A 48,722-nucleotide genomic window follows, 5' to 3' on the forward strand; every position below is an offset into this window, starting at 1 on the left:
ACCGAGCAGCTCCAGCAGGACAGTATGGCGCCGGTGTTTCTGACGGAAGCAGAAATCCGCGACTTCTACGAAGGCTTCAGCAACTCCACACTCTGGCCTACCTTTCACTACTTCAGCCAGTACGCCACCTACGAACAGGCCCACTGGGAGGCCTACGTGGCCGTCAACGAGAAATTCTGCCAGGCCGTGCTGGCGCTGGCCGGCCCCGACGACACCATCTGGGTGCACGACTACCAGCTGCTGCTGCTGCCCGAAATGCTGCGCCGCGCCCGCCCCGAGTGCACCATTGGCTTCTTCCTGCACATCCCCTTCCCGTCTTACGAGATGATCCGGGTGCTACCCTGGGGAGCCGAGTTATTGCAGGGCATGTTGGGTGCCGACCTCATCGGCTTCCATACCTACAGCTACATGCGCCACTTCCTGAGCGCCGTATCACAGATGTTGGGCTACTCCTCCCAGAACGGGCAGATTGAAACTCCCAGCCGCACCGTGCTCGTGGACGCCTTTCCCATGGGCATCGACTACCAGCGCTACGAAACGACGGCAGCCTCAGCGGAAGCCAAGCGCCACGAAGCTGAGTATCGTGAGGCCCTACGTGAGGTACGCGTCATCCTCTCCATCGACCGGCTTGACTATACCAAAGGCATTGCCCAGCGTCTGCGCGCCTTTGAAGTACTGCTACAGCGCTACCCCGAGTGGCGCGAACAGGTAAGCTTGATTATGCTGGTGGTACCTTCCCGCGACCAAGTAGCCCAGTACGCTGCCTTGAAGGAAGAAATTGATGAACTGGTAGGGCGCATCAACTCCCAGTATCGCACCATTACCTGGAACCCCATTCACTATTTCTACCGCTCTTTCCCCTTGGAAGAGCTTTCCTCGTTGTACCGCTTGGCTGAAGTGGCTCTGGTAACGCCTATGCGCGACGGGATGAACCTAGTAGCCAAGGAGTTTATTGCCAGCAAGGCAGACCAGCGCGGGGTGCTGATCTTAAGCGAACGAGCCGGGGCTGCCCGGGAGCTATCCGATGCCATCATCATTAACCCTACCGATACCAACCAGCTAGCTGAGGCGATGCACGAGGCTCTAGTGATGCCGGAGGAGGAGCAGGTACAACGCATGGCCGCCCTGCAGTCGTTGGTGCGCCAATACAACGTGTTTGCCTGGACCAAACTGTTCATGGACCGCCTGCAGTATAGCAAGATCAAGCAGCTTACGCTGGCTACCGAAACCCTGAGCACGGCTCCTCTCATGCAGCTACGCGAGGAGTTTGAAGCGGCCGAGTCGCGCCTGCTGTTGCTTGACTACGATGGTACGCTGGCACCCTTTAATCCGCTTCCCCAGCGCGCACAGCCTGATGCGGAGTTGTTGTTACTGTTACAGTCATTGACGGCTAACCCACGCAACCGAGTGGTCATCATTAGCGGGCGCGACCGGGGAACCCTGCAAAAATGGCTGGGACATCTGCCCGTAGACTTCATTGCGGAACACGGAGTATGGCTGCGCGCTGCCGGTGACGACTGGAGCCTATTTCAGGCCTTGAACAACAACTGGAAGCAGGACATACGCCCAATTTTGGAGATGTACGTGGCTCGTACGGCCGGCTCTTTCATCGAAGACAAGGAGTATTCCCTGGTATGGCACTACCGCCGCGCCGACGTGGAACTGGGCGCCGTCCGGGCCCGCGACTTGCTTAGCCACCTCACCTTTATGACGTCTAATACCGATTTGCAGGTGTTGGAGGGCAACAAGGTAATTGAGATTAAAACGGCCGGTATCAACAAAGGCACTGCCGCCGCCCGCTGGGTAAGCCAGTACAACCCCGACTTCATCCTAGCCCTCGGCGACGACCGTACCGATGAGGACACCTTCCGAGCTATGCCAGCAGAGGCATATACGGTGAAGGTGGGTAGCTCACCCCGCTCCCAGGCCCGCTACCACTTAGCCTCTACCCAAGAGGTGCGGCGCCTGCTCAGAAGCCTGCTGACGTAACCCTGCTACTCTCTTTTACTGCGCTACTTTCACAAGCCACTACCTTCTTCTAGGTAGTGGCTTTGTTTTGCTGAGCTACGCGCGCCCCCGGCTTGCCAACCCGAGTATTGCCGTACTTTCGTGGCTTTCAAGAGTGAGTAGTACGCATGCCCCATCTTCAAATTGACGACTTGCAGGTAGAAGTCGTACGCAAGAATATACGGACCCTGCGCCTGAGTGTGCACATGCCCGACGGCCGAGTGCGCGTAACCGTACCATTCCGCACTTCTGATGCCACGGTGCGGGAGTTGGTATTAGCCCGTCAGGCCTAGATTCATAAGCACCAAGCTACGTTTGCCGCGCGCGAGCAGCTACCACTTCTCACGTACGTAACAGGCGAGATGCACCTGTACCAGGGCACGCCCCATACATTGCGTATGCATCCTACCACCGGCCCAGCCAAGGTAGTACTGCAAGAGCCTGGCTACCTTGACTTACATGCCCCTCTTACGAGCACAACAGCCCAGCGGGCCCAGGCCCTGGCCCATTGGTATCGCCAGCGCCTGCGTGAGCAGCTACCCGCACTGCTAGAGAAATGGCAGCCTATAGTGGGAGTACAAGCCAACGCTTGGGCTATCAAACAAATGAAGACGCGCTGGGGCACCTGCAACATCCAGGCCCGGCGTATTTGGCTGAACCTAGAACTAATCAAGCGGCCCCTACCCTGCCTGGAATACGTGGTGGTGCACGAACTGACCCACCTGCACGAACGCTACCATAACGCCCACTTTTGGGGCCTTATGGACCGGTTCATGCCCGATTGGCGCCAGCACAAAGCCGAACTAAATCGGGTGTACCTGGGCTCGGCACCCGGCCCAGATGCGTGCTAACCGGTTAGCAACCACAAAGCCCCGGTGCTGAATCGCAGCGCCGGGGCTTTGTGGTTGCTGACCGGTTAGCTACTTACACGAACGTAGGACGATCTAGCTTTTTGGCAATGCGGTACGCGGCGTTTACTAGCCCTACGTGGCTGTATGCCTGGGGGAAGTTGCCCCATTGAGAGCCCGTTTTGGCGTCCACGTCCTCACTCAGCAATCCAAGGTGGTTGGTGTACGTGATGAGCTTTTCAAACTCCCGTACCGCGTCATCCAAGCGGCCCACGCAGGCCAGAGTTTCCACATACCAGAAGGAGCAGATAAGGAAAGTCGTTTCGGGGGTTCCAAAGTCGTCGGCGTGGCGGTAGCGGTAGAACAAGCCTTCGGGGGTCATCAACTCCTTCTCCAAGGCTTCTAAGTGGCGGTGAGCCCGCTCAGACGTTGGATCGAGGTAGCCCATCATGATGAGTTGCAGGGTACTAGCATCAAGGTGAGGCGAGCCAATGGCGTTGGTGTAGGCACCCCACTCGGGGCTGTAGCACTTCTCAATCCGCGACTCTGCTTCGTGCATGAGGCGAGTAGCCAATGCTTCCATTTCCGTGTCGCCGAGCGAATGAGCCACCTTGCGCGCGGCGTGGCTGCCAGCCCAGTGAAACAGGTAGGTGTAGCAATGGTACTGGGCCAAGTTGCGGAACTCCCACAATCCCGCGTCGGGCTGATCCATAGTGGCCTCAATGCGGTGCAAGGCCTCATACAGCAGTTTGGCAGGGTTCTGGCGCTCGGGGTCCAAGAAGCGGCAGTCCACGTAAAGCGGTAGCAAAGCTACCAGCACCTGCCCGTACACGTCGTTCTGAATGTGCGTGTACGCATCATTGCCAATACGCACGGGCTTGTTGCCTAGGTAGCCCTCCAAGTCCAGCTCCTGCTCTACCAGTTCCGAGGTGCCGCTGATGCCGTACAAAGGCTGGTACTTGTCTTTTACCTTGGTAGAGATATTGGCGATGTAGTGGAAGTAGCGCTCCATTTCCTCGAAGTGGCCGATGTTGTTGAAGGCCGTGAGGATGTAGTATGTATCGCGCATCCAGCAGTACCGATAGTCCCAATTGCGAGTGCTGCCCGGCGCCTCCGGCAACGATGTGGTACTGGCCGCAATGATAGCGCCTGTGTCCTCATACTGGTGAATTTTGAGGGCCAAGGCCGACCGGATAACCTGAGTTTGGTGGAAGCTGCTGATGCTGGTGCTCTTCACCCATGTACGCCAGTAGTCAATGGTGCTGCGTAAAAACCGCTCGGCGGTGCTTTCCAGCGGGGCCTCTAGCGGGGCGCCGTAGGTCAGCACGAGATACTTCGTTTCGTTGAGCACAAATTCCTCCTCATCCAGCACATACGTGAGCGGAATGTTAGTTGTGAGGCGAATTTCCTCTTCCAAGCCAAGGAAAGCAATGTGATTGGAGCTACGCCGCCGGTTTAGGGGCAGCTGCCCGTACTGGCCCACTGGCCGGCAAGCCACGCGCACCTGTGGGGTCCCGCTAATCAGCTCCACCTTCCGGATAAACATCAGAGGCTTGTAATAACGCTCGTACTGGGAGAAGCGCGGGGCAAAGTCCGTTACGCGGTAGGCACCATCAGCCGTAGTAATTTCCGTACACAGCACGTTGGTATTCTGCATGTAGTACTGGTGCGATTCGAAGCCCGCATCCGTATCGGCCGGCCGAATGCTGTACTCGCCCCCCTTTTGGGAGTCGAGCAAAGAGCCAAATACAAAGCTGCTGTCAAAGCGGGGCCAGCACAGCCAGCGCACGGCCGTGTCGGTGCCAATTAGGCCTAGGAAGGCGCAGTTGCCAATCAGGCCTAAGTCATAGGTATGTTTTGCCATCGGAAGAGAAGGTAGCGCGGCCGGGGGCCGAATGAAGTTCTGACCAGATAGTACCCTACCAGCGCCTTTCGGGTTGCCGTAGCCTTCGGTCCATTTGGCTCGTACAGCCAACTTTCTGCCTATCACTGCGCCATTGGCGCCCAACTCCCTCTGCTTTTGCCTGCTCCCAATTCGTCCTCTGGCTCTGCTCGCACCAACCACTTACCGCTGTACATTTCCTTGGCTTTGCTGGCTACTATGCTGGCTTGCTGGTTTTTGTGGCCTGCTTTTCAAACTACTCTCCGCGAAGGATTCACGGTATTGCGTAGCGGCGAGCAGCCCCGCATTGCCGCTTGGATGCACCAGTTTGGCTACTGGGGGCCAGTAGTGTTGGTACTGGGCATGGTGGTACAAATGTTTTTGTTTGTCATCAATGTTGTACTGCTCATTTTGGTAGCCATCCTTGCCTACGGGCCTTGGTGGGGCTCCCTGCTGGCACTCGGCGGGGTCGTAGTGGCTTCTAGCGTGGGCTACGCCTTGGGCTGGGCACTGGGCGAGTCTTTCGTGGCCCGGCTGCTGGGTCGCAAAACCGAACGTCACGTAGTCGATATTGTGCACGATTACGGGGTGTGGGCAATTATCATTGCCCGCCTCTCTCCCGCCCTGTCCGACGACGCCATCAGCTTTGTGGCCGGACTGGCCCGAATGGGCTATCTTAAATTTATCACGGCTACTGTGGTAGGAGTAGTGCCTCTTATTGCCCTGCTGGCCTACTTAGGAGAGGAAAGCCAGCGGCTCAAAACTGGGCTTCTATGGGTGTCGGGGGTAAGTGTTGTGCTGTTTGGCGCCTACATTTGGTGGGACCGACGCCGCAAGCGTGAAAAAAAATCTGCCTGATATTACGGTAGTTAGCCCATCATCTTCGTTTTTTTCACATTGACCTCTTGCGCTGAATCCATCGGGTTGTATCTTTGCAGCACCAAAACGGAAAAACGTCTGGTATTCTGGTCCGTTCGTCTAGGGGTTAGGACAGTAGATTTTCATTCTACCAACAGGGGTTCGATTCCCCTACGGACTACACAAAAGGCCTTCTGCTTCTTTAGCAGAAGGCCTTTTTATTTTTGCGCTATCAGAAAAATCCTGTTTTTGGCGTGAAAAATGTGGAGCACTAATGCGGGTACCTGCCACTCGTTCTACCTTTGCAGTGTCGCCCTTGTGCCGCTGGTTCCGATTTTTCGCTGCTTCCTGTCTGTTGTGCTGAAATCCGCTGATTTCCAGAGTTCGTCGGCCCGTCCGATGCGTATTGTACTGCTTGCTTGCCTGCTCTTGCTGAGTGTTTCTGCGGCGTGGGCACAACAGGTTCCCCTCCTGCGCGACCTGAGTTTGCGCACGGACACCACGCGCTACTCCATGAGCCGCAACACGGTGATAGTACAGGGAGAGCCAAACGTGTACTTCTACTACCGCCAGGACGACGAAACGGCTGAGCTACTGGTTTACCCCCAACTGGTACGATCTACCGCCCCCCTACGCTTGGTGCGCTCAGCCGATTTCCAGCTTATCGACTCCCTAACTGCCGTGGAAGGTGGGCAATACTACCGGGCTAAGCTGCGCTTTAAAGACTTGGGCGTAAACCGGTTCCTCAGCCTGTCGTTCCGCCAGCTCGCCGATTCGGCTGGTCAAGCCCCACTGACTCAAACGGTAAAGCTGCTTCCCGTTACGCGCACTAACCTGGAGTTGCGCCCCGCTGATACGGAGCTATTTATTGGAGAAGAGAAGGTATTTGACCTGATCAGCAACAACGTGAAAAACATTCGGGTAAGCCCCGAGTGGACCCACGGCCAAGATATCGACTACCGCATTGAACAGGACAAAGGCACTTTGCGCCTGCACGTACTACCCAATGCCCTCGGCACGCGCTTACTTACCCTGCGCCCCCAAACGGAGCGGCCATTTCTTACCGATAACAACCGCCGCGTAACCTACGCCCTGCCTCCCATACGGCAGGAGTTCACGGTGAAGGCTGCCCGTCTCCGTTTTCTCAGCGTCGATAAGAAAGAAATTACATTGGATGAGGCGGCCCAACGGCGGGGAGTGGAACTGATTTTGGATAATGGCCGCACGTTTGACCTGAAGCGCACCTACCGCATTGAAGACCAGGAGGAAGCCGGGGGAGCTTTGATTGCGGAACTATTTACCCGTCAATACCTCACCAACGACCGGGTGTTGTGCTGGCTGCGGGTATTCAACACGCACCGCCAAACGGAAAGCTACCTCTACATCAAGGAAAACGACCAAGCCAAGTACGTTACCAATTTCAACATTTCGCCTAAAACCAGCATCACTACGGTGAGTGTGCGCCACCGCGGCAGTGACTGGACTACTAATACTAGTGTGAACCCCGGTGAAACGGTAGATGTGCGCTTGGAAGGGCAATCCTTAGCACGTGCCCGGTTTCACTTCGAAGATGTACAGATAGTACCTTCCGACTCCAGCATACGAACTGACGTGGCAGTAGTATACCGCCTGCAGGTACCCGTCACTATCGACAAAAAGCGCATTACAATTTATAATGCGGGCCAGCCTACCGGCCATAGCTTATCGGTACGGGAATTTCAGCGCCCTCACCCTCTTGATTTTGTGGGTGTCACCTTTGGCGAATCTCCACGCCCATTAACCCGCCTCAATGGTCCGGTCTTGTATGATCGGACTATTCGCGACGTAGTATTTAGCTTCAATTCCGGTAGTATCGATTCCGACCAACAGTTGTACGGCAAGCAATACCTCACCTTTGATATTCGTACGCAGAATGCAAAAGGGGAGTTAATTGAGATGCGGACTGTTGATAACGTAGTAATATGCCCAGATGGCAACTCCGTGCGTGCGGCCTTCTACCAGGACAAACAGTGTCAGGTAGGCAATATTAGTCTGAACAGTCTACTGAACTACCGCAAGACCTACGACCTGGACGACTGGAGTACTATCATTATTACCGTAAAGCACACGCAAAGCCAATATCAGGAGCCCGGCTTCTCGCAGAAGTTGGAGCTAGTACTACAGCGCCGGGTAAAATTTGATATTGATATCAGTTTTCCAGCTGGTTTGCTTACCAAGCAGCTAACCGGCACAGTAGACAAGAATAACTATACGGCGTTCAGTGGCATCAGCTTAGCAACCCTAGCTCAATTCAGCTTTTATAACCCGAACAAAATCAACAAATTACGCCCTTATAAAGTAGGGGCGGGTTTTGTAGCGCTAAACGCATTTAACCTCAACAACGAAAATCAGAACCGAGACTTAGGGATTGTGGTGATAGGGTCGGTATACCCAACTCGTAGTGATGCTAAGCTAACATTCCCACTATACCTGGGAGGTGGCTACCTGATGAACAACGGTAATTTCTTCTTTCTTTTCGGACCAGGTATTGGCGTGCGTTTGTAGAAAGTGAGAAGTACATAATCCGAGGTCCGCGGCGAGGAAATTTTCCTACTTGCCGCGGACCTCTGCGTATGGGGATATGCCAGAGCTACGCTGTAGTAGCTCTGATGCATACTAGTCTTTGTCATCTATGTCGGCCCCCATTACTGCTCCTACTTCTCCTGCCACCTCCGCCTCGCCTTTCACGCCCCTAAAGATTCCCTTCTTCCGGGTGCTATGGATTGCCTCCTTTGTATCGAACATTGGAACGTGGATGCAGAACGTAGGAGCCGTGGGCCTGATGACACAGCTGACTCCCTCGCCCGTGTTGGTGGCCCTGCTGCAGACAGCATCGGCGCTGCCCGTGTTTCTGCTGAGCTTGCCCGCTGGCGCCCTTGCCGATTTGGTGGACCGGCGCAAGATGTTGCTCCTTACCCAAACCTGGATGGCGGCCACCGCCCTTGTGCTGGCTACGGTCACGCTGCTAGGCTACACGACCCCTTGGCTGCTACTGCTGCTCACGTTTATGTTGGGCCTGGGTGGCGCGCTCAATAACCCCGTTTGGCAAACCGTAACCCCCGAGCTGGTACCCCGCCAGGAACTACCCCAGGCCATTGCGCTCAATAGTGTAAGCTTCAACTTAGCACGGGCCTTTGGTCCTGCTCTGGGCGGCTTAGTTATCGGCTATTTTTCGGCGGGAGCCGCCTTCATGCTGAACGGGTTATCGTTTTTGGCTACGATGTACATGGTGTGGAGCTGGAAACGCGCCCCCCAGGCTACTTCTACACTAGCTACAGAGCGGGTAGTAGCTGCTATTCGGGGTGGCATACGCTACGCACGCTACGCGCCACCAGTGCAGCATATTCTGGTGCGGGGCGTTTGCTTCACGTTTGGCGCTAGTGCGCTGTTCGCCCTGATGCCGGCCGTAGTAGCTCGACGCCTGCACGAGCCTACTTCCTTCTACTCTATGCTGCTTTCCTGCATGGGCTTGGGAGCTGTGCTGGGCGCATTCATTCTGCCACGCCTTAACCGCCGCCTCACCATCGATTGGCGTGTGACGCTGGCTACCACTGCGTTTGCGGCCGGCTTGGTCGGTCTGGCATATGCCAATAATCACTGGCTGCTGTATGGGCTACTGGTGCTGGTGGGGCTGGCCTGGATGCTGGTACTGAACTCCTTTAGCGTGGGCGTGCAAACGGTGGTGCCCCGGTGGGTTCAGGCTCGCACCATCAGCCTTTATCTGCTCACCATACAAGGCGGTATGGCCCTGGGTAGCGTGGTATGGGGTGCCGTGGCCGAACGGCTGGGCTTGCCGCTAGCGTTGGCGGGGGCGGCGGTCTGGCTAGGTCTGAGCACGTTGCTCGTGCTTCGCTTTTCGCTGCGCACTGGTGAAGGGCTCGATTTCACCCCGGCGCGCCCTCGTTTGGAGCCCGTACTGGCTACTGAGCCTGCTCCCGAAGAAGGCCCGGTCATAATTACCACTACCTACCACGTAACTCCCGACAACCGGCCTGCTTTCACCTACCTCATGGAACAACTGGCGCGCATTCGGCGGCGCGAAGGAGCCATAGGATGGGGCCTGTATGCCGATCTAGCGGAGCCAACGCGCATGGTAGAATACTTCATGACGGAATCGTGGGAGGAACACGCCCAGCAGCACGAGCGAGGCGTCGGCCGCGACGAGGCCGACCTGAAAACCCAGATCAGAGCGCTGCACGAAGGTCCCGAGCCGCCTACCGTGTCGCACCTGCTGGCTCAGCACTACCAGTCTACGGCTACCCCACCCGTAATGGTACCCGGCAGCACCCGCCTAGTTGCCAGCACGGCCGGCGAAGCGACAGCATAGGGCGGGGAAAACGAGCAATAAGTAAGGGTATACTTGAGTCTTCCAGTTGAGGCCAAAACCTTATGGCTCCTCTGCGGCTTTCTACCTGTCGTTCCCCTCTCACTCTTCATGAAACTTCTCTACAGCTACCTCCGCCACTACTGGGGCCTACTAGCGCTGGCCTTGTTACTGGCGGCCATCAACCAGGTATTCTCCCTTCTTGACCCTTACATTCTGCGGCAAATTATTGACCGCTACGTGACACCCTCCCTGCGAAACTCCCAGCATCCTACTTTCTGGCAGTTTCTGATGGGTGGGGCGGGCCTCCTAATTCTTAAAGCTCTGGGCGTAGCCATGGTGTCGCGCATTGCCAAAAACTTTCAGGACTACTACACCAACGTCATCACCCAGCGGTTGGGAGCCGAGCTTTACTCCGATGGCCTGCGTCATTCCCTGGAGTTACCGTATCAGGTGTTCGAGGATCAGCGTTCGGGGGAAACTCTGGGCAAGCTACAAAAGGTGCGCACGACGTGGAGAAGCTTATTCAGAGCTTTGTGAACGTGTTGTTTATCTCCCTGGTAGCCATTCTGTTCGTGTCCTGGTACGCCATCAGCGTGTATTGGCCCATTGCGGTGGTGTATTTTCTCACGATTCCGCTGCTAGGCTCCCTAAGCCTATTTTTGAGCAAGCGAATTAAGGTGATTCAGAAAACCATTGTGGCCGAAACCACGGCACTGGCCGGTTCCACCACGGAAAGCCTGCGCAACATTGAGCTGATTAAGAGCCTAGGGCTAGCTCAGCAGGAAACCCAACGCCTGAATACGACCACCGATAAGATTCTCAAGCTGGAGCTGAAAAAGGTGCGCTACCTCCGCTCCTTATCATTTGTGCAGGGCACCTTCGTGAACCTGATGCGCAACGTGATTCTGATGATGCTGCTGTTTTTGGTAGTGCAAAAGATTATTTCAGTAGGCGAGTTCTTCTCCTTCTTTATCTACTCCTTTGCCATCTTCGGGCCACTGCAGGAAATGGGCACTATTATCAATGTGTACCGTGAAACAGAAGCTTCCTTGGCTAACTACCAGCTTATTCTGGACACGCCGAAGGAAATAAAGCCCGCCCAACCCAAAACCATCCGGCAGATTGAGACGCTGGCTTTCGACAGCGTGCATTTTCAGCACCTCACGGCCAACGTACCTGCCTGTCTGGCATCAGCTTCCAAACTAAACTAGGCGAAACCATTGCTTTCGTAGGTCCCTCGGGCTCGGGTAAAACTACGCTTGTAAAGCTGCTAGTAGGCCTCTACCCGCCCGCTGAAGGCCACATCCTATATAATGGCATTTCGGGCACTGAGCTCGACCTTGACACTCTGCGCGAGCAGATTGGATTTGTAACGCAGGATACGCAGCTTTTTGCGGGCACCATTCGGGAGAATCTGCGTTTTGTGGCCCCAAATGCTACCGATGAGCAGTGCATTCAGGCGCTGCACCAAGCCGCTGCCGATGGGCTACTGGCCCGCGCCCCACTGGGGCTAGACACGGTAATTGGTGAGGGCGGTGTGAAGGTTTCGGGCGGGGAGAAGCAGCGCCTTAGCATTGCCCGGGCCCTGCTGCGCCGCCCCACGCTGTTAGTTTTCGACGAAGCTACCTCCGCCCTCGACTCGCTCACGGAGGAAGAAATCAGCCAAACGGTACGGGAGTTGTCGGGCTCCCGCCAGCACATTACCATTCTGATTGCTCACCGCCTCAGTACCATCCTCCACGCCGACCGTATTTTCGTGCTAGAACGTGGTCATGTAGCCGAGGCCGGCCGCCACGAGGAGTTACTGGCCCAACGTGGGCTTTACTATGCCATGTGGCGCCAGCAAATTGGCGAGCGGCCGCAGGAAGCCACGCCGCGCGCTACCGCTATGGTATAGCTTAACATAAGGCTACAAGATGCAGCAGGCGAGTTTGGTGGCATGGCCCCTAGGCTGCCTGCTGCACTAAGCAGGAGGAGCGTGAGGCTCAACGGTAGGGAGGTGAGTAACCGTAGCACTTCCTGCCGTTTTCTCCATTCTAAAACGCACCAAAATTGGACTTCTGGCGTTATATAATCAGACTGCTTCGGCACGATTCCTGATTTGTTTGGTTTCTCACCTCACGCCTCTCCAATGACGCTCCACTCCCGCCTTTTCCGCCGCTTTGCAGGCTCTGGCTTGCCGGGTGGCTGCTGATTACCACTGCTGCTACGGCGCAGACCTCTTCTTCGGGCCAGCGCGATGTGCTGCGCGAAATCACTGACGTGGTGGGCCTGAAACCCCGCTTCGAGCTACGCTCCACTACGGCTGTGCAAAACGCAGCAGCGGTAGTGTACGACGGCAAGCGTTACCTTTTGTACAATCCGCAGTTTGTGGCTTCCGTAAACCGGGCAGGCCGTACCGACTGGGCTGGTATTAGCATCTTGGCCCACGAAATGGGTCACCACCTCAACGGCCACACCCTGCGTGCCGGTGGCTCAAACCCCGCCGATGAGTTGGAAGCCGACGAGTTCTCGGGCTTTGTGCTGCGCAAGATGGGCGCTAGCCTCGCTGAAGCCCAGGCTGGTATGGCCGTTGTATCTGATGATGAAGCTTCTCCTACGCACCCTGGTCGCCGCACCCGCTTAGCCTCCATCAGCGAAGGCTGGCAGCGGGCCAACCAGCAGATTGTAGCCAGCATTCGTACCACAGCTCCTTCCGCTACCCCCGCAGTGCTGACCAACCGACCAGCTATGCAAGCCGCTCCTGCTCTGGCTACGTCCAGCGGTTCGCCGGTGAGCGTGCTGGGTAAAATCACTTTTCGCGACAACCCTAGCGTGCCTTACTACCTCACCAATCACCTCAACGTAGTTCGCCTCGACCGGGGTGACCGCACGGCCCAGGTGGTAGGGCGCATCACCCGCTCCGATGCAGAGGGCTTCCCCTATGTGCTGGTAGATGGACAGCAGCGCCGCCTCTACATCAGCCAAGACGGTAGCATTTACAACGCTCAGGGCCGCCAGGTAGCGCTCCTCACCGACCCCTCCTAAGCTACTGCATACCTTTCTAAAAGGCTGTTCTTCCTTGGAAGAACAGCCTTTTTTGTTGCGTAACAGCTACAGCACCAACGCTCGTAAGGCTACCTTTGAACCTCACGCTCTTACCTATGACTTCCTTACCCTTTCTGCTGGTTGATGCTTTCACCGATACCGCACTGGCGGGCAACCCTTGCGCCGTAGTGCTGGATGCGGACGCGCTGACGGACGACCAGATGCAACGCCTGGCCCGTGAGTTTAATCAGTCAGAAACGGCTTTCGTGCGCCGCTCAACGGCAGCTGAGTTTAGTGTGCGCTACTTCACGCCCGCTGAGGAAATCCCGTTGGCCGGACATCCTACTATTGCCACCATTACGGCCTTGCTACATACGGGCCGCCTACCGCAGCCCACCACTGAGCCTCTTACCCTGCAGCTAGAGCTGTTGCACGGCCCCATCCAGATTGAGGTGCGGCCGCCCAGCACACCTGGCACCCCGGCGCGGGTGCTGATGACGCAACGCCGCCCTACTTTCGGGCAGCTGCACGACCCAGCCATAGTTCTGCCCCTGTTTGGTCTCAGCCCCGCCGACCTCGTGCCCGGCTCCGTAGTGCAGACGGTGAGCACCGGTACACCCCAGCTCATGATGCTACTGCGGGACGCCGATACGTTGCGCCGCGCCCACCTACCCGACTTCGCCGCCCTCGACCGTTACCGAGCCAGCGCTGACTTTTTCAGCTCCCACCTGTTTTGCCTGGGGGGCGCTACCCCAGCTGGCCAAACCTTTGCTCGCCACTTCTGCACCCCACCCGATGTGCTGGAAGACGCCGTAACGGGCTCCGCCACTGGGGGTATGGCGGCCTACCTCTGGCACTATGGCTACTTGCCGGAATCCCAATTCGTGGCCGAGCAGGGCCACTGGATGGGACGGCCAGGCACGGTAGAAGTAAGCGTACTGGGCCCCCGTGAGGCTATCGAGCTAGTGCAAATTGGTGGTACGGGCGTGGTAGTAGTGCAAGGGCAGCTCCGTGCGTAACAACTTGCCGGTGTTTTCACCCGGCCGGGGCCAACGCGGGAACGGAGCCCACCGTAGCGCTTGTTACCACTTGCTGGGGCCGTCTATAAGCCTCGTTATCCTTCGCCTGCTACCCCCGACTCTGAATGCCTGAATTACCCGAAGTTGAAACCTACCGCCGCTTTCTGGATGAATTAGTGGTGGGCCAGACCATCACTGAGTTTGAAGTAAAGGATGCTCACGTCTTGGCTACTGATGAAGATACGCTGCGCCGGGCGTTGGTGGGCTGCACCATTACGGCCACCCGTCGGCTAGGTAAGAATTGTTTTCTTCTACTCGATGACGGCCACGTACTAGTGCTCCACTTCGGCATGACAGGCGATGTAGGTGCCTACCGTGATGAAGCCGATGCTCCCCGCTTCACCCGCGTGGCCCTGCACCTAAGTTCCGGCCTGCGCGCTGCCTTCGTAGACCCGCGCAAGTTTGGGCGCATTCGGCTGGCCGACAGCGTGGAGTCGTACCAACTAGCCAAAAAGCTGGGCCCCGATGCGCTGGACATCACAGTGGCACAGCTCCAGGAAAAGCTAAGCCGCCGCAAAACCATCCTCAAACCCCTGCTGCTGGATCAGGCCATTACAGCAGGTCTCGGCAACTGGATTGTAGATGAGGTACTGTTTCAGGCCCAGATTCATCCGGAGCGCAGGGCCAATACGCTTACGGAAACCGAGTTTAGTGGGCTTCACAAAGCCATTCAGCTGGTACTACACACGGCCATCGACCACGAAGCTACCTACCGGCACTTTCCTGCCTCTTTCCTCATCCATGCCCGCGAGTGGGACGACTCCGCCACGCCCGGCACCGATCAGCACCACTACTGCCCCCGCCACCCCCAAACGGCCATCGACAAAGCTTACGTGGGTGGGCGCGCAACGTACACCTGCCCTACGTGCCAGCCTGTGCCCGCCGCTTAGTTATGGGCGTGACAGCAGTTCTCAGGTAGCATCTAGTTTCAAGCATGCTATGACGGTATTATGGGACTAGCCCACGGCTTCGTAATTCCCTCGTCCAACGCCGGTTAAGATAATCATACGGGTTCCAAAGCCGAGGAGTAGAGTAGTACCAGCAGGGCGCTTAAGAAGTAAGCAAGTCAAGTGCTAAGGAAAACGTAGGGTACCAAGATGCAAGAGAGCCACTAGCGGCGCGCTAGTGGCTCTCAGTAATAAGTACCCAACTAGGGCTGCTCTTATACTTCGTTGTTTTTCTTCTCGGCTTTGCGGGTCAGGGTAGTCAGCCACGACTGGCTGGCTTCCGATTCGCTTTCGTAGCCCCGGCGCCGCTCGTCGCCGAGGGGGCCGCCCGGACCGGGGAGCGTACGATTTACCCAGCTCAGTACATCGGCCGTAGTACCGGGAAACAGGCCGTGGAAGGCAGATAGCGCCTTGGCTGGCACGCTCAGGATAACTTCCGCATCGCCACGGCGGCAGGCATTCCAAATCTGCCGGCCCGCCGCATCCGCATCCATGGAGAGCATAGGTAGAGAATCGGCAATGATGAAGGCGGCATACTCCTTTTTGTGCTGCCCCTTAACGATGGCGTGGCGGGCGCTACCAGTTCGCATCAGGCCGGGGCACACTGTAGTTACTTGCACGCCGTACTGCAACAGCTCGGCCCGGAAACTCTCCGACAGCCCCACCAGGGCAAACTTGCTGGCACAGTAGGGCGCCAAGTGGGGTACGGGCACCTTTCCGCCTACCGAGGCAATGTTTACAATGCGCCCTTCGCCGCGCTGGCGCATGGCTGGCAACACGGCCTGCATGGCATGCAAGGGCGCCCAAAAGTGGGTGTCCATCGAATCTTGATAGTCGCGCAGCTCAATGTTATCGAGGGGCCCAGCCGTGATGATGCCAGCGTTGTTGATCAGTACATCAATGCTGCCTAGTTGGTGCTGTACCTCAGCTACTAGGGTTTGTACTTCCTCGGCATTGGTAAGATTGCGCACCAGCGTGAGCACTTCAGCACCATCTTGCGCTAACTCTTGGCGGGCGCGCTCCAACTCGTCGGCATCGCGGGCACAGATGGCAACTTTGGCTCCTTCGGCCACGGCTTGGCGGGCCAAAATCAGGCCTAGGCCCCGTGACCCTCCCGTGATAAGTACTACCCGTCCCTGCAGGTCGTAGTTGCCGCGACGGTTAGCGTAGAGGGTGGCGGCCAGCAAGGCGCCCATACCGGCCGCGGCGGCCAGCAGTGAATTTCGAGTTTCGCGGTTCATAACAATGGAAGCATGTAACAAAACAATACCTAGTGTAAGGAAACCAGGTAGTAAAGGTTGCGCCGAATGAGGTGCGTATTTTGTTCCAGCACGGAATAGAATGCTCAGAATTAGCGTTGCGTAAGGCAGATTCCATTTCTGGCATCATCTTTACCAGGAACTGGATTCTGCTGCCTGCACTCCGGCATCTGCGTTCTGTCTTTTGCTTTTACTGATATGAAAACCTTCCTCCTTGCAGCTAGCCTAGTGCTAGTAGCGCCTACTGCCCTGCTCGCCCAAACGACGGCCGCCAAACCCAAGCCCAAAACCACGGCGGCTACCCCAGCTGCCCGCCCAGCACCTACTGCTCCCAACGCGGCGCAGGTAGAAGCTCGCGCCAATGCCCTCACCGAAAACATGCAGAAGGCGTTAGGCCTCACGCCTCAGCAAGTAGAAAAGGTACGGCAGATTAATATGGTTAGCGTGCGGGGGGTAGAGACGGCCCGCCAAACCTACCGCCGAGACATGCGCAAAATGACGGCCGTAGTGGATGACATTGGCCAGTCGCGCCTTGCTATGCTAAAGGAAACTCTCACTGCCGCGCAATTCGACAAATACCAGCGGAAGCGCGAGGAGAAAATGGGCGTGCCCACCGGCCAAGCCAGCCAGGGCAATGCCGTGCCCGGCCTCCCCGACCGGTACCAGGAGTAGCAATCAACACCCCGTACGTAAAGAAGCCGCTCAGCTAGTTGTTCAACTAAGCCAGCGGCTTCTTTACGTACGGGGAGTAGATGGGTAGAGTGCTAGCCCAGAACCTGAAAACTGAGCTTGACGATAAATGCGCCTACCACAACCAAGAATAGGATGCGCACAAAGCCCGTGCCGTGACGCAGGGCCATGTGGGCGCCCAGTGTGGAGCCAATAATGTTGCAGATGGCCATGGGTATGGCTACTTGCCAGAGAATTTGGCCGGTATAGGCGAAGTAGGCCAGCGCCGCCAGGTTGGTAGCTACGTTTACTAATTTGGCCGATGCTGAGGACGTAATGAAGTCATAGCCAAACAACCCCACGAAGGCAAAAAGCAGAAAAGAGCCGGTGCCGGGGCCAAAGAAACCATCATAGAAACCAATAATCATTCCGACGAGGGCACCGTAGAGAAGCTCGCGGCGGGCAGATAAGCGCGGGGCGTGCATGGAGCCAAAATCCTTGCGCCAGAAGGTGTAGAGGGCAATGAGGATAAGCAGCCCCAACACTAGGGGTGGCAGCAGTTGCTGGGGTAGGTGGCTCACTACCCGCGCCCCGAGGAAGGAGAAAATGCCCGCTACGGCGGCCGCAGTGCCTACCGCCCGCCACTGTAGGGGCACCTTGCCCGCGTAGCTGCGCAGCGCCGCCGCAGTACCCATCAGCGACGAAACCTTGCCCGTGCCGAAGATGGTAGGTACGGGCGTGCCTTTCAGCAAGATCAGCATGGCGGGTAGCTGAATAAGGCCGCCCCCGCCCACAATGGCATCAATGAAACCCGCCAGAAAGGCAAATAGGCACAGCAGCGTAATCGTAACAAGTGAAATCATAGGGCCGCGAAGGTACACGGTGCGGCTTGGCATTCCGAGCAATAAGGGATTGTAGCAGCTTGAGGGGTTGTATTGGGGTGGCCGAAGCATCTGCTGGGAGTAGCACTAAACTTCCTGGGTAGAACGGAGGTTATGGAGCTATTCATCCTTCTGCCATGGAAACTACATCGAACCTTCGTGTGAGCGTACTGGACCAGTCGCCGGTACCCGTGGGGCGCACCCCGCGCGAGGCCTTGCACCATACTATTGAGCTGGCACGCCTGGCCGACCGGCTGGGCTTCACCCGCTTCTGGGTATCGGAGCATCATAATACCAATACGCTGGCTGGCTCGGCCCCCGAGGTGCTGCTGGCCCGGCTGGGCGCCGAAACGTTGCGCATCCGGCTCGGTTCGGGTGGGGTGATGCTTCCCCATTACTCATCTCTGAAAGTGGCCGAGAACTTCCGCCTGCTCGAAACCCTATACCCCGGCCGCATTGATCTGGGCATTGGGCGCGCGCCCGGCTCCGACCGCATTACGGCCCATGCCCTCAACCCCCATAATACCTTTAGCGACGAAGACTTTGCCGAGCAACTCATGGATTTGCGGGCCTACCTACGCGACGAAGTAGTGGAGGATACCATTCATGCTAAAGTAAAGGCGGCCCCCTTCACCGACACCACCCCGGAACTGTGGCTGCTGAGTAGCAGCGGGCAAAGCGGTCTGTTTGCAGGGCATGTTGGGGCGGCGTTTTCGTTTGCCCACTTCATCAACCCCAACAGTGGCCCCAAGCTTACCCAACTCTACCGCGACCGGTTTCAGCCCTCACCGGAGTTAGCCGCGCCTCAGGCCAACGTGGCCGTGTTTGTAGTGTGCGCCGATACGGCGGGCCGCGCCCAAGCGTTGGCCGACAATCTAGCCCTGCAAATGCTGAAACTAGAAACCGGCAACTACTCCCCCATTGATGCGGTAGAGAAAGTAGATGTCTCGTCCCTGTCTGCCGATCTGCTTCACCGCCTAGCCTATCACCACCAGCGTATTGTGAGCGGCACGCCCGACCAAGTGAAGGAGGAACTCACCGCCCTGGCGGCCAGCTATAAGGTAGATGAGGTAGTGGCCGTTACCATTACCCACGACTATGATGACCGCCTTCGATCCTACGAATTGCTGGCAGATGCTTTCCAGCTCTCCCCTACCCCCGGCCAGAACCTGCCCGTGTTTGCTACGGCCGCGGTGTAAGCCCCACTTCTTGTAGACGCCTTACATTGTTCTTACGCGCGCTTGAAACCGCTCCGGCCTATTGGGCCGGAGCGGTTTTTCATTTTCCTCCAGTTGCTACCTTCACTCAAATGAAGCGTGGTAGTCGCGTTTTTAACATTGGTAAAAAGAAACGTGTGCCCTGCTCAAGACCTTTGTCTCACACATTTCTTCTCTGCAATGCATTGGTTATTTCTTGTACTAGCCGGGTTGGCCGAAGTCTTATTTGCGTTCTGCCTGGGCAAAGCAAAACTAGCAGCGGGCTCCGAGGCCATTAGCTGGTACGCGGCCTTCGCAGGTTCTGCGGCCCTCAGCTTTTATCTGCTGAACCTGAGTTTGGCGCAGCTGCCCCTGGGCACGGCGTATGCAGTATGGACTGGCATCGGGGCTGTTGGCACCGCGTTGGTAGGCGTCCTCGTATTTGGCGCCCCTCTATCAGGCCCCCGCCTGTTCTTCCTCTCTACCCTGATTGGCTCGGTAATAGGCCTGAAATTCGTGGCGCACTAAGCGCGCGGTGTCTTCTTGAACTGCGCCCGTACGCGGCTCAGCGTTACTTGCGTAATACCCAGGTAAGACGCAATATGCCCTAGTGCCACGCGCTGCAAGAGCTGTGGGTTCTGCTCCAGCAGGTCCGCGTAGCGCTCCGCGGCAGTCCGAAACTGCCGTGCAATGAGTTGCTGCTCTGTTTGCAGCCACACGCGTTCCACCATCACCCGCCCCAGTTGGCTAGGTGCACATCCGTTTGATAGAGTTGCTGCAACGCTTGCGCATTGAACTGAAACAGGCCGCTGTCTTCCAGCAGCTCAATGGTTTCGTAGCTCACGGCCCGCTCCATATAACCGCGAATCGAGACAAGTACCGCTCCTTCGCCGGAAAACCAGAAGGTTACCTCTCGGTCATCCCGCCGGGCATAGGCCCGCGCCAGGCCGCGCTCCAACACATAGATGTGATGGGCCAGTTGGTCATCTCGGAACAAGAGGGTACCGCGGGGTAATTCTACATGCGTAGCCAGAGCCAACACCTTCTCTAAGGAGGCAACTGGCAGCGAATAGGTGGTTTGCAGTAGCTCTGACAAGGTCATGGCAATAGAAAAAAGCAAAAAGGGCACCGAAGCCCTCAAGATCAGCACCCCATCGGCAATTCAACAAGTCAGCACCCACGATTACGCTCAAGTAAACAAAGCATGACCTACATTACCATCGAACAAGCAACCGTCCCGAACGTTGACCAACTGCGGCAGATTAGCCGCCAAACGTTTTTCGAAACGTTTTCAGCCAGCAACTCTGAGCAAAATATGCAGGCGTATCTGGAAGAAAGATTTTCCCTTGAAAAGCTAACGGCGGAGCTGCAAAACCGTCATTCGGCCTTTTATTTCGCTCTGCTAGAAAACGCGGTTGTTGGGTACCTGAAAGTAAATGCCGGCCCGGCCCAAACAGATCTGCAAGACGCAAATTCCTTGGAAATTGAACGCATTTATGTGCTGCAGGACTACCACGGGAAGCAGGTCGGGCAAGTACTATACGAGAAGGCCCTGCAACTCGCTACCCAGGCCTAGGCCAACTATGTGTGGCTGGGAGTATGGGAAGAAAACCCTCGCGCTATCCGCTTTTACCAGAAAAACGGCTTCATGGAGTTTGCCAAGCATGTATTCAGATTGGGTAATGATGAGCAAACTGACATTCTAATGAAGCTTGTATTAGCCCGTAGTTAAGCTTGCACTGCAACGACTTGAGGGTGCCTAGCAAGTAGTATTCAACTTAACACCCAAGGGTCTACTGCCTGAACCAAGCCTACATATGTGGCTATTACATGTAGCTATTCTTTCTTGCGCTTTCCAGATAAACTTATAATTATTTATCATTCAAATAGTTATGCTACATTCTATAGCTAATGTAGATTTTTTCTAAACTGTGTTTTGAATTAATCTAAATAGAGCCGTGCTTTGCATTGTTTTAAATCAGTCTAAACAAGCCCTGCTCTGTCCGATGTCCCGACGTTTACCGCTTCTGGTCCTACTTTCTTCCTTTTCTGCTGCCACCCCACTGTTCGCTGCTACGCCTGCTCTGGGCTCGCCTGTAGTAGCACGCGGCGACGACGAGACTGCCCAGCGGGGCCGCATTGCCGGCCGCGTATTAGATACGGAAGGCAAGCCAGTAGAAGGAGTAACCGTGGCACTTAAGGGCACGCCATACGGGGCTACAACCGCCACCGATGGCAGCTTCCGCGTGTCGGCACCAGCAGGTGCTTACCAACTAGTGGTGAGCAGCATTGGCTACACAACCCAGGAAGTAGCTGTGACCATAACGGGCGGCGAAACGACTACCCTGTCGGCATTTGGCCTCGTAGGCAGCAGCCAGTCGTTGTCGGGCGTGACCGTGACGGGTACGAAGAGCCTCAACCAGCGCCCCACTATCATCAGCAAGTTGCCCGTTGCCTCCCTCGACCTGCCCCAGAGCGCCGTTACGGTGGAGCGGGAGGTGCTAGAGCAACAGCAGGTGCTGCGCCTGAGCGATGCCTTGGTCAATGTGAGTGGCCTGTATGTAACCAGCACCACCGGCGGCACCCAGGAAGAGCTCGGTAGCCGAGGCTTTGCCTATGGCTCAAACAACACCTTCAAGAATGGGGTGCGCTTCAACAACGGCGTGATGCCCGAAGCCTCGTCGCTGGAACGCATGGAGGTGCTGAAAGGCAGCGCCGCTATTCTGTACGGCAACGTGGCAGCCGGTGGGGTATTGAACCTAGTAACGAAGAAGCCTCGGTTTGAGCAGGGCGGCTCGGTAGCGCTGCGCGTTGGTAGCTTTGGCTTCTGGAAGCCAATAGTAGACGTGTACGGCGCGGTAGGCAAAAGTGAAAATGTGGCGTTCCGCCTAAATGGCACCTACGAGCAAGGCAACAGCTACCGCGACGAAGTGAAGTCGGACCGCGTGTATGTGAACCCCTCCCTGCTGTTCAACCTCACGCCCAAAACAACCCTAGTAGTAGAGGGCGACTACCTGCGCGATAACCGCACGCCCGACTATGGGGTTGGGGCCATTGACTACAACGTTCTTGAGTCGCGCAGCCGGTTTCTAAACACGCCGGGCGCCAAGAATGCTACCACGCAAACCAGCACCACGGCTACCCTTTCCAGCCGCCTAAACGACACGTGGCAAATCCGGGGGGTAGCAGGCTTTCAGCGCTACGACAATGAGCTGCGAACCGGCAACCGCCCCGTAGGTATTAACAATGGCACCATGCCCGAGGTAAAACGTGGCAATACGGTAATAGCCAAAGCCCACCCCAAGGCTAGCTTGTATGGTGACTGGCAGCGCACATTGTCCCGCACTCAAACCAGAGAAAACTACTACCTAGCTCAACTGGACCTAACCGGGCAATTCCAGACTGGTTTCTTGGGCCACACCTTGTTAATTGGTGCTGATGCCGACCAGTACCAGACGAACGCTCTCACGCACGTAGCACAAGCCTACGACTCGATCAATGTACTGAACCGGGGCAAGGTGCTGAACGCTCCTGCCAACCGAGTAAACAGCTACGAGGATCTGCGCCGCAACACCCGCACCCTGGGCAACACTCGGCGCGCTGGCTTCTACGTGCAGGACTTACTCAGCATCAGCGAAAAGATAAAAGTGCTGGCTGGCGTACGTTGGAGCTACCAGGAAACGCCCAGCGACGTGTATACCTACGCGGCCCCCAATGCGAGTGGCGTGGTAGTAGCCACCGTGAAAGAAAACCGTCGTTTTGATGACGCTTTCTCTCCCCGCCTGGGTATCGTTTACCAGCCCATTAAAACGACGTCGCTGTTCGCGTCTTACTCGAACTCGTTTACTCCTAATACCGGAGTGGACGTGAACAACACGAACTTACCCCCGTCTATCATTGATCAATATGAGGTAGGCATTAAGAACGAGCTGTTCAAAGGTGCGCTGTCGGCCAACGTGACGGCCTACCGAATTGTAAACAGCAACCAAGCGCAGTCAATCCAACAGTTCCTTCCAGGATCAACCGTGCAGAATCCCGCTTGGAGTGCCAGCTTCACGGCGCAGGAGCTAGCTGGTGAGGTAACGAGCAAAGGGGTGGAAGTTGATATTCAAAGCAAGCCCATGTACGGCCTATCGTCCATTGCTGGCTATAGCTACAATAATACGGCCTACACCAAGAGCAACATTTACGAGAACGGTAGCCGCCTACGCTACAACCCTGCTCACACGGCTAACCTGAGCCTGTTCTACAACTTCGGCAGTGCCTTTGGGGAGAATGGCTTTCTGCGCGGCTTCACCGCAGGATTCACTACCTACTATGTAGGCGACAAAGTTGCTGGTCGCAACCCGCGTCAGCAATACAATAAAGATGGTCAGCTTATTCCGGAAACCTACAAGCTCATCAGCATCCCAAACTACCTGCAGCTAGATGCCTCGTTGGGCTACACCTACGAACGGTTCTCGGTGCGGGTGAAGATAGCAAACCTGCTCAACGAGCTGAGCTATAACATGCACGACGACAACAGCGTGAACCCCATTGCTCCCCGCAACTTCTCTGCTACGGCTAGCTACCGCCTGTAAGGGCGCCTAGCTGCCCGTAAGTAACTAGCCCAAACCCGGCTGGTGCCAACCGCAACTGGCTACCAGCCGGGTTTTAGTTACTAAGATAGTCTCCTGCATTTACTTGTTATTTTTGAGAGTCAGGTACTGACGTAAGTATCTGCACAGAAACGCAACGCATGAAAATCTTTTTTCGCAACATTCACCTCTACCTCAGCCTCGTATCCGGGTTGATTATTGCCATCGTGTGCCTCACGGGAGGCGTGTTGGTGTTTGAAAAAGAGCTAGAGCAAGCTTGGCACCCAGAGCGCTACTACGTGGCCGCTCCTGCCGCTGCCCAGCCCCTACCCCTAGCCCAGCTCACGGCCGCCGTGAAGGCCTACAAAGCCGACGCTAAAATTGCAGGTGTGAAGGTGTATGCCGACCCTACCCGCACCGTAGAGTTTAATTTGGCTGGTGCTCCCGGTGGCGAGCATAAGGGCGAAGGAGGGCAGCGGAAAGCAGAAGGCGGCGAAGCACGTAGTGAAGCCGGCAGAGGCCAGGGCGCAGAAGGTAGCCGCGGCCAAGGAGGCAAAGCCGGTGCCGAAGGCAAGGGGGGCAAAGGCGGCGAAGGCGGCCGTGGTCCCGTGGTATTCGTGAACCCCTACACGGCTACCGTAACCGGCGAGCTAAACTACCGCGAAACCTTCTTCTTTACCATGATGGCCCTGCACCGCGGAATGGTAGGTGGCCCCATTGGTAAGTTAGTGGTAGGCGTTAGCACGGTTATGTTCCTGTTTATCATCGGTACGGGCATTGTGCTGTGGTGGCCTGCCAGCCGCAAAGCCGTGAAGCAGCGCCTCACCGTGAAGTGGAGCGGCGGCTGGAAGCGCCTGAATCATGACTTGCACATTGTGCTGGGCTTTTACTCGGCGCTGTTTCTGTTCGTGTTTGCCTTCACGGGCCTGGCTTGGTCATTTGAGTGGTTTAACAAGGGGATTTACGCCGTTACCAACTCGCCCATGCAGCGGCCCGAGCCACCCGTGTCGGTAGTGCCTGATGCTGAGGCTACCGCGCCCGTCACTACCTCTCCGCCTACCGCTACGCTGCCACAGCCTACGGCTCCTAGCGCCTCAACACCCCCCGCGGCCCTCACCGCTGATGCGGCCCTAGCCCGCGCCCGCGAGCTGGCGCCAGCGGCCGTTTCTTATGCGCTCCAATTGCCCAAAGACCCCACCGGCAGCGTGAAAGTAACCACCCTGCGCCCACATGCTGTTTATGACAATGCTACTGATGAAGCGTACCTCGACCAGTATTCGGGCCAGGTGCTGAGCCAGCAGACCTACGAGCAGCGGAGCTTGGGCCAGCGCGTACGGGGCATGTTTAAGCCTGTGCACACAGGCTCCATCTTCGGGTGGCCTTCTAAAATTATCAGCTTAGTTGTGTGCGTGCTGGGTTTCACCTTCCCCATTACGGGCACTATTTTGTGGCTAAACCGCCTGCGTAAGGCCAATAAGAAGCAGCGCAAACTAGCCACCGCGTAATCATTTCCTGTCTTTTTACCTTCTCTGCGCGATGAGTACGAAGCACCACCAGTACCGGCTTACCCTGGAGCACGAGGCCACCACCCAACCCGAGCAGGCTCTGCACGCGCCCGTCACGTTCTCATTTGCTAACCACGACGACCTGTTTGCCATTCTCGACCGGGTGCGCAGCGCGCAGGTTCTCCCCGACGAGGAAGCCGCGTCGCTGGCACTGGGCGTAAAGCTGCTGGGCAATGTACTGCTGGCCCACCGCCACGAGCCCCTGTTCACCGAGCTGTGGCAGGCACATAGCGAGTTTGTGCAGAAACTAAAGAGCCATTCTAAAGCCTCGGCAGCGTAGAACTCCCGCCCGGCTACCTTCGTAGAAACGCTAAAGCGTCAGGCTACTGTAGTCTGACGCTTTTCTTTTAGCCCATGTCCATGCCTCACCTGCCTACGCCACCTGCTGCCCCTCTGCCGCCCGAAAACCGCCTGATAGCCCTCTTGCGCCGGGCGGGCCTACTCGACTGGTTTTTGCTGGGGTTAGTATGCGCCGTGGCGTTGGCTTACCTGATTCCCGATGTGGGTAGTAAGGCCAGCCCCATTCCCTGGAAGGCCATCACCACCGCTGGCGTCGCCTGATTTTCTTCTTTTATGGCCTGCGCCTGAGCCTCGATAAGATGAAAGCGGGCCTGCGCAACTGGAAGCTACACGTGGTCGTGCAACTCATCACGTTCGTGGCCTTTCCGGTGCTGGCCCTGGTAGCACGGCCCCTGTTCGATGGCCAGAAGGGTGACCAGTTGTGGCAAAGTATTTTCTTTTTGTGCACGCTGCCCAGCACCGTGTCTACTTCAGTGGTGATGGTCAGCATTGCCCGCGGCAACCTGCCAGCGGCCATCTTCAACGCCAGCATCAGCAGCCTTATCGGCATCATCCTCACTCCACTCTGGACCAGCTTGTTTCTGCACACCTCCGCCGATGGCGGCCACCTGTGGGGACTAGCCGTGAGCCTAACGTGGCAGGTTATTTTACCAGTGGTGGCGGGTGTGCTGCTCAACCGTCGCTTTGGCAGCTTTGCTGAGCAGCACAAAGGCGCCCTCCGCATTTCAGACCAGATAGTGATTCTGCTGATTGTATTCACGGCCTTCTGCGAGTCATTTGCTGAGGGCATTTTTCGCAGCTACGAGCCCCGCGACATTGCTTTGCTGGGCCTGGGCATGGTAGGCTTGTACTTGCTCATCTTCGGGGTAGTATGGGGAATAAGCCGGGTGCTGGGCTTCTCGCGCGAGGACCGGATTACGGCCCTATTCTGCGGCTCCAAAAAGTCATTGGTGCACGGAAGCGTAATGGCCAGCCTGCTTTTTCCGGCTACGGCCGCCACTGGCTGATTCTACTACCACTCATGCTATACCATGCCCTGCAAATCATCTTAGCTAGCATGATGGCCCAGAATATGGGGCGCGAAGAACCAGCAGTAAGTGCGGCGTAACTGGTCATTAGTTCGCCTATTTCAACGAAAAAGCCCAGCTATGATTAGCTGGGCTTTTTCGTTGAGGCCTTTATGTTTCGTGCGATTAGGCTAGTTCAGCAACCCTCACCTTACGGGGCTTCTTGGTTTTATTGCGGCGTCCCCACCAGATGACGGTGCCCGTGACGGGTAGGCTGGCCGAAATCAGACTAACTAGGAAGGCAACAATCTTGCCGCCTACACCTAGAATCTGACCGGTATGGATGTCATAGTTAGCGTCTGACACTTTGGTGCCAGTGCTTTTGCTGGCGTGGAAGCTAGCCTGTAGCATCTGCCCCGACACGGGATGGAAGCTATAGTCGTCGCGGTAATAGTAGCGGAGTGCTTTCTGATACGTCCAGCAATACGCGGGGTCCTTGCCAGTACCAGTTGGACCTATCAGAATCATTTCCGCCTGGGGTGAGCGGCGGCGCACCGTTTGGTAGACAATGTCGGGCAAGGGTTGGCTTGCAGCAGCTACAGGTTGCAGAGAGTCTACTTTGGCAGTTAGCACATCCTGGGGATACTCGCGGCCACCATTAGCCACAGACGTAACCACATTGAGCATCCAAGGAAAAATCATGAACAAGCCCGTGAGAGCCAGCACCAGCGCAATGCTAGCTGCATAGAAGCCCAGCACATTGTGCAAGTCGTAGTTGACGCGCCGCCAACGGGCACCCCATTTGATGGTGAAGCGTTGCTTGCGCTCCTGCTTGCGCTTAGGCCACCACATCACCACGCCGGTAATAAGCATGATTACAAAAATCAGAACGGAGCCACCTACTACCCACTTAGCTACTGCTTCCGGCAAAAGCAGCGTCATGTGAATGGACTGCACAATGGAGAAAAAGTGAGTGCGCAAGTCGTGCTCATGCAGCACCTGAGCGGTGTAGGGGTTCAGATACACCTGCGTAGGAGCCCCAGACGAGTCGGTGAAGAAAACCGTGGCTGAGCGCTCAGGCCCGAAGTAAGTAACCCAGGTATCCTTGCTAGCTATGCCAGGGTGGCGGGCTAGCGCCGCTGCCTGTAAGCGCGAGGGTAATACGGGGGCCGTAGTTTGAGCTTCTACCTTGCGCCACGGCTCCGTTAGGTCCCGGATTTCATCCTGGAAGACAAAAATTGCTCCCGTGATGCTTATAATGAACACGATCAGCCCGGACGAAAGCCCAAGCCAGAGGTGCACTTTACTAACTGCTTGCTTAAACGTCATACCCAAAAGTTAATCAACAATTGCGGGAGTAACGGCGACTAGTGCCCAAGCTGAGGCCCAAAGCCCAGGGGTGCCGCACAGGCGAAGAAATGGCACAAGCGCCAGCAGTAGGCCCGAAGCCCCTACTGCTGACGCTTGTGTGGCAAAACGGATACAGGCACTAGCTTAGAACTTGTACGCGATGCTGCCAATAATGCTACGCAGCTTCTGGGCATTAAAGGTGGTATAGCCAATCCAGTAGCGCTCATTGGTCAGGTTGTCCGCCTTCACCGCGAAGCGGTAGTGCGGCAGATCGTAGAAGGCACTGGCATTGAGCACTGTGTAGCTAGGCAAAGAAAATACGCCTTGCGATACACTGTTAAGAATCTTGTTTTCGCTGGCGTAGTTCCCGCCGAAGCCCAGGCCCAGGCCCTTTAGTTTGCCATCTGGCTGGCGGTAGCTAACCCAGGCGTTGGCTAGGTAAGGTGAAGAAGCTGTGTTAGGACGGCGGCCGTTTACGTTTTCATCCGTATCGACAAACTTCGAGTAGTTGTAAGCAAAGCCACCTACCACGTTCAGACCCGGCAACGGATTAGCCGTCAGGCTCAGCTCGGTGCCACGGCTCCACTGGTTGCCGTCCTGGGCGCTGATGGTAAAAGTAGTACCGTCGGGGTTGGTGACCGTGTAGAGGGTACGCAAAATGTTTTGCACTCGAATGTCGTAATAGCTCACCGTAGCGCTTACGCGGCCACCGGCAGCATCCAGCTTCACCCCGCCTTCAATCTGGTTGGCGCGCTCCGGCTTGGTTACCAGCGACTGCCCACCGGCACTCAGGTAGGAGCTGTTCTGGTTATTAAAGCTGTTCTGGTAGTTAGCGAACAGAGACACACGTTCCTTCACCGGCTGGTACACCAAGCCAAACTTTGGCGACACTGCGGTTTGCTTGTACGCTTCTACAGGGAAATACAGTATTCCACCCTTGTTGTCGTAGCGGTCCACACGTACGGCAGCCAGTACACTGAGCTTGTCGGTCAGATTCAGCACGTCCGACACGAAAGCGCTATAGGTGTTGATCTTGGTTGTTACAGGGTAGCGCCCTGGAGCCTGGGCGGCGTACGCAGCATCAATGGCGCTTTTGTTGAAGTTGCGGTAATTGTAGCCCGGCACATTGAGTTGCACCGTGTCAATGGTTCCGCCAAAGAACTCGATGTCGGAATCAAGGCGCAAGAAGTCGAGGCCTAGCACCACCCGGTTGCGCAGGCCACCGATGTGGAAGTCGCCGTTGAACAGTTGCTGCACCTGGTACGTCTGGCGGTGGCTATCCTGCGTCGACTGGTCGGCCCGGATTAGGCTACTAACACCGGGCGCGGTGCCTCTACCGAGCGCAATGTCTGAGGCCAGATAGAAGTACGCCCCGTTGCCTTCGGAATAGCTGCGGCTGGAGGTGAGGTAGGTAGTAGAGGTAAAGCTGGGCGAGATGCGGTAGCGTACCTGCCCAAACAGGTTGGTGCTGCGCGAATCCTGCGTGAGGCCCGGCCCCTGGTACGACTGCCGGTAGTCTAGCGGCGCCTGATCGGCCCGGGAGAAACCAAAGTTATCGACCTTATCAAGGAAGTACAGGTAGATAAGTTGCTTGCCCACGTTGGTGCTCCGGTACACCTCCGCATCCAGGTTGATAGTTAGGCGTTCGTTGGGCTTAAACTGCAGGCTGGGGGCAATGGCGAGGTCTTTGGAAAAGCCCGCGTAGCCCGCGTTCTGAAAGTTATCCTCATAGGTGTAGGCGCCGTTCAAACGAAAAGCCAGCGTCTTGGCGCTATTGAGCGGCGTGTTCACGTCGGCGCTTACCCGGTGAAAACCATAGCTACCCGCCGATGCAACTACCTCGCCGCCGAAACGTTCGTAGGGCTTCTTAGTCACGCGGTTGAGCAGGCCACCATAGGAAGTCAGGGCCGAGCCGTACAGCGTAGCTGAGGGGCCTTTGATAACTTCCAGTTTCTCTAGGTTAGCGGCATCAATGGTGCTAGTAACGCCGCCGGCCACGCCATTGCGCAGCTGGCTTGACACGACAAAGCCCCGCGAAGCGTAGAAGGAACCACCGTCGCCGCTGCGGCCAGTGGGCTCCCACATTTTCTGCACTCCTGGCGCGTTGCGGGTGGCATCATCCACAGAGAATACTAACTGTTCTGTCAGCAGCTCTTTGCCCACGGTGGCATATACCTGTGGGTTTTCGAGGTTGCTGAGCGGCATTTTATTTACATCAACCGACTCTTTGCGAGAAAACCGGTTAATGCGGGCACCACTTACAATTACTTCCTTCAGCTCCTCGGCATTTTCCGCCAGCATGAAGTCTAGCGTAACGCTCTGGCCGCCGCTTACGGTTACCGTTTTCTCCTCCGACTTCAGGCCAATAGCTGATACCACTACGGTGTACTGCCCGTCGCGCACGCGCTCAATGGTATAGGCACCCTGCGCGTTCGTAATAGCGCCTTGGGCGCGGCCTTTCAAACCTACGGTAACAGATTCAGCGGGACGGCCGTCGGCCGTAGTAATGGTGCCTCGGATTGCAGCCGATTGCTGCGCGAGCACCGACAACGAGGTGGCCGAAAAAGTGGTAACCAGCCCCAGCAGTCGAAGTGAGTTCATGTTGTACTAGATTATTTAGAACTGTTCTAAAACATCACAAAGTAACGGCAGGAATCTGAGTAAACACAACTTATTTGTAACGATTCTACATAAACTTCCGGTAACACACATTTTCCGTGGTGCTAACTGTTGCGCTTCGAGCTACATAGCGGCTAGCTACGGAAGAAGAAAAAACACAAAACTCAACACTCTTTGCAAAGTCCTAATCACTGAAAATAGATCAACTGCCCTGCAAATAGCTATCTTTGGGGTTGTGCTTTCTCCCAATAAGATTTCCTGATATGAAAAAACTTCTTCTAGCTTTTACCCTATTCCTAGCAACTATTACCCTTGCACAAGCGCAAACCCCTACTCAAAAGGTGTTCACTGCCGTTGTAAAAAATAAACCAGCTGATGTAGATGCACTGTTAGGAGCCGGAGCTGACGCGAATACCATGGTAGAAATGATGCCGGGCTTTCCTACCACTTTTCTTATCATTGCCGCTGGCAACGGCCACCTCGACGTGGTGAAGGCTCTGCTGAAAAACAAAGCCGCAGTTGACAAGCCCGACTCCTTTAATGCAACTGCCCTCATGGCCGCCGCGGCCAGCGGGCATCAGGAGGTGGTAGCCTATTTGCTGGCGAATGGGGCCAGCGCCAAAGCCAAGGACAAGGATGGCAAGGACGTACTGGCCAGCGCCAAAGAAGGCGGCAACCCTGAAGTACTAAAGCTGATTCAAGCGAAACTGTAAGCTGTTACCGCAGTAACTGAAAGGCGGACTGGTGCATGCACCGGTCCGCCTTTTTTGTTCGGGCGCCCTTATCCTAGCTACCCTCTAGCAATGTTCGCCATTACCGAAGTCCCTATCCCCTGCCTCTATCTGCACAGAAACTTGGGCAATGGATTGGATGCAGCCCGTTATTGCTCAAACGTCACTATTGTCTTTTCTGAGTGCCCATCCGTAAGAGCGGCAAAGCCAGACTGGCTACTTCGTTTCGTGTTAAACGAGGTAGCCAGTCTGGCTTTACTTAAGATTCCAGCGTATGCCGGGCGGCGGCTGGTACTTTAGCTGCGCAGTTTTTCCTGAAAGAAAGCTAAGGTAAGTGCCCATGCTTCTGCGGCCGCCTGCGGGTGGTAACTGGGCCGTTCGTCGCAGTGGAAACCGTGGTCGGCGTAGGAAATAACGGTATTGATGTAGGGTTTGCCTGCCGCATCTACGGCCGCCGTCACTTCCGCCACTTGCTCCTTGCTGATGTGCTGATCTAGTCCGCCCCAGAAGAACAAGTGCGGGCCGTGCAAGTCGGGGGCCCGGTCTTTCAGCAGATGGGTTCCGCCTCCGTAGTACGATACGCCCGCCGCCAGGGGCAGCACTGCATTAGCTAGGAATGATACGCGCCCACCCAAGCAGAAGCCGATGCTACCTATTTTGTCGGTCACGTTGTCCTGGGCCTGCAGCCAGTCATACGCGGCCTGCACATCGGCAGCCAAGCCCTCGGGGGTGATGGCGCTGAAGTGCGGCATGGCACTGGGGAAGTCGTTGTACGGAATTTCAAGGCCCGGCGCGGCCGTCCGGTGGAATAGCTCGGGGGCAACCACAGCATAGCCCGCGGCCGCTAGGCGGTCGGCAACGTTACGGATGTGGCCGTTCACACCAAATGCTTCCTGAAGCAGAATAATACCGGGGTGAGGCCCTGCGGTGGCAGGCATGACCGTATAGGCCTGAAGATGAGTGTTGTCGGAAGCCGTGAGGGCGACGGCACTTGGGTAGGACATAGGGATGTGTTAGCAATGAAGACTGGCTCCTAAAGCCAGAAACCGGGTAGTATGTTTAGCAGCTCTGCCGGGCCACCTACTACCCAAGAGGGCAGCAGGAAGCTCGGCCGCGCCCTTCTGGACTTATTCTGTTCCTCGCAGTTGCAATAACCGCACGATGAGGCCCGTCCAGCCGGTTTGGTGGCTGGCCCCTAAGCCGTAGCCCGTATCACCGTGGAAGTACTCGTGAAAGAGAAGGTAGTCGCGGAAATGCGGATCGGTTTGCAGGAGTTCGTTGTGGCCGAAGGCGGGACGGCGGCCATTTTCGTCCTTTAGCAGCAGTTTGGTGAGGCGTCCAGCCAAGGCTATGGCTACTTCCTGCAAAGTCAGCATCGTACCCGAGCCCGTGGGATACTCTATCTCGAACTTGCTGTCGTAATAAAAATGAAACCGCTGCAACGACTCGATGATGAGGTAGTTTATAGGAAACCAGATGGGTCCCCGCCAGTTGGAGTTGCCCCCAAACATGCTGCTTTCGGCCTCACCGGGCACGTACTGCACCACAAAGTCGTCCTCGTCGGTGCTGAACACGTAGGGGTGCTCCAAGTGATAGCGCGACATGGCCCGAATGCCATACTCAGACAGGAACTCGGTTTCGTCGAGCATGCGTTGCAGCAGCTTTTTCAAGCGGGAGCGGCGCAATAGGCCCAGCAGGTGGCGGGCCCCTTTGCCGGGCTCCTCCCAGCGGGCTACTAGCTGGGCCAGGTGGGGCCGGTGGTCGAGCACCCAGCGCGCCCGGGCCGTAAACTCGGGCATGGCATCCAGCAGCTCCTGGTCCAGTACTTCAACTGCAAACAGTGGAATCAGGCCCACAATGGAGCGCACTTTAAGCTTGGTACGCTCCTCATCGGGGGTATGCAGCACATCATAATAGAAGCCATCTTCCTCATCCCAGAGGTTAAACAGGCCGTCGCCGCCGCGGGTCATGGCGTCGGCAATGTGGAGGAAGTGCTCAAAAAACTTGCTGGCCATGTCCTGGTACACGGGATTGGTGCGGGCCAGCTCCAGAGCCATGCGCATCATGTTCAAGGCAAACATGGCCATCCAGCTCGTCCCGTCCGACTGCTCAATGAACCCGCCGGTAGGGAGGGGCGCACTCCGGTCAAACACACCAATGTTATCGAGGCCCAGGAAGCCGCCTTCGAAGATGTTCCGCTCGCTTTTATCCTTGCGGTTGACCCACCAGGTGAAGTTGAGCGCCAGCTTGTGAAAGACTGACTCCAGGAATACCGTGTCGCCCTGGTTGTTGCACAGCTTCTTGTCCATTTTGTACACGCGCCACGTGGCCCAGGCGTGCACGGGTGGGTTCACGTCGGAGAAGTTCCACTCGTAGGCCGGCAACTGCCCGTTGGGGTGCATATACCAGTCTTTGGTGAGCACGCGCAACTGCTGCTTGGCAAACTCCGCATCAACCATGGCCAGGGGAATGCAGTGAAAGGCTAGGTCCCAGGCCGCATACCAGGGGTATTCCCACTTGTCGGGCATGGAAATAATGTCCTCGTTGTGCAAGTGGCTCCACTGCCGGTTACGACCCTTGCGACGCTCGGGCGGCGGGGTTAGCACGGACGGGTCGCCGTTCATCCACTGGCTTACGTCATAGTAGTAAAACTGCTTGCTCCAGAGCATGCCTGCAAATGCCTGGCGCTGTACATTGCGTGCGTCGGGGTCGGGGGGCAGGTTTTCCTGTAAGCAGTCGTAGAACTCATCGGCCTCCTGCTTGCGCGTGGCAAAAACTTGGTCGAAGTCAGCAAAGGGCTGCTCACATGGGGGCTGGCATAGCCGCAGGCGCACGCTACGCGACTGCCCCGAGGGCACACTGAGAGTATATAGAGCGGCTACCTTAGTACCCTGCTGTTCAGTGTTGATAGCCTCCGTGTTGCCATCCACCACGTAGTCGTTGATGCCGTCTTTGAAGTGGCGCCCCTCGGCGGGCAGGTTGTAGAGGCGGGGGCCGTTGGTTTCATTTTCGCAGAACAGCAGTTGGGGCGCCTCATCACAGTAGAAGTGATACGAGCCCAGCTCGGCGTGCTCTACCAACACGGTACCGGGGGCTTGCTCACGCAGGGAGGGCCGGGCCGGGTTGTACCCCCACGACCAGGTATTGCGAAACCAGAGCTGCGGGAGCACCTGCACTGAGGCAGCTTTGGGGCCGCGGTTGTGTACCGTTATCTGGGCCAGCACATCATCAGGGCCCGCCTTGGCGTATTCAATGAACACATCGAAGTAGCGGCTCTTGTTGAAAACGCCGGTGTCCAGCAGCTCGTACTCGGCTTCCTGGCGGCCGCGGCGGGCATTTTCCTTCACCAGCTTGCGGTAGGGAAACCGCTGCTGCGGATACTTGTACAGCATGCGCATGTAGGAGTGCGTGGGCGTACTATCAAGGTAATAGTACAGTTCCTTCACGTCCTCGCCGTGGTTGCCCTGCCCATTGGTAAGGCCAAACAGGCGCTCTTTCAGTACTTCATCTTTGCCGTTCCAGAGGCTCACGGCAAAGCAAAGGAGTTGGCGGTCGTCGCTGATGCCGCCCAGGCCCTCCTCGCCCCAGCGGTAGGCGAGGCTGCGGGCCATATCATGCGTTACGTAATCCCAGGCGTTACCATCGGGGCTGTAATCTTCGCGGACGGTGCCCCACTGACGTTCGGTGAGGTAGGGACCAAATTTCTTCCAAGGCGTGGTGTGTGCGGTTGATTCTGCGAGGCGTAGTTGTTCCTGCGTCATAGAGTAGTAGCTCGTGGCGACTGAATATAGGGGGAGGCCCTTGTATTCACCTAGTCGGGGCGGCAGCGCCCAATATGGTTCTGCCCTACTCCATTCCGGGGAAAACAGTTGCTACGGTGGAGGTCCTGCAAGCTGCTTTCGGTCTTGTTTGAAGCGTTATTTCGGGTGAAGATGGCGCTTTTTCCGCGCCTAAAAGTAGCGCAGCACTTTCCTTGTCTTCTGGCGCTGCTCCCGCCGTGCGGTAGGCCTAGGGCATGGCACAGCGGAAGCTCCCCCGCCCGGCTTGGTGCTCACCAGGGGTTAATAACGTAGCGCTTCGGGCCCGGGGCTTGGCTTAGAGGCTGGTTTGGATGCGATATTACTTGGTACCTGCTGTTGGCTTCCCAGTAAATATCTTCTTCGGAATCATGCTGTGCACGCCCATGGTGCCATCTACCAGCTGGGTAATTTCCATGTTGGCAGCCACGCTGGCCAGCATGTAGGCATTATCGTGGCTGAGGCCTTTCTCCTTCATCAGGAAGTCAATCATTTCGCGCAGGGCTACCTTGGTGGCTTTCGTTAAGTCCACATCGGTACCCATGGTAATAAAGTCGGTGGGCGTTTCGGCGCGGGGCCAAGTCAAGTGCAGGTCTTTGCGCACAATGAACTCTAAGGTGCCCGTTAGGGAAGTCTCCAGCGCCGTAATATCCACTTCGCCATTACCCTGCCCCGCATGACCGTCGCCGACCTCAAACAAGGCACCCGGCACGTGTACTGGAATGAAGAGGGTGGTACCCGCTACCAGTTCCTTATTATCCAGATTGCCGGCGTGAATGCCGGGCGGGGCGCTGTTGATGCGGCCCGCCGCAGGGGGTGGCGCTACCCCCATACTCCCGAAAAATGGCCGCAAGGGCACCTCAATACCAGGAGCAAAGTTGGCTACCATACGTTTCTTATCCAGGGGGATGATGCGCATTTTAGCGTAGCCGAAGTCTTCGGGCAAGAAGCCGCTGGTGGGGCCGAATGCGTTGTAGGCGTAGGGAATGGCTAGTTCCACCTTCCGAATGCGCACTTCCAGCACGTCGCCCGGCTCGGCTCCCTCCACGTAAATAGGCCCCGTGAGAATGTGCCCGCCGGGCCCTTTGTTACTTACCTCCTGGTAGATGTCGCGCAAGGACTGCTCTACCTGGGCGGGTGCTACGCCCGCGCCTTCCAAGCGCGCGGGGCTTGAGGTAATAAGCGTTTGCACCTCTACTTTGTCGCCCGATTTGATGCGGAGCACGGGCTTGGCCGCAGCATCATAAAAGCCCCACGCCACGGTGCTAGGGGTGGGCTTGAGCTGATGGGTAGTAGGCTTACCCGCTTTGGCCGCGCCGGCAGATGCTTGCGCCCGGGCGCTAGTTGCTAGTAGAGAAGCCATACCGAGTGTGAGAGTAGCAAGGCCGTGGCGTAGATATTGGTAGTTCATGGAGGGGCAGTAATGGTAGAACAAGCCTCCCAAACTACATCAGAACCACACAGCTTACGCCCCACGCCTAAAATATTCAGCTCCATTCTGCTACGCTCCTCCCCTAGCTCATCAGCACCTGCTTGTAGCGGCAGCAGCAAAGAACCGGTAGCCGTAAATGAGCATTGGGCTATCCTGACATAGGATAGCCCAATGCTCATTGGTAGCCCTTGTATTAGCCCACAACGAACGTACGCATGCTCATGCCACCAAAGCTTACCTCCTCGAAGATGTGGCGGATGGCCTCATCAGCCTCGGCCAAGGCCAAGCTGTAGAGCATGGGAATGTAGTGGTCGGGCGTGGGTACCGATAGTGGGCCACTGGCGCCCGCCTGCTGGTAGTGCGCCAGGGCCAGCAGGTCGCGCTGGTTTATTTTGGCTTTGGCCCACTCGTCGAACTCCACGGCCCAGGCGTGCGGGCGCGGGTCGTCCTGCATGAAGCTAGGTATACTCTGGCGGAGGTTGTGCACAATGTTGCCGCTACCCAGAATCAGTACGCCGCGGCGGCGCAGAAACTGCAGTTGCTTCGCGAGTTCGGCGTGGTAGGTAATGGGCTTGTGGTAGTCAATGCTGAGTTGGAACACGGGAATATCAGCCTCCGGGAAGATGTGGTGCAGCACCGTCCAGGTGCCGTGGTCGAGGCCCCACTCATCGGTGGGGTGCGCGTCGGGCAGGGCAGCCAGTACTTCCTGGGCCACATCGGGGGCGCCGGGGGCGGGGTACTGCATGTCGAACAGCTCCTGCGGAAAGCCGCCGAAGTCGTGGATGGTTTCGGGGCGCTCGTTTACGGCCACGAAGGTGCCGCGCGTGAGCCAGTGGGCCGATACTACCAGTACCGCCCGCGGCGGCTGCACGTTGCGAATGTCGCGGCCCAGCTGGCGCAGGGTTTGGGTAAAGGGGTTGTCGGCCAGGGCATTCATGGGCGAGCCGTGACCCACAAAAAGCACGGGCATCTTGGCCGTTTTCTGAAAGGAGCTGGCCGTTTTATGGAGGTCTTGCAGGGAGTTCATAGCAGAGGCGAAGGGGAGCACGGCCAGGGCCTTCAGAAAGTCTGTGCGGTGCATAGCGGTAGTAATTTCTCGCCAGCAAATGTACCCCGCCCAAGCTGGTGGAGCCTTGATGTAGGGTAAGAAATCTGGACCGAAAGGGTCACTAGCTACAGCGTAGGCAACCCTTGAGCTGTCCACTGGTGTCTATAGCAGAAAGCTACCCATAGCGGCAGTCAGCTTTTTCCTTAAAAGTTTACCTATCAGTAAGTCCTGCTTACACCTTGTTGGGAAGCCGGGCTACAGAAAAGCTCAACAGTAGTGTTCTGCTGGTATTTGAGGCGGAGGCTTGTAAAGGTTACTCCGGAAAAATATCCTAAACGCAGGCAAATAGATTCTTCCTTCCCCTTTGTCATTTATGGAGTTCAAACTAGCCAGCCTAGAAAACATCGACGGCGTACTGGCACTGCACCAGAAATACCAAATTGCGACGATTGCCGAGGAGGATAAACCCGATGGCTTTGTTACTACTGCCTTCACCCGGGAACAACTCACTCAACTGATCCAAGCAGAACATGGCCTGTCCATCGCCACGCACGGCGGGCAGGTAGTTGCCTACGTCATGGCCGCTTCGTGGCAGTTCTGGTCCCGGTGGCCCATCTTCGCTTCTATGATAGAAAACCTGCCAGCCTGACCTACGCGGGCCAGCAGCTCAGCACCGAAAACTCTTACCAGTACGGCCCCATCTGCATTGATAAAGCCTACCGGGGTAGCGGCGTGCTAGAGAGAATTTTTGATTTCTCGCGGGAGCAGATGTCGGCTCGGTACCCGGTGCTGGTCACGTTTATCAACCGCATCAATACCCGCTCCTACGCGGCGCACACCCAAAAGCTGGGATTGGAAGTGATTCATGAATTTGAGTTTAACAACAATCACTATCTGGAGCTAGCCTACGAAACCTCGAAACGCCTGCCTCCCGCTGAAGCATAGCTACGTGCCGTGGCTTTATCCTGAGCTATAAGCTGTTGCTTGGCTTACCAGCTTGCCGGGTTTTCTTGAGTAGCCAGTATATGGTGCTGGCTGCCGAGCTTGACGCTGGCGTTGCAGGGGCCGTTCGCAACCTGCGAGAAGCAAACGTGACTAGCTGGGGAGCGAACATGCACTTCCTGCGCTATTGCCGCATACAAGGTTTAGCATTCCGTTCAATGTATCCTGTTGCGTGGCAACCACACTCCTACTCTTACCCCACCTCCTATCCACTATGACGCGGTACGTATTGGCCTTCCTCAGCTGCCTTGCGCTGCTATTCCCCCGCAGCGGACAGGCCCAGACCATTGACACCCTGGTGGACGTTGGCGGCTACCGGCTACACTTCCACATCATCAACGGCAAAGGCGTACCGATTTTATTTGAGGCGGGAGGTGGTGATGACGCCCGCGTATGGCAGCCGCTGCTAGAGCCTCTAGCCACCGTAACCGGCGCTACCCTAATCACCTATGACCGCGCTGGCTTCGGAAAAAGCGAGCTTTCCAAGGAGCCGGCAGATGCACAACACGGCATTCTGAGTGGCATGCAGGGGCTGGAAGCGGGTCTTAAAAAGCTGGGCTACGGCAACGAACTTATGCTGGTAGCTCACTCCTACGGCGGACTGTACGCCACGCTCTATGCCGCACGCCACCCCAAGGCTGTTCAGGCGGTAGTACTTTTGGACGCCATGCTGCCCTGCTTTGCAACCAACGAATTTCTGGCGGGCATGATGCAGGATATGCAAGCCGACATCGAGCAAAACAAAACCGGGCACCGTGGCCGGTATTACCAAAGCCTCAACTACCCCGCTACCGTGCAGGTGGTGCGCAACGCCCCGTTTCCGGCCACTATACCGGTTGTTGACTTGGTAGCCGACAACTTCTTTATTCCTAAACCGGCAGAAGCTGCCCGCTGGAAAGCCTGCCACCAAGAATTTACGGCCGCTCAACCCAACCGGGAACTCATTACGGCTTACGGCTGCGGCCACTATATTTTCGGCGACAATCCAGCATTGGTTGTCAGTGCCATTACGAAAGCCTACAGCGCTACCCGCGGCCAGGCGAAGAACCCTGTTCTCCTAAAGCGCAGCCTCAGCTACTCGGTAAATACTACCAACGAAATAAAGAAGCGCGAAACAGACTATCGTCACTCAGAAAGCGACCTGAACAGTTGGGGCTATAGCCTGCTACGCCAAGGCGAAAAGCAGAAGGCCCTGGAAGTGTTCAAGCTGAATACCGTGCTGTACCCGCGGAGCGGCAACGCGTTCGACAGCCTGGCTGAAGCCTACCTAAACGCAGGCAATAAAGACCTAGCCAGGATGAACTACCAGAAGTCGCTGGAGCTGAATCCGAAGAACACAAACGCCGCGGAGGTATTAAAGAAGTTGTAGAACTCGGAGCGCAGAACACATACAAAAAGCCCCGGCACCTTGCGGCGCCGAGGCTTTTTGCGAAGCTATACAGCTTCTTATAGCTATTAGAGTAGCTTATCCAGATAGAGAGGCAACTCACGGACGCGTTTGCCGGTGGCATGGTATACCGCGTTGGTAATGGCCGCAGCCACACCAAGTAGGCCTACCTCGCCAATACCTTTTACCCCTAGTGGGTTTACGATATCATCTTCCTCCTCCACGAAAATCACGTCGATGTCGTGAATATCGGCATTGACGGGCACGTGGTACTCGGCGTAGTTATGGTTCATGTAGCGGCCGAACTTATGGTCCATGACGGTTTCTTCCATCATGGCCATGCTAATTCCCCACACAACCGAACCAAGCACCTGCGAACGGGCGGTTTTCGTGTTCAGGATACGGCCCGCCGCTACGGCGTTTACCACGCGCGTCACGTGTACCGTGCCTAAGTCTGGGTCTACCTTCACCTCCGCAAACACCGCATTGTGGGAGTGCATCGAATACGGCATCTGCTTGAGGTAGTTCGGCATGGCCGAGCTATCGGTTTCAATCTTGCTTTCTCCGCTAGCCTGGAGCACGTCTCGGATAACTACCGCTTGGTTTGGGTCCTTACGCAGGCGAATCTGGCCGTTCACAAACTCCACTTCGTCCATGCTGGCGCCGTCCAGGGGCGAGCCGTCCATCTTCTTCGCAAACTTGAGCAGCTTTTCCCCTACTGCCTCGCACACATTCTTTACAGCGGTGCCTACTGAGGCAGCCGTCCAGGAACCGCCTTGCACGGGGGCCTCGGGAAAGTCAGTGTCGCCAAGCTTAAAGGTGACGGCTTCGATTGGCAAACCCAGGGTTTGGGCCGCAATCTGGGTCATGATGGTGTAGGTACCGGTGCCGTTTTCGCCCGCAGCACTGGTTACCAGCAGCTTGCCATCGGCCGTAAGCGTGGCTTTAGCGGCGGCTTTTTGCATTGATGCATCCCACACGCCGCCGGCCATACCCCAGCCTACCAGCATGCCGTTCTCATCCTGCATGGAGCGGGGCTCGTGGTTGCGCTGGTCCCAGCCGAACTTAGCCGCCCCCTGATGGTAGCAGTCGCGCAGCTTCTTGCTCGAAAAGGGCTTGTCCATGTTCTGGTCCTTCTCGGCGTAGTTGCGAATGCGGAAATCCAGCGGGTCGAGGCCGGCGGCGTACGCCATTTCATCCATGGCTACTTCTAAAGCGAATGACCCCGTAGCCGCACCCGGCGCGCGCATGTCCAGGGGGGTGAACACGTCGAGCTTAGCAAGCTGGTAGCCTAGCTTCACGTTCTCGCACTGGTAGAGCATACCCGACCAGTTCACTACGTTTTCGGTGTAGTCTTCGAACTGAGAAGTTTCGTGGAGGGCGTGGTGCTGTAGGGCCGCCAGCGTCCCGTCGGGGTTAGTGCCTAGCTTAAGGTACTGCAAGGTATGCGGGCGGTGGCCGAAGGAAAACATCTGCTGGCGCGTGAGGGTCACCCGTACGGAGCGCTTCAACTCCAGAGCCGCCAGCGTTGCCAGGAATACCTGGTACTGGGGGCGTAGGCCCGAGCCGAACCCGCCACCCATGAACAAGTTCACGACGCGGGCATCATCCTTACTCAGACCAAAGATCTTTGTCAGGTACTGCTGCACATTGACAACGCCTTGCGTTTTGTCGTAGGCCGTGATTTTGCCTTCGCCGCGCCACTCTACGGTGGTGCCAAACATTTCCATGGGGTTATGGTGCTGAGCACCATGCACGTACTCCGCCTCTACGCGGTGGGTAGCATTCTCCCAGGCCTTGTCGGGGTTGCCGCGGGGCGGGGGTGGCGGCATCCAGCCAGTTTTGCCTCGGCCGGGTTCAAAGCCGTCGTCCCGCTTGTCTTCAATGCTGGTCTCGTGCTTTTCCTCCTCGTACTCAATGCGCAGCACCGAGGACGCATACCGGGCCAGTTCCAGCGTTTCAGCTATTACCAGGGCCACGGGCTGCTGGCTGAACTTTACCTTGTTATCGTGCAGGGGCCGGAAGGGCGAGCCACCGGGGGCTACGTCATCCTTGTAGTTTCTATCAAACCAAGCCAGGGAGGGCACATTTTCGTGCGAGAACACCTGCACCACTCCGGGCAGTGCCAGCACCTCGTCGGCGTAAATTTTAGTGATGGTACCTTTGGCAATGGGACTACTTACCACCCAGCCGTAGGCCATGTTGGGCACGTTGAATTCGGCGGAGTATTTGGCCGCACCCGTCACCTTGGCCGGGCCGTCTACGCGGCTGGTAGGTTTGCCGATGTAGGTTGTATTGCTCATGGATTTGAGTTTAAAAAGACATCGGATGCTTGCTGGGTGCCTTCGGCAGCTTGCTTGAGGGCGCGCACAATGGCGCGCTTAGCTAGCTCAATCTTGAAGGTATTGTGCTCGTAGCCGTGGGCGCCTTCCACCACTTTGGCAGCGGCCCGGCGGAAAGTATCAGCCGTAGCAGGCTGGCCTTTCAGCAGGTTCTCAGCTTCCTTGTCGCGCCAGGGCTTGTGTGCTACCCCGCCCAGCGCCAAGCGGGCATCCGTAATGGTGTCGCCTTCCAGTTCCAGGGCCGCCGCTACCGAAATTACGGCAAAGGCGTAGCTGGTTCGGTCGCGCAGCTTGAGGTAGGTGAAGTTCTTTTCAAACCCTTTGGCCGGCAAGTCCAGGCCCGTAATCAGTTCACCAGGCTCCAGGTTGTTGTCGCGCTCCGGGGTGTTGCCGGGCAGGCGGTGGAAGTCCTCGAAGGCAATGGTCCGGTCGCCGTTGGGGCCACTTACGCGCACTGTCGCTTCCAGCGCAGCCAGGGCAATGCACATATCGGAAGGATGAGTGGCAATGCACTGCTCACTGGCGCCCAGAATGGCGTGAATGCGGTTGTAGCCGCCAATGGCCGAGCAGCCCGAGCCAGGCTCACGCTTATTGCAGGGAGTAGCCGTGTCGTAGAAGTAGTAGCAGCGGGTGCGCTGCATCAGGTTGCCGCCGTCGGTAGCCATGTTGCGCAGCTGGGGCGAGGCACCGGCCAAGATGGCTTGGCTCAGCAGCGGGTAGCGGCTTTTTACTTCCTCGTTCCACGCCGTGTCGGCGTTGGTAGCCAGGGCTCCCAGGCGCAAGCCGCCGTCGGGAGTAGGTTCAATCGTGGTGAGCGGAAGCTTGTTGAGGCCAACGAGGTGCACAGGGCGCTCCACATTTTCCTTCATCAGGTCCAGCAGGTTGGTGCCTCCCCCGATGTAAGCCGAATCTGGGTGGGTAGACTTTTCGCGCACGGCGTCCTCGACGGCCGTAGCGCGGGAGTAGGTAAAGCTATTCATGGCTTAAGCAGTTTTGGCGTCTACGACTTCCTTCACGGCCGCCAGAATATTGGTGTAAGCCCCGCAGCGGCAGATGTTGCCGCTCATCAGCTCCCGAATTTCAGCTTCGGTGTGGGCTTTGCCTTCGTTGATGAGCCCTTGGGCCGAGCAAATCTGGCCGGGCGTGCAGTATCCGCACTGAAATGCATCGTGGTCGATGAACGCTTGCTGCAAGGGGTGGAGATTTTCCTGGGTACCCAAGCCCTCAATGGTAGTAATTTCGGCGTCTTCCTGCATCACGGCCAGCGTTAGGCAGGAGTTGATGCGCTTGCCATTTACTAACACCGTACAGGCGCCGCACTGGCCATGGTCACACCCTTTCTTGGTTCCGGTCAGGTCCAGGTATTCGCGCAGCGCATCCAGCAGAGTAGTCCAAGGAGCTATCTGTAATTCGCGCTGCTGCCCATTGATGGTCAGGCGGACGGTACCGGTGGGTGGCGGAGCCGCTACCGCTTCGCCCGGAGCTTTCGTCGATTGATGTAGCATAGAAAGAATATGAGGTGTTGAGGAGTGGAACAGGACTGTATGCGCTGCCCTAGCAACTGAGCATACTGTTGTCCTGTACGCCGCCCCAACCTCCTACGTTATCCTTTTGCTCGTATTTCTCCTTTCAAAAATCCTATATAGAAAAACACTCAACAGTGACCATCTAACTTTCAGTTCTTTAGACACATATACATACTTATTCTAAATATCAGATCCATCAATAGTGGACTGTGCATTGCCCTAAAACAACTAACGTTATATTTTATCGGATATAGCGGTTGTATTAGCAAGGCGCCACTGCTGTTCACACTGTTGCTTCAGGCACCTCTTCTGCTTAACTACGGGCCAGTTCACTTCGAATGCGGCTCAACGATTCGGGGGTGATGCCAAGGTAGGCGGCAATGTGCCGCTGGGGCAGGCGCCGCGCAAGCGTCGGATACAAGTGCAGAAATTCTTGGTAGCGCTCTTCGGCGGGGGCACTAAGCACTCCAATTAGCCGCCGCTGCATGGCTACTAAGCTGTTCTGAAGCAGTTGGTAAAAGAAGCCTTGAAATGCGGGGCCAAATGACTGAAAGCGGCGGTAGAACTCGCCGCTGAACAGTAGCACGTCGGAATCCTCCAGGGCATCAATAGAAAATAGGGAGGCTTCCTGCTTAGTGAGGCTGTGCTGATCGGAAATCCACCAGTTCTCGGGCGCAAACTGAATGATGTGCTCCTTCTGACGAGTATCGGTAACGTAACTACGCAAGCAGCCGCGCACCACGAATGCTCCTACCCGCCCTATTTCGCCCTGGCGCACTAGCACCTCGTGCTTGGCGACGTGGCGGGGCGTCAGCAGTTCCTCCAGCTCCATAAGCTGGGATTCGGTGAACTGGATCTTATTGTGGAAGTAGGTATGAAGGGCGTCGAGCATATCCGAAAGACCACGTAAACAATACGCCAAGGTAGGTGGTCTTTTGCCACCACAGAGGCAGCTGGCGCACCGATGGCCTATAGTCCGTACGTCACTTGCAAGTAGTATAGCCCGCCAATGCTGGGGCCGCCGAGGTAGCTCACATAATACTGGTTTAGCACGTTGCTGGCTCCAAGCTTAAAGCGCAGATTGGGCTGGGGCAACCGATAGCTGAGTTGCGCATCAAGGGTGCTGTAGGCGGGTACGTACCCGCTGACGAGGAACGTTTGAGAATAGTACTTGGCCTGCCAGCGGTAGTTGAGGCCGAAACCGAAGTTTTTGTACGCGTTTTCATTCCCCACGCTCAGATTATACGCCCAGCGGGGAGTATTGAAGCCGTCCTCTAGTCCGTCGCCCGATTCAGTGCGGTCGAGGCGGGTGTAGGTCACGTTGGCACCCGCTAGGTAGCCGTCTGTTACGTCGTAGCGCAAGCCCAGGGAGCCGCCGTAGTTATACACCTGGCTTTGGGAGTTGGTCCAGAGGCGGTAGCGGGCCTGGCCAGAGCGGGCGTTTAGGGCAGTAGCAATGCCGTTGAGGTCGGCGCCCGTATTGAGCGGCTCGCCAGCCGAGTTAACAGGCACGTAGGCTTCCACCTGAGCAATGAAGTCTCGGTACGTATTGTAGTAGAAGTCCACGTCGGCCAGCAGGCGCCCACCGGGCAGCAAGGCCGCCTTGTACCCCACTTCCAGGGACTTGATGTACTCGGGTTTGAGGTAGGTGTAGGGATTTTTCACCAACCTCCCCTGATTTTTTGCAATGGCTTGGGTTTGGGTCAACCCGTTGGTGTTTCGGTCGCGCGTTACGGCCGCGTTAAAGGCATCAATGGAGCTACGCAGGTAGCTGTTCTCAAACACTCCGTCCGACATCACCCTTAGGCCCCCAATGCGCTTCACCTGACCACTATTCACGTTGGAAAATCCCTCAAACAAGCTCGGGAAGCGGTAGCCACTTTGGTAGCTTACCCGGAAGTTGTGGCGCTGGGTAGGCGAGTACACCGCCGTGAAGCGCGGGTTGAAGCGGGTACTGAAGTAGTCATTCTTGTCGGCCCGCAGGGTGGCTGTGAGGCGGAGCTTCTCGCCGGGCAGTAGGCGCGCGCCAGCCTGCACAAAGCCGCCCGTTTTGCCGTAGGTCAGCGTGCTGTACGGGTCCTGCCCTTGCTCGGGGTTGATAAAGTAGTTGCCGTCGGGCTCAATGTAGTACGTGCGGTAGTCCGCCCCCACCAACAAGTCGGCCCAGGTTGGAAAGCCTACCTGGGTGCTCCGGCGCAAGGTCTCCCCCACATTCACTTGGCCCTCGGCGTGCAGCAAGTTGGCGCGTACCCGCAAAGCTGCACCCTGGTCCCAGTTGTTGATGTTGGTCAGCGAATCGAGGCGCTGCTGAAAGGCGGGCGTACCGGGCTGGAAACGACCGGCATCGGCCGCGGCGCGGGCCGTGGCATGGGCCTGCGCAACAGATTGGCCGTTCTGAACGGCTGCGTTCCAGGCGGCTGTATACTCTCGGTTCCACTGGGCATCGGGCTTGTAGCTGCGGTCCAGGTTTTCGGCGGCGGAGCGCAGGTTGTAGCTCTTGCCGGTATTTTCCTGGGTGAAGTAGGCGCGCGCCTGCACTACCGGCGTGGTGAACTGCAAGGCATGCTGCTGCAAATGGTAGTTGTCGAGCTGAAACCGATTGCTGCGCTGGTACACGTTGTCGAAGTTGCTACCCCGGTAGGTGTAAGCTAGTTCGGCGTTCTGGGTCAATTTATAGTGCAGGGCGGCATCGTACCGGAGGGTTTGCAGGTGGTAGTCCACCACGTCCCGTTCGCGGTAGCCGGTGCGGGCCACCTGGTACGCTTTGCCGCCCAGCGTCAGCATCGAGCGGTTCGACGACTCATTGCCGTAGCTGCTTACCGGGTCGCGGGCAGGGTTGTCGTCGCCCAGCAAGCCGGTAGTGGCGTTCCCATTGGGGTTGATGTCGGTTTGATCGGTAGCCATCCAGTCGTACCCGCGCAGATAGGTGCCATTTACCTTGAATGCCAGCTTAGCGCTGAGCGCCTTAGCATAACGCACACTGCTTTCGGTGAAAGGCCGCGCCCTGGTGTACGGGTCATTGACGTGGTTGACACCGACCTTCTGTTGCACGCTGAGACCTTCGCTTAGAAAGGGGTTTCTGGTAGAGAAGTTAGCTAGTCCATTAATCGCATTGAGACCGTACAAAGCGGCCGCCGTGCCCGGCACTATCTCCACCGTACCAATATCCAGGTCGCTGGGCCCTAGCACGTTGCCTATTGGCCCGCCGATGTGCGGCGCTTGGTTGTCAATACCATCCACGAGCTGCACAAAGCGCACGTTGGTAGTGTTGGTGAAGCCCCGGGCGTTTATCACCTTGAAACTCAGGCTAGGGGTAACTACTTGTACACCCTTCAAGTGCTCAACCGCATCGAAGAAAGAAGGCGCGGGCGTGAGGCGCAGCTGCCGCGCGTTCAGCTTCTCCACCGTCACCGGCGACTGCAAAATGCTTTCCTCTACCTTGGAAGCGGCCACTACTACCTCGCCCAGCTGTTGCACGCGACGGGTGGTATCAGGTGAGAGCGGCCGGGTTTGGGCGTACCCAGCTAAGGGCACACCACTAAGCAGGGGCAGGAAGAGAGCAGGAGAAAACCGGAAACCAAGGGTAGCGTTGGGCATGCGCTATATTTTTACAAACATAACGATGGGCAAGCCAAATGGTTTGCCGCCTCGGGGCATTTCCTACTATCATCTGCCCGAGAAGTGCCCGGATTAGCGCACTAGACAGGCCCCAAAATGCCACTAGGACTTTACAGAAGCCGGACCGCTTCTACCCGCATAAATTCCTGAAACCGCTCCTGGAGCGCCCGGAACTCCTCAATAAGCTGCTGCCCCTCCGCCGATACTTCTGCGCCGCCGCCGCGCTTCCCTCCTGCCTGCGTAATCACCACGGGCTGAGCCGACTGGGCATTTAGGGAGCTAACCAAGTCCCAGGCCCGCTTGTACGACATTCCCATGTGCTGAGCTGCCTTGGATATGGAGCCCTGCTCCTGAATCTGCAACAGCAACTCCAAGCGCCCAATACCCATGAATCGGTCCTCATCGGTTTCTACCCATAGGCGGCCGTTGAGACGAAAAGGGCGGTCTGAGCGGAGTAGGTTTTTCATGGGTACAATTTTACGAAAAAGCCTTACGGAGGCCGTGGCTTTGGCTTTCAGTATTGCTGAAAAACTCTAGTAGCACCGCCCCGGCCGGAAGAAATACGCCCCCGTCCGCAACCTACTACCCGTTTCTTGCGCATATCCTTTGCTACCACCCAGTGGCGCTTCTATTCCTTACTTTCTAATCTGCACCCCATGGAACCCAATCAACCTGCCATTCCCACCCCTACTACCAACGCTGCTGAAGGTCTGACGGCCTCTGACCAATCACAAAGTGTACCACAGGCTAGCTACGGCGCAGCGACGCCAGCACCGCTAAGTCTTCTAGCCCCAAAGCTGCTGGCAAAAGCTGGACGGAATATGCCGACTTGCAAAAAGTAGTTGACCAGCTGCCTCAGGGCGTGCGCGACTTCTGCTCAAACTCCTGGAATAAGGTAGGCAACCTTAGCACAACGCAGAAAGTAGCCGGTGTTGCTGCATTAGCCGGCTTGGGCTACCTGGCGTTGCGTTCGGGCAAGTCGTCGGGCAAGGCTAAAAGCAAGGGTGCCAGCGCAACCTACAGAGGTGCTCAGCAAACCTACCGCTCCGGTGCGTACACGTCCGCTTCCCAGGCCGATGACAGCCGCCGTATGGACCGCGGCCCCGGCCAGTGGAGTGGTTTCGACCGGCAAAACGAAAATCGTGTGGGCGGTAGCTACCAGCCCAGCAGCTCGGATTATTTGGCGGGCTTCAACTCCGACGAAACAAGCCAGCCCATCATCACTACCCGCAACCAAAGCTACCGCGGTAGCGCCGCTGCCGACGAGCTGAACACCGCCGGTTTCGGCAGCGCTGAATAACTAAATACAGCTCCTACAACACAACGGGGCCAAGCTATATGCTTGGGGCCCGTTGGCTGGTTGTAGGAGCCATCCGCTTGCTTTTTAGAATGGCGGCGGCCC

The 48,722-nt window shown here is 56.8% G+C and carries 40 protein-coding genes, 1 tRNA gene and 1 pseudogene; 25 read left to right on the forward strand and 17 right to left on the reverse strand.

Annotation, left to right across the window (positions count from 1 at the left end; translation table 11 throughout):
* The 3 genes from VI25_RS20015 to VI25_RS20020 all read left to right on the forward strand — a co-directional run.
* A partial coding sequence (locus tag VI25_RS20015) for a bifunctional alpha,alpha-trehalose-phosphate synthase (UDP-forming)/trehalose-phosphatase (RefSeq protein WP_055562773.1) occupies window positions 1-1,989 on the forward strand: 1,989 nt, incomplete at its 5' end.
* Between the two features lie 146 nt (window positions 1,990-2,135).
* Window positions 2,136-2,300 carry a M48 family metallopeptidase gene (locus tag VI25_RS25310; protein ID WP_161806996.1) on the forward strand — a complete coding sequence of 55 codons (165 nt, stop codon included), beginning with the start codon at window positions 2,136-2,138 and terminating at the stop codon, window positions 2,298-2,300.
* The gene (locus VI25_RS20020) at window positions 2,301-2,858 is read left to right on the forward strand and encodes a M48 family metallopeptidase (RefSeq protein WP_082455727.1); all 558 of its coding nucleotides are present in this window, start codon (window positions 2,301-2,303) and stop codon (window positions 2,856-2,858) included. It begins immediately after the preceding gene.
* A 73-nt stretch (window positions 2,859-2,931) separates the two neighbouring features.
* Here the strand turns inward: VI25_RS20020 and VI25_RS20025 are convergent, their stop codons facing one another.
* Complete coding sequence (locus tag VI25_RS20025; protein ID WP_055562774.1) at window positions 2,932-4,719, reverse strand: glycoside hydrolase family 15 protein; 1,788 nt, start codon at window positions 4,717-4,719, stop codon at window positions 2,932-2,934.
* A 156-nt stretch (window positions 4,720-4,875) separates the two neighbouring features.
* Between VI25_RS20025 and VI25_RS20030 the strand changes: the two genes are divergently transcribed.
* From VI25_RS20030 to mutM, 8 genes and pseudogenes are all read left to right on the forward strand, one after another.
* Complete coding sequence (locus VI25_RS20030; RefSeq protein ID WP_045687080.1) at window positions 4,876-5,595, forward strand: TVP38/TMEM64 family protein; 720 nt, start codon at window positions 4,876-4,878, stop codon at window positions 5,593-5,595.
* A gap of 109 nt (window positions 5,596-5,704) precedes the next feature.
* A tRNA-Glu gene (locus tag VI25_RS20035) sits at window positions 5,705-5,776 on the forward strand.
* 176 nt (window positions 5,777-5,952) lie between these two features.
* A complete protein-coding gene (locus tag VI25_RS20040; RefSeq protein WP_152981722.1) occupies window positions 5,953-8,139 on the forward strand; it encodes a hypothetical protein in 2,187 nt (728 codons plus the stop codon).
* 127 nt (window positions 8,140-8,266) lie between these two features.
* The gene (locus tag VI25_RS20045) at window positions 8,267-9,961 is read left to right on the forward strand and encodes an MFS transporter (protein ID WP_052694914.1); all 1,695 of its coding nucleotides are present in this window, start codon (window positions 8,267-8,269) and stop codon (window positions 9,959-9,961) included.
* A 108-nt stretch (window positions 9,962-10,069) separates the two neighbouring features.
* A pseudogene (locus tag VI25_RS20050) lies at window positions 10,070-11,858 on the forward strand (ABC transporter ATP-binding protein).
* Between the two features lie 344 nt (window positions 11,859-12,202).
* Window positions 12,203-12,988, forward strand: a complete 786-nt coding sequence (locus VI25_RS20055; RefSeq protein ID WP_052694913.1) for a hypothetical protein — start codon at window positions 12,203-12,205, stop codon at window positions 12,986-12,988.
* Between the two features lie 116 nt (window positions 12,989-13,104).
* Window positions 13,105-14,007, forward strand: a complete 903-nt coding sequence (locus VI25_RS20060) for a PhzF family phenazine biosynthesis protein (protein WP_045687077.1) — start codon at window positions 13,105-13,107, stop codon at window positions 14,005-14,007.
* Between the two features lie 125 nt (window positions 14,008-14,132).
* Window positions 14,133-14,957 (forward strand): DNA-formamidopyrimidine glycosylase, encoded by an 825-nt coding sequence (mutM, locus tag VI25_RS20065; RefSeq protein WP_045687076.1) that lies wholly within the window; start codon window positions 14,133-14,135, stop codon window positions 14,955-14,957.
* 272 nt (window positions 14,958-15,229) lie between these two features.
* Here the strand turns inward: mutM and VI25_RS20070 are convergent, their stop codons facing one another.
* Window positions 15,230-16,255 (reverse strand): SDR family NAD(P)-dependent oxidoreductase, encoded by a 1,026-nt coding sequence (locus VI25_RS20070; RefSeq protein WP_045687075.1) that lies wholly within the window; start codon window positions 16,253-16,255, stop codon window positions 15,230-15,232.
* A gap of 216 nt (window positions 16,256-16,471) precedes the next feature.
* Here VI25_RS20070 and VI25_RS20075 point away from each other — a divergent pair, with 216 nt between their 5' ends.
* Window positions 16,472-16,945 (forward strand): hypothetical protein, encoded by a 474-nt coding sequence (locus VI25_RS20075; protein ID WP_052694912.1) that lies wholly within the window; start codon window positions 16,472-16,474, stop codon window positions 16,943-16,945.
* 92 nt (window positions 16,946-17,037) lie between these two features.
* Here the strand turns inward: VI25_RS20075 and VI25_RS20080 are convergent, their stop codons facing one another.
* On the reverse strand, window positions 17,038-17,805 hold the full coding sequence (locus tag VI25_RS20080) for a sulfite exporter TauE/SafE family protein (protein ID WP_045689730.1): 768 nt from the start codon (window positions 17,803-17,805) through the stop codon (window positions 17,038-17,040).
* Between the two features lie 155 nt (window positions 17,806-17,960).
* On the opposite strand from VI25_RS20080, the gene VI25_RS20085 reads away from it, so the two are divergent.
* Window positions 17,961-19,022: an LLM class flavin-dependent oxidoreductase gene (locus VI25_RS20085; protein WP_045689720.1), complete on the forward strand. Its 1,062-nt coding sequence runs from the start codon at window positions 17,961-17,963 to the stop codon at window positions 19,020-19,022.
* Window positions 19,023-19,220: 198 nt separating this feature from the next.
* Entirely contained in the window at window positions 19,221-19,547 is a 327-nt protein-coding gene (locus tag VI25_RS20090; RefSeq protein ID WP_045689721.1) for a DMT family transporter, read from the forward strand.
* On the opposite strand, the gene VI25_RS24305 is transcribed toward VI25_RS20090, so the two are convergent.
* The gene (locus tag VI25_RS24305; protein WP_152981723.1) at window positions 19,544-19,753 is read right to left on the reverse strand and encodes a hypothetical protein; all 210 of its coding nucleotides are present in this window, start codon (window positions 19,751-19,753) and stop codon (window positions 19,544-19,546) included. The two genes, VI25_RS20090 and VI25_RS24305, sit on opposite strands and share 4 nt — an antisense overlap.
* The gene (locus VI25_RS24310) at window positions 19,750-20,121 is read right to left on the reverse strand and encodes a Crp/Fnr family transcriptional regulator (protein WP_052695428.1); all 372 of its coding nucleotides are present in this window, start codon (window positions 20,119-20,121) and stop codon (window positions 19,750-19,752) included. The genes VI25_RS24305 and VI25_RS24310 overlap by 4 nt, the downstream gene beginning before the upstream one ends.
* A 102-nt stretch (window positions 20,122-20,223) precedes the next feature.
* Between VI25_RS24310 and VI25_RS20105 the strand changes: the two genes are divergently transcribed.
* From VI25_RS20105 to VI25_RS20125, 6 genes are all read left to right on the forward strand, one after another.
* Window positions 20,224-20,595, forward strand: a complete 372-nt coding sequence (locus VI25_RS20105) for a GNAT family N-acetyltransferase (RefSeq protein ID WP_236705157.1) — start codon at window positions 20,224-20,226, stop codon at window positions 20,593-20,595.
* Window positions 20,596-21,025: 430 nt separating this feature from the next.
* Window positions 21,026-23,599, forward strand: a complete 2,574-nt coding sequence (locus VI25_RS20110) for a TonB-dependent receptor (RefSeq protein WP_052695429.1) — start codon at window positions 21,026-21,028, stop codon at window positions 23,597-23,599.
* Between the two features lie 158 nt (window positions 23,600-23,757).
* Window positions 23,758-25,101, forward strand: a complete 1,344-nt coding sequence (locus tag VI25_RS20115; RefSeq protein ID WP_045689722.1) for a PepSY-associated TM helix domain-containing protein — start codon at window positions 23,758-23,760, stop codon at window positions 25,099-25,101.
* A 31-nt stretch (window positions 25,102-25,132) separates the two neighbouring features.
* Entirely contained in the window at window positions 25,133-25,441 is a 309-nt protein-coding gene (locus VI25_RS20120; protein ID WP_045689723.1) for a DUF3861 domain-containing protein, read from the forward strand.
* A gap of 74 nt (window positions 25,442-25,515) precedes the next feature.
* Window positions 25,516-25,722, forward strand: coding sequence for a hypothetical protein (locus VI25_RS28675; protein WP_316934386.1), 207 nt, complete (start codon window positions 25,516-25,518; stop codon window positions 25,720-25,722).
* A 38-nt stretch (window positions 25,723-25,760) separates the two neighbouring features.
* Window positions 25,761-26,468 (forward strand): bile acid:sodium symporter family protein, encoded by a 708-nt coding sequence (locus VI25_RS20125; protein ID WP_316934387.1) that lies wholly within the window; start codon window positions 25,761-25,763, stop codon window positions 26,466-26,468.
* Between the two features lie 186 nt (window positions 26,469-26,654).
* Here the strand turns inward: VI25_RS20125 and VI25_RS20130 are convergent, their stop codons facing one another.
* Window positions 26,655-27,797, reverse strand: a complete 1,143-nt coding sequence (locus VI25_RS20130) for a PepSY-associated TM helix domain-containing protein (RefSeq protein ID WP_045689724.1) — start codon at window positions 27,795-27,797, stop codon at window positions 26,655-26,657.
* Window positions 27,798-27,962: 165 nt separating this feature from the next.
* Window positions 27,963-30,419, reverse strand: a complete 2,457-nt coding sequence (locus tag VI25_RS20135) for a TonB-dependent receptor (protein WP_045689725.1) — start codon at window positions 30,417-30,419, stop codon at window positions 27,963-27,965.
* Between the two features lie 281 nt (window positions 30,420-30,700).
* Between VI25_RS20135 and VI25_RS20140 the strand changes: the two genes are divergently transcribed.
* The gene (locus VI25_RS20140) at window positions 30,701-31,150 is read left to right on the forward strand and encodes an ankyrin repeat domain-containing protein (RefSeq protein WP_052695430.1); all 450 of its coding nucleotides are present in this window, start codon (window positions 30,701-30,703) and stop codon (window positions 31,148-31,150) included.
* Between the two features lie 314 nt (window positions 31,151-31,464).
* On the opposite strand, the gene VI25_RS20145 is transcribed toward VI25_RS20140, so the two are convergent.
* From VI25_RS20145 to ygiD, 4 genes are all read right to left on the reverse strand, one after another.
* On the reverse strand, window positions 31,465-32,172 hold the full coding sequence (locus tag VI25_RS20145) for a dienelactone hydrolase family protein (protein WP_045689726.1): 708 nt from the start codon (window positions 32,170-32,172) through the stop codon (window positions 31,465-31,467).
* A 123-nt stretch (window positions 32,173-32,295) separates the two neighbouring features.
* Window positions 32,296-34,929, reverse strand: coding sequence for an MGH1-like glycoside hydrolase domain-containing protein (locus VI25_RS20150; protein ID WP_045689727.1), 2,634 nt, complete (start codon window positions 34,927-34,929; stop codon window positions 32,296-32,298).
* 358 nt (window positions 34,930-35,287) lie between these two features.
* Entirely contained in the window at window positions 35,288-36,376 is a 1,089-nt protein-coding gene (locus VI25_RS20155; RefSeq protein WP_201783345.1) for an acetamidase/formamidase family protein, read from the reverse strand.
* Between the two features lie 214 nt (window positions 36,377-36,590).
* Window positions 36,591-37,478 carry a 4,5-DOPA dioxygenase extradiol gene (gene ygiD / locus VI25_RS20160; RefSeq protein WP_045689728.1) on the reverse strand — a complete coding sequence of 296 codons (888 nt, stop codon included), beginning with the start codon at window positions 37,476-37,478 and terminating at the stop codon, window positions 36,591-36,593.
* A 340-nt stretch (window positions 37,479-37,818) separates the two neighbouring features.
* Here ygiD and VI25_RS26040 point away from each other — a divergent pair, with 340 nt between their 5' ends.
* The 3 genes from VI25_RS26040 (at window position 37,819) to VI25_RS20170 (ending at window position 39,816) form a co-directional block, all read left to right on the forward strand.
* Window positions 37,819-38,094, forward strand: a complete 276-nt coding sequence (locus VI25_RS26040) for a hypothetical protein (protein WP_201783346.1) — start codon at window positions 37,819-37,821, stop codon at window positions 38,092-38,094.
* The gene (locus VI25_RS26045; RefSeq protein ID WP_201783347.1) at window positions 38,052-38,390 is read left to right on the forward strand and encodes a hypothetical protein; all 339 of its coding nucleotides are present in this window, start codon (window positions 38,052-38,054) and stop codon (window positions 38,388-38,390) included. Before VI25_RS26040 ends, VI25_RS26045 begins: the two co-directional genes overlap by 43 nt.
* A 271-nt stretch (window positions 38,391-38,661) precedes the next feature.
* Window positions 38,662-39,816 (forward strand): alpha/beta fold hydrolase, encoded by a 1,155-nt coding sequence (locus VI25_RS20170; protein ID WP_045689913.1) that lies wholly within the window; start codon window positions 38,662-38,664, stop codon window positions 39,814-39,816.
* 86 nt (window positions 39,817-39,902) lie between these two features.
* Here VI25_RS20170 and VI25_RS20175 read toward each other — a convergent pair whose 3' ends face one another.
* The 6 genes from VI25_RS20175 to VI25_RS20200 form a co-directional block, all read right to left on the reverse strand.
* On the reverse strand, window positions 39,903-42,137 hold the full coding sequence (locus VI25_RS20175) for a xanthine dehydrogenase family protein molybdopterin-binding subunit (protein ID WP_045689912.1): 2,235 nt from the start codon (window positions 42,135-42,137) through the stop codon (window positions 39,903-39,905).
* Window positions 42,134-43,156, reverse strand: a complete 1,023-nt coding sequence (locus VI25_RS20180) for an FAD binding domain-containing protein (RefSeq protein WP_045689911.1) — start codon at window positions 43,154-43,156, stop codon at window positions 42,134-42,136. Before VI25_RS20180 ends, VI25_RS20175 begins: the two co-directional genes overlap by 4 nt.
* 3 nt (window positions 43,157-43,159) lie before the next feature.
* Entirely contained in the window at window positions 43,160-43,681 is a 522-nt protein-coding gene (locus VI25_RS20185; protein WP_045689910.1) for a (2Fe-2S)-binding protein, read from the reverse strand.
* 334 nt (window positions 43,682-44,015) lie between these two features.
* Complete coding sequence (locus VI25_RS20190) at window positions 44,016-44,594, reverse strand: Crp/Fnr family transcriptional regulator (protein WP_045689909.1); 579 nt, start codon at window positions 44,592-44,594, stop codon at window positions 44,016-44,018.
* A gap of 77 nt (window positions 44,595-44,671) precedes the next feature.
* Entirely contained in the window at window positions 44,672-47,299 is a 2,628-nt protein-coding gene (locus tag VI25_RS20195) for a TonB-dependent receptor (protein WP_052695464.1), read from the reverse strand.
* A gap of 131 nt (window positions 47,300-47,430) precedes the next feature.
* Window positions 47,431-47,787: a winged helix-turn-helix domain-containing protein gene (locus tag VI25_RS20200; RefSeq protein ID WP_045689908.1), complete on the reverse strand. Its 357-nt coding sequence runs from the start codon at window positions 47,785-47,787 to the stop codon at window positions 47,431-47,433.
* 362 nt (window positions 47,788-48,149) lie between these two features.
* On the opposite strand from VI25_RS20200, the gene VI25_RS20205 reads away from it, so the two are divergent.
* The gene (locus VI25_RS20205; protein ID WP_055562776.1) at window positions 48,150-48,620 is read left to right on the forward strand and encodes a hypothetical protein; all 471 of its coding nucleotides are present in this window, start codon (window positions 48,150-48,152) and stop codon (window positions 48,618-48,620) included.
* Window positions 48,621-48,722 lie beyond the last annotated feature (102 nt).

The organism is Hymenobacter sp. AT01-02, from assembly GCF_000961955.2.
In the GTDB taxonomy this organism is placed as follows: domain Bacteria; phylum Bacteroidota; class Bacteroidia; order Cytophagales; family Hymenobacteraceae; genus Hymenobacter; species Hymenobacter mucosus.

What these genes read in the sequence shown, in the direction of transcription:
- VI25_RS25310 (WP_161806996.1), top strand. Translation starts at nt 2,136, where the DNA reads ATGCCCCATCTTCAAATTGACGACTTGCAGGTAGAAGTCGTACGCAAG.
- VI25_RS20025 (WP_055562774.1), bottom strand. Translation starts at nt 4,719, where the DNA reads ATGGCAAAACATACCTATGACTTAGGCCTGATTGGCAACTGCGCCTTC.
- VI25_RS20045 (WP_052694914.1), top strand. Translation starts at nt 8,267, where the DNA reads ATGTCGGCCCCCATTACTGCTCCTACTTCTCCTGCCACCTCCGCCTCG.
- VI25_RS20060 (WP_045687077.1), top strand. Translation starts at nt 13,105, where the DNA reads ATGACTTCCTTACCCTTTCTGCTGGTTGATGCTTTCACCGATACCGCA.
- mutM (WP_045687076.1), top strand. Translation starts at nt 14,133, where the DNA reads ATGCCTGAATTACCCGAAGTTGAAACCTACCGCCGCTTTCTGGATGAA.
- VI25_RS20070 (WP_045687075.1), bottom strand. Translation starts at nt 16,255, where the DNA reads ATGAACCGCGAAACTCGAAATTCACTGCTGGCCGCCGCGGCCGGTATG.
- VI25_RS20075 (WP_052694912.1), top strand. Translation starts at nt 16,472, where the DNA reads ATGAAAACCTTCCTCCTTGCAGCTAGCCTAGTGCTAGTAGCGCCTACT.
- VI25_RS20080 (WP_045689730.1), bottom strand. Translation starts at nt 17,805, where the DNA reads ATGATTTCACTTGTTACGATTACGCTGCTGTGCCTATTTGCCTTTCTG.
- VI25_RS20085 (WP_045689720.1), top strand. Translation starts at nt 17,961, where the DNA reads ATGGAAACTACATCGAACCTTCGTGTGAGCGTACTGGACCAGTCGCCG.
- VI25_RS20090 (WP_045689721.1), top strand. Translation starts at nt 19,221, where the DNA reads ATGCATTGGTTATTTCTTGTACTAGCCGGGTTGGCCGAAGTCTTATTT.
- VI25_RS24310 (WP_052695428.1), bottom strand. Translation starts at nt 20,121, where the DNA reads ATGACCTTGTCAGAGCTACTGCAAACCACCTATTCGCTGCCAGTTGCC.
- VI25_RS20105 (WP_236705157.1), top strand. Translation starts at nt 20,224, where the DNA reads ATGACCTACATTACCATCGAACAAGCAACCGTCCCGAACGTTGACCAA.
- VI25_RS20110 (WP_052695429.1), top strand. Translation starts at nt 21,026, where the DNA reads ATGTCCCGACGTTTACCGCTTCTGGTCCTACTTTCTTCCTTTTCTGCT.
- VI25_RS20115 (WP_045689722.1), top strand. Translation starts at nt 23,758, where the DNA reads ATGAAAATCTTTTTTCGCAACATTCACCTCTACCTCAGCCTCGTATCC.
- VI25_RS20120 (WP_045689723.1), top strand. Translation starts at nt 25,133, where the DNA reads ATGAGTACGAAGCACCACCAGTACCGGCTTACCCTGGAGCACGAGGCC.
- VI25_RS28675 (WP_316934386.1), top strand. Translation starts at nt 25,516, where the DNA reads ATGTCCATGCCTCACCTGCCTACGCCACCTGCTGCCCCTCTGCCGCCC.
- VI25_RS20125 (WP_316934387.1), top strand. Translation starts at nt 25,761, where the DNA reads ATGAAAGCGGGCCTGCGCAACTGGAAGCTACACGTGGTCGTGCAACTC.
- VI25_RS20130 (WP_045689724.1), bottom strand. Translation starts at nt 27,797, where the DNA reads ATGACGTTTAAGCAAGCAGTTAGTAAAGTGCACCTCTGGCTTGGGCTT.
- VI25_RS20135 (WP_045689725.1), bottom strand. Translation starts at nt 30,419, where the DNA reads ATGAACTCACTTCGACTGCTGGGGCTGGTTACCACTTTTTCGGCCACC.
- VI25_RS20140 (WP_052695430.1), top strand. Translation starts at nt 30,701, where the DNA reads ATGAAAAAACTTCTTCTAGCTTTTACCCTATTCCTAGCAACTATTACC.
- VI25_RS20145 (WP_045689726.1), bottom strand. Translation starts at nt 32,172, where the DNA reads ATGTCCTACCCAAGTGCCGTCGCCCTCACGGCTTCCGACAACACTCAT.
- VI25_RS20150 (WP_045689727.1), bottom strand. Translation starts at nt 34,929, where the DNA reads ATGACGCAGGAACAACTACGCCTCGCAGAATCAACCGCACACACCACG.
- VI25_RS20155 (WP_201783345.1), bottom strand. Translation starts at nt 36,376, where the DNA reads ATGAACTACCAATATCTACGCCACGGCCTTGCTACTCTCACACTCGGT.
- ygiD (WP_045689728.1), bottom strand. Translation starts at nt 37,478, where the DNA reads ATGCACCGCACAGACTTTCTGAAGGCCCTGGCCGTGCTCCCCTTCGCC.
- VI25_RS26040 (WP_201783346.1), top strand. Translation starts at nt 37,819, where the DNA reads ATGGAGTTCAAACTAGCCAGCCTAGAAAACATCGACGGCGTACTGGCA.
- VI25_RS20170 (WP_045689913.1), top strand. Translation starts at nt 38,662, where the DNA reads ATGACGCGGTACGTATTGGCCTTCCTCAGCTGCCTTGCGCTGCTATTC.
- VI25_RS20175 (WP_045689912.1), bottom strand. Translation starts at nt 42,137, where the DNA reads ATGAGCAATACAACCTACATCGGCAAACCTACCAGCCGCGTAGACGGC.
- VI25_RS20180 (WP_045689911.1), bottom strand. Translation starts at nt 43,156, where the DNA reads ATGAATAGCTTTACCTACTCCCGCGCTACGGCCGTCGAGGACGCCGTG.
- VI25_RS20185 (WP_045689910.1), bottom strand. Translation starts at nt 43,681, where the DNA reads ATGCTACATCAATCGACGAAAGCTCCGGGCGAAGCGGTAGCGGCTCCG.
- VI25_RS20190 (WP_045689909.1), bottom strand. Translation starts at nt 44,594, where the DNA reads ATGCTCGACGCCCTTCATACCTACTTCCACAATAAGATCCAGTTCACC.
- VI25_RS20195 (WP_052695464.1), bottom strand. Translation starts at nt 47,299, where the DNA reads ATGCCCAACGCTACCCTTGGTTTCCGGTTTTCTCCTGCTCTCTTCCTG.
- VI25_RS20200 (WP_045689908.1), bottom strand. Translation starts at nt 47,787, where the DNA reads ATGAAAAACCTACTCCGCTCAGACCGCCCTTTTCGTCTCAACGGCCGC.